General features: G+C 69.5%; 58 protein-coding genes and 3 pseudogenes (1 of these 61 running past the window's edge). 45 read left to right on the forward strand and 16 right to left on the reverse strand.

Annotation, left to right across the window (positions count from 1 at the left end; translation table 11 throughout):
* Positions 1–1,040 carry the 5' portion of a Dyp-type peroxidase gene (locus tag U4Y91_RS04340; RefSeq protein WP_321803564.1) on the reverse strand. 40 nt of this gene lie to the left of the window's left edge, so 1,040 of the gene's 1,080 nt are visible here — the first part of the coding sequence; its start codon is at positions 1,038–1,040; the stop codon falls past the left edge of the window.
* A 416-nt stretch (positions 1,041–1,456) separates the two neighbouring features.
* Between U4Y91_RS04340 and U4Y91_RS04345 the strand changes: the two genes are divergently transcribed.
* The 3 genes from U4Y91_RS04345 (at position 1,457) to U4Y91_RS04355 (ending at position 4,060) form a co-directional block, all read left to right on the forward strand.
* On the forward strand, positions 1,457–1,831 hold the full coding sequence (locus tag U4Y91_RS04345) for a helix-turn-helix domain-containing protein (protein ID WP_415750441.1): 375 nt from the start codon (positions 1,457–1,459) through the stop codon (positions 1,829–1,831).
* Positions 1,828–2,280 carry a phosphate-starvation-inducible PsiE family protein gene (locus U4Y91_RS04350; protein WP_321803566.1) on the forward strand — a complete coding sequence of 151 codons (453 nt, stop codon included), beginning with the start codon at positions 1,828–1,830 and terminating at the stop codon, positions 2,278–2,280. The genes U4Y91_RS04345 and U4Y91_RS04350 overlap by 4 nt, the downstream gene beginning before the upstream one ends.
* A 355-nt stretch (positions 2,281–2,635) precedes the next feature.
* Positions 2,636–4,060 carry a PLP-dependent aminotransferase family protein gene (locus U4Y91_RS04355; protein ID WP_321803568.1) on the forward strand — a complete coding sequence of 475 codons (1,425 nt, stop codon included), beginning with the start codon at positions 2,636–2,638 and terminating at the stop codon, positions 4,058–4,060.
* 54 nt (positions 4,061–4,114) lie between these two features.
* Here the strand turns inward: U4Y91_RS04355 and U4Y91_RS04360 are convergent, their stop codons facing one another.
* Positions 4,115–5,275, reverse strand: coding sequence for an NAD-dependent formate dehydrogenase (locus U4Y91_RS04360; RefSeq protein WP_321803569.1), 1,161 nt, complete (start codon positions 5,273–5,275; stop codon positions 4,115–4,117).
* A 240-nt stretch (positions 5,276–5,515) separates the two neighbouring features.
* Here U4Y91_RS04360 and U4Y91_RS04365 point away from each other — a divergent pair, with 240 nt between their 5' ends.
* The 4 genes from U4Y91_RS04365 to U4Y91_RS04380 all read left to right on the forward strand — a co-directional run bounded on the left by U4Y91_RS04365 (position 5,516) and on the right by U4Y91_RS04380 (position 9,013).
* Complete coding sequence (locus U4Y91_RS04365) at positions 5,516–7,051, forward strand: FAD-dependent oxidoreductase (RefSeq protein ID WP_321803570.1); 1,536 nt, start codon at positions 5,516–5,518, stop codon at positions 7,049–7,051.
* Positions 7,052–7,163: 112 nt separating this feature from the next.
* Positions 7,164–7,346: a hypothetical protein gene (locus U4Y91_RS04370; protein ID WP_321803571.1), complete on the forward strand. Its 183-nt coding sequence runs from the start codon at positions 7,164–7,166 to the stop codon at positions 7,344–7,346.
* A gap of 99 nt (positions 7,347–7,445) precedes the next feature.
* Positions 7,446–8,651 carry a zinc-dependent alcohol dehydrogenase gene (locus U4Y91_RS04375; protein WP_321803572.1) on the forward strand — a complete coding sequence of 402 codons (1,206 nt, stop codon included), beginning with the start codon at positions 7,446–7,448 and terminating at the stop codon, positions 8,649–8,651.
* 29 nt (positions 8,652–8,680) lie between these two features.
* On the forward strand, positions 8,681–9,013 hold the full coding sequence (locus U4Y91_RS04380; protein WP_321803574.1) for a four-helix bundle copper-binding protein: 333 nt from the start codon (positions 8,681–8,683) through the stop codon (positions 9,011–9,013).
* 4 nt (positions 9,014–9,017) lie between these two features.
* Here the strand turns inward: U4Y91_RS04380 and U4Y91_RS04385 are convergent, their stop codons facing one another.
* Entirely contained in the window at positions 9,018–10,607 is a 1,590-nt protein-coding gene (locus tag U4Y91_RS04385) for an ATP-binding protein (protein WP_321803575.1), read from the reverse strand.
* A gap of 306 nt (positions 10,608–10,913) precedes the next feature.
* On the opposite strand from U4Y91_RS04385, the gene U4Y91_RS04390 reads away from it, so the two are divergent.
* The 8 genes from U4Y91_RS04390 (at position 10,914) to U4Y91_RS04425 (ending at position 18,319) form a co-directional block, all read left to right on the forward strand.
* Positions 10,914–11,279, forward strand: coding sequence for a chemotaxis protein (locus tag U4Y91_RS04390; RefSeq protein ID WP_321803577.1), 366 nt, complete (start codon positions 10,914–10,916; stop codon positions 11,277–11,279).
* A gap of 328 nt (positions 11,280–11,607) precedes the next feature.
* Positions 11,608–12,510, forward strand: a complete 903-nt coding sequence (locus tag U4Y91_RS04395) for a BON domain-containing protein (RefSeq protein WP_321803579.1) — start codon at positions 11,608–11,610, stop codon at positions 12,508–12,510.
* Positions 12,511–12,906: 396 nt separating this feature from the next.
* Positions 12,907–13,170: a hypothetical protein gene (locus U4Y91_RS04400; protein ID WP_321803581.1), complete on the forward strand. Its 264-nt coding sequence runs from the start codon at positions 12,907–12,909 to the stop codon at positions 13,168–13,170.
* Positions 13,167–14,369 (forward strand): glycosyltransferase family 9 protein, encoded by a 1,203-nt coding sequence (locus tag U4Y91_RS04405; protein WP_321803582.1) that lies wholly within the window; start codon positions 13,167–13,169, stop codon positions 14,367–14,369. Before U4Y91_RS04400 ends, U4Y91_RS04405 begins: the two co-directional genes overlap by 4 nt.
* A 3-nt stretch (positions 14,370–14,372) precedes the next feature.
* A complete protein-coding gene (locus U4Y91_RS04410; RefSeq protein WP_321803585.1) occupies positions 14,373–15,308 on the forward strand; it encodes a carbamoyltransferase C-terminal domain-containing protein in 936 nt (311 codons plus the stop codon).
* Positions 15,305–16,306, forward strand: coding sequence for a glycosyltransferase family 2 protein (locus U4Y91_RS04415; RefSeq protein ID WP_321803586.1), 1,002 nt, complete (start codon positions 15,305–15,307; stop codon positions 16,304–16,306). The genes U4Y91_RS04410 and U4Y91_RS04415 overlap by 4 nt, the downstream gene beginning before the upstream one ends.
* Positions 16,303–17,379, forward strand: a complete 1,077-nt coding sequence (locus tag U4Y91_RS04420) for a glycosyltransferase family 9 protein (protein WP_321803588.1) — start codon at positions 16,303–16,305, stop codon at positions 17,377–17,379. Before U4Y91_RS04415 ends, U4Y91_RS04420 begins: the two co-directional genes overlap by 4 nt.
* Entirely contained in the window at positions 17,369–18,319 is a 951-nt protein-coding gene (locus U4Y91_RS04425; protein WP_321803590.1) for a glycosyltransferase, read from the forward strand. The genes U4Y91_RS04420 and U4Y91_RS04425 overlap by 11 nt, the downstream gene beginning before the upstream one ends.
* A gap of 26 nt (positions 18,320–18,345) precedes the next feature.
* On the opposite strand, the gene U4Y91_RS04430 is transcribed toward U4Y91_RS04425, so the two are convergent.
* Complete coding sequence (locus U4Y91_RS04430) at positions 18,346–19,437, reverse strand: sigma-54 dependent transcriptional regulator (protein ID WP_321803592.1); 1,092 nt, start codon at positions 19,435–19,437, stop codon at positions 18,346–18,348.
* 349 nt (positions 19,438–19,786) lie between these two features.
* On the opposite strand from U4Y91_RS04430, the gene U4Y91_RS04435 reads away from it, so the two are divergent.
* Entirely contained in the window at positions 19,787–21,154 is a 1,368-nt protein-coding gene (locus U4Y91_RS04435) for a sigma-54 dependent transcriptional regulator (protein WP_321803594.1), read from the forward strand.
* Positions 21,155–21,352: 198 nt separating this feature from the next.
* A complete protein-coding gene (locus U4Y91_RS04440) occupies positions 21,353–23,659 on the forward strand; it encodes an ATP-binding protein (protein ID WP_321803596.1) in 2,307 nt (768 codons plus the stop codon).
* A gap of 34 nt (positions 23,660–23,693) precedes the next feature.
* Here the strand turns inward: U4Y91_RS04440 and U4Y91_RS04445 are convergent.
* Positions 23,694–23,863, reverse strand: a pseudogene (locus U4Y91_RS04445) (glycosyltransferase family 1 protein); the annotation flags it as partial.
* 241 nt (positions 23,864–24,104) lie between these two features.
* Here U4Y91_RS04445 and U4Y91_RS04450 point away from each other — a divergent pair.
* The 6 genes and pseudogenes from U4Y91_RS04450 to U4Y91_RS04475 all read left to right on the forward strand — a co-directional run bounded on the left by U4Y91_RS04450 (position 24,105) and on the right by U4Y91_RS04475 (position 28,003).
* On the forward strand, positions 24,105–24,527 hold the full coding sequence (locus U4Y91_RS04450) for a BON domain-containing protein (protein WP_321803597.1): 423 nt from the start codon (positions 24,105–24,107) through the stop codon (positions 24,525–24,527).
* 27 nt (positions 24,528–24,554) lie between these two features.
* Positions 24,555–25,583, forward strand: coding sequence for an SDR family oxidoreductase (locus U4Y91_RS04455; protein ID WP_321803599.1), 1,029 nt, complete (start codon positions 24,555–24,557; stop codon positions 25,581–25,583).
* 38 nt (positions 25,584–25,621) lie between these two features.
* A complete protein-coding gene (locus U4Y91_RS04460) occupies positions 25,622–25,921 on the forward strand; it encodes a DUF2795 domain-containing protein (RefSeq protein WP_321803600.1) in 300 nt (99 codons plus the stop codon).
* A gap of 62 nt (positions 25,922–25,983) precedes the next feature.
* Positions 25,984–26,551: pseudogene (locus tag U4Y91_RS04465) on the forward strand (hypothetical protein).
* A gap of 167 nt (positions 26,552–26,718) precedes the next feature.
* Entirely contained in the window at positions 26,719–27,333 is a 615-nt protein-coding gene (locus U4Y91_RS04470; protein ID WP_321803602.1) for a DUF4142 domain-containing protein, read from the forward strand.
* A 58-nt stretch (positions 27,334–27,391) separates the two neighbouring features.
* Positions 27,392–28,003, forward strand: a complete 612-nt coding sequence (locus tag U4Y91_RS04475) for a hypothetical protein (RefSeq protein WP_321803604.1) — start codon at positions 27,392–27,394, stop codon at positions 28,001–28,003.
* Between the two features lie 172 nt (positions 28,004–28,175).
* Here U4Y91_RS04475 and U4Y91_RS04480 read toward each other — a convergent pair whose 3' ends face one another.
* The 3 genes from U4Y91_RS04480 to U4Y91_RS04490 form a co-directional block, all read right to left on the reverse strand.
* Positions 28,176–28,835 carry a UdgX family uracil-DNA binding protein gene (locus U4Y91_RS04480; RefSeq protein WP_321803605.1) on the reverse strand — a complete coding sequence of 220 codons (660 nt, stop codon included), beginning with the start codon at positions 28,833–28,835 and terminating at the stop codon, positions 28,176–28,178.
* 315 nt (positions 28,836–29,150) lie between these two features.
* Positions 29,151–30,356, reverse strand: coding sequence for an MFS transporter (locus U4Y91_RS04485; protein ID WP_321803606.1), 1,206 nt, complete (start codon positions 30,354–30,356; stop codon positions 29,151–29,153).
* Between the two features lie 41 nt (positions 30,357–30,397).
* The gene (locus tag U4Y91_RS04490) at positions 30,398–30,658 is read right to left on the reverse strand and encodes a DUF4148 domain-containing protein (RefSeq protein WP_321803608.1); all 261 of its coding nucleotides are present in this window, start codon (positions 30,656–30,658) and stop codon (positions 30,398–30,400) included.
* A gap of 224 nt (positions 30,659–30,882) precedes the next feature.
* Here U4Y91_RS04490 and U4Y91_RS04495 point away from each other — a divergent pair, with 224 nt between their 5' ends.
* From U4Y91_RS04495 to dctA, 3 genes are all read left to right on the forward strand, one after another.
* Positions 30,883–31,776, forward strand: a complete 894-nt coding sequence (locus U4Y91_RS04495) for a LysR family transcriptional regulator (protein ID WP_321803609.1) — start codon at positions 30,883–30,885, stop codon at positions 31,774–31,776.
* A gap of 89 nt (positions 31,777–31,865) precedes the next feature.
* Entirely contained in the window at positions 31,866–32,825 is a 960-nt protein-coding gene (locus U4Y91_RS04500) for a LysR family transcriptional regulator (RefSeq protein ID WP_321803611.1), read from the forward strand.
* Positions 32,822–34,150, forward strand: coding sequence for a C4-dicarboxylate transporter DctA (gene dctA / locus U4Y91_RS04505; protein ID WP_321803613.1), 1,329 nt, complete (start codon positions 32,822–32,824; stop codon positions 34,148–34,150). The genes U4Y91_RS04500 and dctA overlap by 4 nt, the downstream gene beginning before the upstream one ends.
* Positions 34,151–34,174: 24 nt before the next feature.
* On the opposite strand, the gene U4Y91_RS04510 is transcribed toward dctA, so the two are convergent.
* The 5 genes from U4Y91_RS04510 to U4Y91_RS04530 form a co-directional block, all read right to left on the reverse strand.
* Positions 34,175–34,957, reverse strand: coding sequence for a substrate-binding domain-containing protein (locus tag U4Y91_RS04510; RefSeq protein ID WP_321803615.1), 783 nt, complete (start codon positions 34,955–34,957; stop codon positions 34,175–34,177).
* A gap of 57 nt (positions 34,958–35,014) precedes the next feature.
* On the reverse strand, positions 35,015–36,310 hold the full coding sequence (locus U4Y91_RS04515) for an MFS transporter (protein WP_321803616.1): 1,296 nt from the start codon (positions 36,308–36,310) through the stop codon (positions 35,015–35,017).
* A 284-nt stretch (positions 36,311–36,594) separates the two neighbouring features.
* Entirely contained in the window at positions 36,595–37,071 is a 477-nt protein-coding gene (locus tag U4Y91_RS04520; RefSeq protein ID WP_257772027.1) for a PRC-barrel domain-containing protein, read from the reverse strand.
* A 91-nt stretch (positions 37,072–37,162) separates the two neighbouring features.
* Positions 37,163–37,594 (reverse strand): CBS domain-containing protein, encoded by a 432-nt coding sequence (locus U4Y91_RS04525; protein ID WP_044843380.1) that lies wholly within the window; start codon positions 37,592–37,594, stop codon positions 37,163–37,165.
* A 109-nt stretch (positions 37,595–37,703) separates the two neighbouring features.
* Complete coding sequence (locus U4Y91_RS04530; protein WP_321803619.1) at positions 37,704–37,958, reverse strand: hypothetical protein; 255 nt, start codon at positions 37,956–37,958, stop codon at positions 37,704–37,706.
* A gap of 183 nt (positions 37,959–38,141) precedes the next feature.
* Here U4Y91_RS04530 and U4Y91_RS04535 point away from each other — a divergent pair, with 183 nt between their 5' ends.
* From U4Y91_RS04535 to ligD, 10 genes and pseudogenes are all read left to right on the forward strand, one after another.
* On the forward strand, positions 38,142–38,447 hold the full coding sequence (locus U4Y91_RS04535) for a hypothetical protein (RefSeq protein WP_044843382.1): 306 nt from the start codon (positions 38,142–38,144) through the stop codon (positions 38,445–38,447).
* 208 nt (positions 38,448–38,655) lie between these two features.
* Positions 38,656–38,850, forward strand: a pseudogene (locus U4Y91_RS04540) (hypothetical protein); the annotation flags it as partial.
* A 158-nt stretch (positions 38,851–39,008) separates the two neighbouring features.
* Positions 39,009–39,320, forward strand: coding sequence for a hypothetical protein (locus U4Y91_RS04545; RefSeq protein ID WP_321803783.1), 312 nt, complete (start codon positions 39,009–39,011; stop codon positions 39,318–39,320).
* Between the two features lie 56 nt (positions 39,321–39,376).
* Entirely contained in the window at positions 39,377–39,655 is a 279-nt protein-coding gene (locus tag U4Y91_RS04550) for a hypothetical protein (protein ID WP_321803621.1), read from the forward strand.
* Positions 39,656–39,904: 249 nt separating this feature from the next.
* On the forward strand, positions 39,905–41,335 hold the full coding sequence (locus tag U4Y91_RS04555) for an RNA polymerase factor sigma-54 (RefSeq protein ID WP_321803622.1): 1,431 nt from the start codon (positions 39,905–39,907) through the stop codon (positions 41,333–41,335).
* A gap of 74 nt (positions 41,336–41,409) precedes the next feature.
* Positions 41,410–41,598 carry a DUF3008 family protein gene (locus tag U4Y91_RS04560; protein WP_321803624.1) on the forward strand — a complete coding sequence of 63 codons (189 nt, stop codon included), beginning with the start codon at positions 41,410–41,412 and terminating at the stop codon, positions 41,596–41,598.
* A 54-nt stretch (positions 41,599–41,652) separates the two neighbouring features.
* Entirely contained in the window at positions 41,653–41,814 is a 162-nt protein-coding gene (locus U4Y91_RS04565) for a DUF1328 domain-containing protein (RefSeq protein WP_044843387.1), read from the forward strand.
* A complete protein-coding gene (locus tag U4Y91_RS04570; RefSeq protein ID WP_321803626.1) occupies positions 41,811–42,197 on the forward strand; it encodes a DUF3022 domain-containing protein in 387 nt (128 codons plus the stop codon). Before U4Y91_RS04565 ends, U4Y91_RS04570 begins: the two co-directional genes overlap by 4 nt.
* A 126-nt stretch (positions 42,198–42,323) precedes the next feature.
* Positions 42,324–43,367 (forward strand): Ku protein, encoded by a 1,044-nt coding sequence (locus U4Y91_RS04575; protein WP_321803627.1) that lies wholly within the window; start codon positions 42,324–42,326, stop codon positions 43,365–43,367.
* Positions 43,368–43,391: 24 nt separating this feature from the next.
* A complete protein-coding gene (gene ligD / locus U4Y91_RS04580; RefSeq protein ID WP_321803629.1) occupies positions 43,392–46,382 on the forward strand; it encodes a non-homologous end-joining DNA ligase in 2,991 nt (996 codons plus the stop codon).
* 8 nt (positions 46,383–46,390) lie between these two features.
* Here ligD and U4Y91_RS04585 read toward each other — a convergent pair whose 3' ends face one another.
* Both U4Y91_RS04585 and U4Y91_RS04590 read right to left on the reverse strand, forming a co-directional pair.
* Complete coding sequence (locus U4Y91_RS04585; RefSeq protein WP_321803631.1) at positions 46,391–47,713, reverse strand: cation:proton antiporter; 1,323 nt, start codon at positions 47,711–47,713, stop codon at positions 46,391–46,393.
* A 42-nt stretch (positions 47,714–47,755) separates the two neighbouring features.
* On the reverse strand, positions 47,756–48,112 hold the full coding sequence (locus U4Y91_RS04590; protein ID WP_321803633.1) for a DUF3175 domain-containing protein: 357 nt from the start codon (positions 48,110–48,112) through the stop codon (positions 47,756–47,758).
* A gap of 159 nt (positions 48,113–48,271) precedes the next feature.
* Between U4Y91_RS04590 and U4Y91_RS04595 the strand changes: the two genes are divergently transcribed.
* From U4Y91_RS04595 to U4Y91_RS04615, 5 genes are all read left to right on the forward strand, one after another.
* Positions 48,272–48,784 carry a hypothetical protein gene (locus U4Y91_RS04595; protein WP_321803635.1) on the forward strand — a complete coding sequence of 171 codons (513 nt, stop codon included), beginning with the start codon at positions 48,272–48,274 and terminating at the stop codon, positions 48,782–48,784.
* 88 nt (positions 48,785–48,872) lie between these two features.
* The gene (locus U4Y91_RS04600; RefSeq protein WP_321803637.1) at positions 48,873–49,238 is read left to right on the forward strand and encodes a hypothetical protein; all 366 of its coding nucleotides are present in this window, start codon (positions 48,873–48,875) and stop codon (positions 49,236–49,238) included.
* Positions 49,239–49,558: 320 nt separating this feature from the next.
* The gene (locus U4Y91_RS04605; protein WP_321803638.1) at positions 49,559–50,107 is read left to right on the forward strand and encodes a type 1 glutamine amidotransferase domain-containing protein; all 549 of its coding nucleotides are present in this window, start codon (positions 49,559–49,561) and stop codon (positions 50,105–50,107) included.
* 3 nt (positions 50,108–50,110) lie between these two features.
* Positions 50,111–50,452 (forward strand): DUF1488 domain-containing protein, encoded by a 342-nt coding sequence (locus U4Y91_RS04610; RefSeq protein WP_321803640.1) that lies wholly within the window; start codon positions 50,111–50,113, stop codon positions 50,450–50,452.
* Positions 50,453–50,753: 301 nt separating this feature from the next.
* On the forward strand, positions 50,754–50,978 hold the full coding sequence (locus U4Y91_RS04615; protein ID WP_321803784.1) for a hypothetical protein: 225 nt from the start codon (positions 50,754–50,756) through the stop codon (positions 50,976–50,978).
* A gap of 16 nt (positions 50,979–50,994) precedes the next feature.
* Here the strand turns inward: U4Y91_RS04615 and U4Y91_RS04620 are convergent, their stop codons facing one another.
* Positions 50,995–52,245, reverse strand: coding sequence for a phosphatidylserine decarboxylase family protein (locus U4Y91_RS04620; RefSeq protein WP_321803641.1), 1,251 nt, complete (start codon positions 52,243–52,245; stop codon positions 50,995–50,997).
* Between the two features lie 120 nt (positions 52,246–52,365).
* Between U4Y91_RS04620 and U4Y91_RS04625 the strand changes: the two genes are divergently transcribed.
* From U4Y91_RS04625 to arsB, 4 genes are all read left to right on the forward strand, one after another.
* On the forward strand, positions 52,366–52,617 hold the full coding sequence (locus U4Y91_RS04625; protein ID WP_321803643.1) for a hypothetical protein: 252 nt from the start codon (positions 52,366–52,368) through the stop codon (positions 52,615–52,617).
* A 71-nt stretch (positions 52,618–52,688) separates the two neighbouring features.
* Positions 52,689–53,024 carry a metalloregulator ArsR/SmtB family transcription factor gene (locus tag U4Y91_RS04630; protein ID WP_321803644.1) on the forward strand — a complete coding sequence of 112 codons (336 nt, stop codon included), beginning with the start codon at positions 52,689–52,691 and terminating at the stop codon, positions 53,022–53,024.
* 22 nt (positions 53,025–53,046) lie between these two features.
* Entirely contained in the window at positions 53,047–53,541 is a 495-nt protein-coding gene (locus tag U4Y91_RS04635) for an arsenate reductase ArsC (RefSeq protein ID WP_321803646.1), read from the forward strand.
* A gap of 67 nt (positions 53,542–53,608) precedes the next feature.
* Positions 53,609–54,679, forward strand: coding sequence for an ACR3 family arsenite efflux transporter (gene arsB / locus U4Y91_RS04640; protein WP_321803647.1), 1,071 nt, complete (start codon positions 53,609–53,611; stop codon positions 54,677–54,679).
* Positions 54,680–54,689 lie beyond the last annotated feature (10 nt).

The raw sequence follows: 54,689 nt of genomic DNA on the forward strand, positions 1-54,689 counted from the left end.
AGCGAGCCGTCACGACGCGACTCGGGCGATGCGGGGGCCGGCTGCGCGGCGGTGGTGGCGTCGGCGGCGGCCGGTGCGGCGCGATCGGCGAGCGCTTCGAGCAGGTCGGCCGAAGGCACGAAGAACAGCGAGCCGGTGACGGCGCGGCTGTAGTCGAGCAGCCGGTCGTAGTTGCCGGGCGGGCGGCCGACGAACATGTTCTCGAGCATCTGCTCGATCGGCGCCGGCGAGCGCGCGTAGCCGATGAAGTAGGTGCCGAATTCGCCGGAACCGGGGCGCCCGAACGGCATGTTGTCGCGCAGGATCTTCACTTCCTGGCCGTTCTCGTCGAGCGTGGTCAGCGAGCTGTGCGAGCACGACGGCTTCACGTCCGGCGCGAGCTCGATGTCGGACAATTTGGTGCGCCCGATGATGCGCTCCTGCGTCTCGACCGCGAGCGCGTTCCAGCCGGCCATGTCGTGCAGGTACTTCTGCACGATCACGTAGCTGCCACCCGCGAATTCGGCATCTTCGTCGTCGATCACCGTGAAGTCGACCGCGTCGCGGCCCTCCGGGTTCTCGGTGCCGTCGACGAAGCCGATCATCGCGCGCTGGTCGAAGTTGCGGAAGCCGTGCACCTCGTCGACGACCGTGACCGCGTCGCCGAGCGCGCCGAGCAATTGGGTCGCGAGTTCGAAGCACAGGTCCATCGCGTCGGCGCGGATGTGCAGCAGGATGTCGCCCGGCGTCGCGACCGCGACGCGCTGGCCGGCGCCGAATTCGCGGAACGGATGCAGCGACGCGGGGCGCGGATCGCCGAACAGCGCATCCCATGCGTCGGCGCCGAAGCCGCATACGCAGGACAGGTTGCCGCCCGGCACGCGTTTGCCGACCGAGCGCACGAGCGCGGCGATGTCGCCGCACCACGCGCGGATCGTGTCGGCGCGCTCGGCGCCCGGGTTGACGGTTGCGACGAGGAAGATCGCGCTGCGCGTGATCGGGCTGTGAACGGCCTGGGAAAGCGGGGGACGGGTTTGCATCGCGGCCTGCCGGTCAGTCATGTCGGGACGGACGGGCCGCGGATGCCGCGGCGCGCGAAGACGAACGGTTGGACTGTGTCATGCGACTGTTCTCTTTGTGACATGCGGATGAAGGACGTTGCGCGGGCATCGCGCAACGGGCCGCAGCGGCGGCGGCCTGCCGCCCGGGCGCGCAAGGGGAGGCCGGCTCGGTGGCCGCGCGTTCGCCCGGCGCGCAGCCTCGCCGCACCGCGTAACGTCGTCGAGCATGCAATCTAGCAGCTTCGGCGGGTCTTTGGAACACGTATCGCCAATCTGTCATTCGAATGGGTTGATCGGGGTCCGATTTTGCGTCGCGGGCGTGCAGCTGTACTCCTGAAACCCGCGGCGCTGTGCTCTTGAGCGGGCGTGGCGCGTGCAGTAGATTAGGTTCGCTCCGCCCGCCGACGAGGACCATCATGATGAACCTGCTGGAAGCGATGCGTATTTATGTTGCGGTGGTCGAGCATGGCGGGGTGTCCGGCGCGGCGTCCGAACTGAAGCTTGGCCGCGCGCAAGTCAGCGAGCGGCTCGACCGCCTCGAACGGTATCTCGGCTGCCGGCTGTTGCTGGCGCGTGCGGGCGGCGACGTGGCATGTACCGATGCCGGCGTCGCGTTCCACCAGTGCTGCCGGCGCACGCTGTCCGCGGTCGCGCAGGCCACCACCGCGGCCGGTGCGTGCGCAACCGTTCCCGATGCGCGCGTCGCGGCCTTTCCGCCGCCCGAAACCATCCGCCGTGTCGACGGAGCGTCGATCGCGGCACAACCCTCATTGCACCGGTCATCGCCTTGAATACGTCCACTGTTTCCGCCGATACGGCCGCCGAGCGCATCCGCCGCCGCTTCGGGCACTTCCTTCACGCGGCCGAGCTGGCCGGGCTGATCGTGATCGGTCTCGCGACCGCGTTCGCAATGACGCAGGAAGCGTGGAAGGTCGTGCTCGCGGGCGAGGTGTCGCTGACCGACCTGCTGCTGATGTTCCTCTATCTCGAAGTGCTCGCAATGAACGTGCGTTACCTGCGGCTCGGCCGGCTGCCGGTGCGCTTTCCGCTGTTCATTGCGATGACGTCGCTCGCGCGCGACCTGATCCTGCGCGGCGCCACCGACAGCCCCGAGCGGATGCTGATGACCACGTTCGGAATCGTGCTGCTCGCGGTAGGCGTGCTGATCCTCAGCTTCGGCCAGCATCGCTTTCCGGCGGAGGTCGACGACGTCGAGGACGACGTGCATACGCGTCGGTAATGCGTGCGTGTGCGGGCCCGATCGATGGGGGCGTCGGTTCGGTAGTTCATTTCGTTATACCGAGATTGATTCGGTGCGGCGCCGACTCGCGGCTGCCGCGTTTCCATCTGTTCACCACACGTGTGCGATTTGACGTTTGATCGCCAAACTGTCACTTACATTCGCCGAAATGACGCAGTAGGATGCCGATCCTTCTCATGATGGATTTCGCATTGCTATCCGCCTTCAATTTCGGTAATGGACGTGGCTCGCACCGGAACGCCCGCGGCCGGACACGGCTATCCGGCTTCGCGCAGCGGCACGGCACGCGCACCTACGCGTCGCAGGCTGGTTCACCGCTGGCGGGGCGAGGCGGATGAAGCTCTACGAGAAATTCGCGAACGACATAGAGAGACTGATCCGGCAACGCGTGTATCGACATGGCGATCGTGTGCCGTCGGTACGGCAGGCGAGCCAGCAGCACCGGATCAGCATCACGACCGTGTTGCACGCATACCTGCTGCTCGAAAGCCGCGGGCTGCTGGAGAGCCGCCCGCAGTCGGGCTACTTCGTCAACCTGCGCAACGACGACGGGCACGCGCCGGTGCGCGAGCTGCGGCCGTCGAAGCCGATCGCGATCTCGTCGTCGGTCGACGTGAGCCGGCTCGTGCTGTCCACGCTGCGCGCGATCGGCACGGACGACGCGGTGCCGCTCGGCTCGCCGTATCCGGACCCGAGCCTGTTTCCGTTCGAGAAGCTGAACCGCTACGCGTACGCGGCCGGCCGCGACAAGTCGCTGTGGGGTGTGACCGACGGGCTGCCGCCGGGCCATCCGCGCCTGATCCGGCAGATCGCACGGCGCTACCTGGAAAACGGGATGTCGGTCGACCCGAACGAGATCATCGTGACGGTCGGCGCGACGGAGGCGATCAACCTGTGCCTGCAGGCGGTCGCGAAACCGGGCGACACGATCGCGGTGGAGTCGCCGACGTTCTACGCGATGCTGCACGCGATCGAGCGGATGGGGATGAAGGCGATCGAAGTGGCGACGCATCCGGAATACGGAATCGACATTGCCGCGCTGGCGGCGATTGCGAAGTCGCAGCCGATCGCCGCATGCATGGTGATGCCGAACTTCCAGAACCCGCTCGGCTTCCAGATGCCCGACGAGCGCAAGCGCGAGCTGGTTGAATTCGCAACGAAAGCCGCTATGCCGGTGATCGAGAACGGCGTGTACAACGAACTGTATTTCGGCAATGCGCACCCGAGTGCGCTGAAGGCGTTCGACCGCAACGGGATCGTGCTGCATTGCGCGTCGTTCTCGAAGAGCCTGACGGCCGCGTACCGGATCGGCTGGGCGTTGCCGGGCCGCTATCGCGAACAGGTCGAGAAGCTGAAGTTCCTGAACACGCTGGCGACGCCGTCGCTGCCGCAGCTGGCGATCGCCGAGTTTCTCGAGCGCGACGGCTACGAGCATCACCTGCGGCGGATTCGCAAGGCGTATGCGCAGCAGGCGAACCTGATGCGCGCGATGGTGTCGCGGTTCTTCCCGGAAGGCACGCGCATCTCGAGCCCGGCGGGCGGCTATGTGCTGTGGGTCGAGTTGCCGGCGCAGGTCGATGCGATGCGCCTGTACCAGCTCGCGCTGGAGCAGGGCATCACGATCGGGCCCGGCTACATGTTCTCGATCGCGGACACCTACCGCAATTTCATCCGGCTGAACTACAGCAGCCCGTGGTCGCCGGAGATCGAACGCGCGATCGTCACGGTCGGCAAGCTCGCGGACGCGTGCATGGATTGACCGCGCGGCGGCAGGTCACGTGCGCCGCGTCTGGTCACGTCGCGCCACGTCGCCTCACGTGAGCCGATACGACTGCTTGCCCGTTCCGGCCAGCGTCCCGCCGTCGACGATCAGGTATTCGTTGCGGATCGGCGTGCCGTCGAACCAGCTTTGCAGGATTTCCAGCGTGCCGGCCGCATACCGCGCCTGCGCGGACAGCGACGTGCCGGAGATGTGCGGCGTCATCCCGTTGTAGGGCATCGTGCGCCACGGATGGTCGGCGGGCGCCGGCTGTGGAAACCACACATCGCCGCCATAGCCGGCGAGCTGCCCGGACGCGACGGCGCGCACCACCGCGTCGCGATCGACCAGCTTCGCGCGTGCGGTATTGATCAGATACGCGCCGCGCTTCATCCGCGCGAGCATCGCCGCGTCGAACAGATGCTCGGTCGACGGATAGAGCGGGATCTGCAGGTTGACGATATCGACCGCGCCCGCGAGCGACGCGGCATCGGCATGCCAGGTCAGCCCGAGTTCCTGCTCGATCGCGGCGTCGAGCCGGTGCCGCTGCGTGTAGTGCAGGTGCAGGCCGAACGGCTTCAGCCGGCGCAACACCGCGAGACCGATCCGCCCCGCGCCGACCGTGCCGAAATGCATGCCCTCCACGTCATAGCTGCGCGACACGCAGTCGGCGATGTTCCAGCCGCCTTGCTGCGCGATCGCATGCGACGGCAGGTAGTTGCGCACCAGCGCGAGCGTCGTCATCACGGCGTGTTCGGCCACGCTGATGCTGTTCGAGCCGGTGACTTCGGCCACCGTGATGCGCGCGCGGGCCGCCGCATCGAGATCGACGTGATCGGAGCCGATGCCGGCCGTCAGCGCGAGCCTGAGCTTCGGCGCCATCGCGATCCGCTCGGCCGTCAGGTACGCCGGCCAGAACGGCTGCGAAATCACCACGTCCGCTTCGGGCAGTCGGCGCTCGAATTCCGAGTCGCGGCCATCCTTGTCGCTCGTCACGATCAGCGTATGGCCGTGCGCTTCCAGATAGCCGCGCAGGCCGAGCGCGCCGGACACCGAACCGACAAGTTCACCGGGCCGGAAGCCGGGCGGGCCGGCCGGCGTCGGTGCGGTTTGTCCGTCGGCGTACCGCGCGATGACCGGAATCGCGTCGCGCACGTAATGCGGCGGATAGCCGTCGACCGGGTCGGGATAGAGCACGCACAGAACGGTTGCCATCGGGTCGCTCCTCGTGACGGGATGAAGGCGGGGGCGGTACGCGGATTGCTCGGCTCGCCAGACACCCGCACGTATGCATCCGGCGTGTTGCGCCGCAACGTCGATGACGTTCTACGCCGGTCGCGGATCGCGTACAAGCCACAGTCCGCGTTTGCGTGCGCTGCGGGGTCGTCTGTACCTGTTCTTTTCGGGAAGGACGCCGATAATGGGATCGTTACCCCACACCCCGGGAGCCACGCCATGTCCGGAAGCGACGCCTCGTCTTCACGTCCCGATCTCGCGCAGGGAATCGCGCTCGATGACCTCGCCGACGGCGCGATGATCGAGGGCCAGGTCGGCGACGCCACCGTGCTGCTGGTGCGCCGCGCCGACGAACTGTTTGCCGTGGGCGCGCAATGCCCGCACTACGGCGCGCCGCTCGCCGACGGGCTGCTGGTCGGCGATACGATCCGCTGCCCGTGGCATCACGCGGCGTTCTGCCTGCGCACCGGCGCACTGCTGCGCGCGCCGGCGCTCGACGGCCTGACGTGCTGGCGCGTCGAGCGGCGCGACGGCCGCGCGGTCGTGCGCGATGCGCAGCCTGCCACATCGCCGCCCGCGCTGAACGCGGTGGGGCTGCCCGCGTCGGTGGTGATCGTCGGCGGCGGTGCGGCCGCGATCGCGGCGGCCGTGACGCTGCGACAGGAAGGCTATCCGCATGCGATCACGCTGCTGAGCGCGGACAGCGAGCCGCCGTACGACCGGCCGAACCTGTCGAAGGATTATCTGGCCGGCACGGCCGAAGCCGACTGGCTGCCGCTGCGCGGCGGGTCGTTCTATGCCGACCAGCGCATCGACGTGCGCTGCGGCACGCGCGTCACGCGGATCGATCCCGCGCAGCACGCGGTCGAGCTCGCGGACGGCAGCCGCGTCGGCTACGGCGCGCTGCTGCTCGCCACCGGCGCCGAGCCGAACCGGCTGACCGTGCCGGGTGCGGATCTGCCGCACGTGTGCGTGCTGCGTTCGCGCGCCGATTGCGATGCGCTGATCGGCAAGCTGAAGGCGGCGCGGCGCTGCGTCGTGGTCGGCGCGAGCTTCATCGGCCTCGAAGCGGCCGCCGCGCTGCGCACGCGCGGGCTCGACGTGCAGGTGGTCGCGCCCGATGCGCATCCGATGGCGCACGTGCTCGGCGAAGCGCTCGGCGACACGATCCGCGCGCTGCACGAAGCGCACGGCGTGGTGTTCCATCTCGGTGCGACGCTCACGCAGATCGCGCTGGACCGCGTGACGCTGTCGAACGGCGACGCGCTGCCGGCCGATGTGGTGGTGGTCGGCATCGGCGTGCATCCGGACGTCGCGCTCGCGCAGGATGCGGGGCTGGCCGTCGATCGCGGCGTGACGGTCGACCGTTTCCTGCAGACGAGCGCACCGGACATCTACGCGGCCGGCGACATCGCGCGCTGGCCCGATCCGTTGACGGGCGAACGCATACGCGTCGAGCACTGGGTCGTCGCGGAGCGGCAGGGCATCGCCGCGGCGCGCAACATGCTCGGCCGGCAGCGGCCGTTCGACGCGGTGCCGTTCTTCTGGAGCCAGCACTACGACCTGACGGTCCGCTATGTCGGACATGCGGAGCAATGGGACCGCGTCGAGATCGACGGCGACCTGCGCGCACATGACGCTTCGGTCGCGTTCTGGCGCGGCAACGCACGGCTCGCGGTCGCGACGCTCGGCCGCGATCTCGACTGCCTGCGCGCGGAAGCGGCGCTCGAGCAGCAGGGCGCGACGCGCGCGTGAACGGGCTGCCGACTGTGCGCTGACCGGTGCGCGCGCTGGTAAAGTAGTTGCGTACACAACTGTCATCGCATCGTCGCGACCTGCGCAGAGCCGCCGAACCGGACAGACGTCCGTGAATCTCGACTGCCGTTTCTCGACCGAGGTGATCGCGGCGCTGTTCGCGATCATGAACCCGACCGCGAACATTCCGGTATTTCCGGAGCCCATCGAACGCGCAGTCGACACGATGCGCCGCACGGTCGCGCTTGCGGCCGCGATCGGCGTGTCGATCGACGACGACGCACCGGCCGGCTGACCACGCACCGCGCCGACCCCTGCGCGCACGGGCGCGCGCCTTGCTCGAACAGTGCGACGGTACTTGCACCGTTTCCGCTTTCGACAAGGAGGGCCTGACATGAAAGCAGTCGTATTTCACGGCATCGGCGACATTCGCATCGATACGGTACCCGACCCGGAAGTCGTCGACGTGACCGATGCGGTCGTGCGCCTGACTGCCAGCGCGATCTGCGGCACCGACCTGCACATGGTGCGCGGCACGCTCGGCGGGATGAAGCCGGGCACGATCCTCGGCCATGAGGGTGTCGGCATCGTCGAGACGGTCGGGCGCGACGTGCGCAACCTGAAGCGCGGCGATCGCGTGCTGATTCCGTCGACGATCGCGTGCGGCAGCTGCGTGTACTGCCGCGCGGGCTACACCGCGCAATGCGACGTCGCGAACCCGGGCGGGCCGCGCGCGGGCACCGCGTTCTACGGCGGCCCGGCCGACACGGGGCCGTTCGACGGGCTGCAGGCCGAATACGCGCGCACGCCGCTCGCGAACGCGAGCCTGATCCGGTTGCCGGACGCGATCGATGACGACCGGGCGATCCTGATGTCCGACATTTTTCCGACCGGCTACTTCGGCGCGCAGCTCGCGGAAGTGAAGCCGGGCGACACGGTGGCCGTGTTCGGCGCCGGGCCGGTCGGCCAGTTCGCGATCGCGAGCGCGAAGCTGATGGGTGCCGGGCGCGTGATCGCGATCGACCGCATCGCGTCGCGGCTCGAGATGGCCTGCGCGCAAGGTGCCGAGACCATCGACTTCTCCGAGGAAGACCCCGTCGACACGGTGCTGCGTCTCACCGGCGGGATCGGGGTGGATCGTGCGATCGACGCGGTGGGCGTCGACGCGATGCGCGCGACGCATGGGCCGGCCGCCGCCGACTACGACGCGGCGCGTGCGTTCGATGCGGAAGTCGACGCCGTCGCTCCGCGCCGCAAGCCGGACGGCCGCTACTGGACGCCCGGCGACGGGCCGTCGCAGGTATTGCAATGGGCGGTGCGCGCGGTCGCGAAGGCGGGCACGGTCGCGGTGATCGGCGTGTATCCGCCGCAGGCGCGCGTGTTTCCGGTCGGCGAGGCGATGAACCGGAACCTGACGATCAAGCTGGGCAACTGCAATCACCGGACCGTCACGCCGCACCTGATCGAGCTCGTGCGCAGCGGTGCGTTCGACCCGGCGTCCGTGCTGACGCGCTGCGAGCCGCTGACGAACGCGATCGACGCGTATCGCGCGTTCGACGTGCGCGAGCCGGGCTGGATGAAAGTGAAGCTGACGCCGTGACGCTGCGAACCGCAACGAGGAGTGCTGCCATGAACGAGTTCCATGATCTCTACGACAACTGCATGGCCGCGTGCGATGCGTGCGCGCATGCATGCGATGCATGCACGGCCGGGTGCCTGGCGGACCCCGACTCACACGCGCTGGCCGGCTGCATTGCGCTCGACATCGAGTGCGCGCAGCTGTGCCGCCTTGCCTCGGCCGCGATGGCGCGCGACAGCGTGCTCGCGCCCCAGGTGTGTGCGCTGTGCGCGCATGCGTGCGAGCTGTGCGCGGCCGAATGCCTGCAGCACGCGCTCGACCATTGCCGGCGCTGTGCGCTGGCATGCGACACCTGCGCCGCGATGTGCCGCGCGATGGCCTGAGCGATCAGCGCGTGCCGTAAACCCGGCCGGCGACGCGCGCGAGCAGGGCGTCGAGCACCGCCATCTCGACGGGCTTGACGAGGTGATCGTCGAAACCCTCGCTCGCGGTGCGAGCGAAGTCGGCCGGGCTTGCATGGCCGGACAACGCGACGCAGGTCGTGCCGGCCAGCGCGTCGATCGCGCGCAGTTCGCGCAGCAGCGTGAAGCCGTCGACGTCGGGCATCGACAGGTCGACGAGCATCAGGTGCGGAACGATGTCGCGCGCGAGCGCCAGCGCGTCGTCCGCGTGGTACGCGACCCGCGGTGCATGGCCCTTGATCTGCAGCAGCACGGCGAGCGTGTCGGCGGAGTCGCGGTTGTCGTCGACGATGACGATGCGCAGCGGCGCGCCGGCCGGCTTCCCGGTGGTGCGCGGCGCCGGCGCGTCGACGGGCGTCGGGCGCATCGCGCGCTCGAGCGGCAGCCGCACCGTGAACGTCGCGCCCTGGCCGGGGCCGGCGCTTTCCGCGGCGATCATCCCGCCGTGCAGCTCGACGAACGACCGGCAGATCGCGAGGCCGAGCCCGAAGCCGTCCGACGCGCGCCGGCCCGGCACGCTTTCCTGTTCGAACAGGTCGAAGATCGATTCGAGCGAACCCGGCGCGATGCCGGCACCGTGATCGGTGATGCGAATCGCGACGACCGACCCTTCGGCGCGCGCGCCGACGTCGATGCGTCCGCCCTGCGGCGAGAATTTCGACGCGTTGTCGAGCAGGTTGTGCAGCACCTGCACGAGCCGCGCGGCGTCGCCGCGCACCACCAGCGGATCGGCCGGCAGGTCGACGCGAATGTTCTGCGCGCGTGCGGCCAGCTTCGGCTGGACGCTTTCCACGCCGCGGCAGACGACGTCGCGCACGGTCGCCGGCGCGTGGTCGAGTTCGACCTTGCCGGCGGTGATGCGCCCGACGTCGAGCAGGTCGTCGACCAGCCGCGTCAGCTGTCCGATCTGGCGATGCACGGCGTCGCGGCATTGCGCGAGCGCGGGCGCCGGATCGGGCAGGCTCTGCAGCACGCCGACCGAATGGCGCAGCGGCGCGAGATGGTTGCGCAGTTCGTGCGCGAGCATCGCGATGAACACGCTGAGCCGGTGCGTCGACACTTCGAGTTCGGCGAGCCGCTTGCGCTCGGTCATGTCGCGCGTGATCTTGATGAAGCCGGCCAGCTGGCCCGCATGGTCGTGCACGGCCGTGATCGTCACGCTGGCCCAGAACAGCGAACCGTCCTTGCGCACGCGCCAGCCTTCGTCCTCGAAGCGGCCGTGCGCGACGGCTTCCCGGAGCCCGAATGCGGGCCGCCCGGCGGCGATCGCATCGGGCGGATAGAAACGCGAGAAATGGTGGCCGACGATGTCGGCCGTGCGATAGCCCTTGATGCGCTCCGCGCCCGCGTTCCACGTCGCGACGTTGCCGTGCGGGTCGAGCATGAACACCGCGTAGTCGGTGATCGCCTCGACGACGGTCTCGAAACGGAACTCGGCGAAGCGGTGCAGCAGGTCGCGTGCATCGGCGGGCCCGAGCGGCGGGTGGAGATCGGCAATGGCGTCGTCTTTCTTCATCGGAACGGCAAGTCGGATGCGGGCGGAGGAACGCCGCCCCGCCGCGGCCGGACGAGCCGGCCGCGGCCATTCAAATCGGATTGACACCCCGAAAGCATAAGGGAGGTCGAATCGCCTGATCAATGGGGGCGCATGGCTTGTGCCGCGTGGCGCCCGCAGCGCGAAATCCTGCCGGTGGCGGCCTGGCGACGGCGGCGCGGCATGCCGATTGCATCGCCGTCCGGTCCGCACGCCGCGGCCGGACCGGCGCGAAAGCCGGGCCTCCGGCGGCGGCGCGCCGCTTCACGGCTACCCGAGGGCATCGACATGAACAGCACACTGAACCCCGACAACGAACCGGCCGGCCCGGACGACGACAACGCGCGGCGCGGCCGCGACGGCCGCGCGCTGGGGCCGAGCGATTCGTCCGACAGCGGCAGCGACACGGTCGGTGCGCGGCGCCATCCGTTCGACGTCGATTCGCCGCTCGACGAGCATGCGCTGGAGCGCGGCGACGCGGCCCTCGACAGCGATACGGACCGCGCGGGCACCGGCGAGCGCGCGTCGGCGGACGGCGATGCGGGGCTCGAGGAAGGCGCCGATATCGAGCCGGATCGCACGGAACGGCTGAGCGAGCCCGGCGGCACCGAGGATCCGGATGCGCCGGACGAACCGGGTGCGGGCGGTGCATAGGGTCGCTGCACGGCGACCCTCCGCGCAAAAACTGCAATTGCGTTGCAGATAGGTGAGCCCGGCTAGGGGTGCCCGGCCAGGGACACCCGGCGACGCGCGATGATCGGCTTTGCCCCGTCAGCGCGCTGCGCGGCGATCACGACGTGGACCGCGATCGTCGGCGCGGGCGTGCCGCCCCTGGGCTTCGCCGCGCCGCCGCGGTGTGCTGGCCAACGGGCGGCACGCGACTTGCATCAACCTGACCGACGTGCGCCGCGACGCGACATGGGTCCCGGTCCGCACGCGGCACAGGCGCGATCAGGCACAGGCGCGATCAAGGAGGGACACGATGCAACGACGATCTCCCGGACGGCAAGCCGAACGGAGCGGCCCGCCCGACTGGCAGGAGCGCGGCGAACGCGCGTACCGGGACACCGGCGAGCGCGATTTTCGCGGCGACGAATCCCGGCGGCGCGATGCCGACTACGAATCCGCGTACCGGCGCTTCGCGAGCGAGGACGTCGGCCCGGAAGACTGGGGCAGCGAATGGAGCGAGCGCTCGGCACGCTCGTCGGCCGAACAGCGCAGCGCAGACGCTGGCGCCGATTGGCGCAGTGCGCCGGGCGGGCCCGGCGGGTCCGGCGGTTCGCGCGATCCGGCGTGGGAGTCCGGGCGCGGCTACGGCAACCGTGGCCGCCGAGCGGACGGCGGCCAAGGACGTGAAGGCGCCCATGGCGACCAGCCGGGGTTCCGCGGCCATCACCGGATGGGCTGGTATGACGGCGAGGGCGACTACGACTACGATGCCTACGACGGGCGCGACCAGCGCCGTGCCGATGCCTCCGGCCTGTCGCGCTTCGGCGACGACGCGCGACGCGAGGCCATGCGGCATCGGCGCGGCCCGAAAGGCTATACGCGCTCGGACGAGCGGATTCGCGAGGACATCTGCGAGCGGCTCGTGCATGCGCTCGACATCGACGTGAGCGATGTATCCGTGCAGGTGCGCGACGGCCGCGTCGAACTCGACGGCACCGTGCCGCAGCGCTGGATGAGGCACGACATCGAGGACATTGCCGACGGCTGCCTGTGCGTGCGCGACGTCGAGAACCGCGTGCGCGTGCGCCGCGACGGCGAACCCGACAAGGGCATGGTGCTGCATCCGTCCCAACGCACGGTCACGCCGACGCAGCCTGCGGCGCGCGATCCCGAACCGGGTAGCGACACGGGCCGCGATCGCGAATCGCGCCATTGACCGCGGATGCGCGGGACGACCCGGCCACGGATACCGCCGTCGCGCGCATGACGACCGGCACGGGCGACCGGCCGCGCGACGCGCGCGCTCGTGCTTTTCTCCGCAGAAATCCGCGGCGAACCTTCCGAACCCGACGACACCCGAAGCCCTGACTTGCGCCGTGCCTGCGCGCTTGCGAAGCACCGCGCGCAGGCGACGCCGGACGGGCTCGCGATCCGGTCGCGGCCGGTCGCCGGTTTTTACAGCAGCTTATAAAAAAGCCCGCCGGCGGGCGCGACGGCCCGATGCGGCACGGGCGTGCGCAGACCGGCATGGTTCTCGCTATACCGCCTGTATCGACGCCTGTCACGGCAAGCGTCACGGCCACGATTCGTTGGACGCTTGCAGGAGGTGCACGTGAACGCGGCATACGATTCCACCCGACCACCGCTCGCCGGCCGTACCGCGCGCGTGACGAGCGTGCCGATCGCGGTCGCGTCGAACCAGCCGGGCGCCGCGCGCTGCAGCACGATACGCGTCGACTGCAGCAACGCGACCGAATGGCGGATCGATGCCGTGCACGCGCCGCACCCGCACCATGTGGCCGACCGTCTCGATTTCAGCAGCGACATCGTCGTACGCGAGTCCGTGCGCCGCCACGGTTCGTGGGTGCGGCGATGAGCGTCGCCTGGGATCGCGCGCGACGCATCCTGTGCGTGCGCCTCGACAGTCTCGGTGACGTGCTGATGACGACCCCCGCACTGCGCGCGCTGAAGGAGAGCGGGCGCGGGCGCCGGCTCACACTGCTGACGTCGTGCAGCGGCGCCGCGCTGGCGAAACACCTGCCGATGGTCGACGACGTGTGGACGTATGACGCGCCGTGGGTCGGGCATCCGGACGTGCATGGCGATCCGGTTACCGATCTCGACATGATCGACCGGCTGCTGGCCGGACGCTTCGACGCGGCCGTGATCTTCACTGTGTACAGCCAGAGCCCGCTGCCGGCCGCGATGATGTGCTGGCTCGCGGGCATCCCGCTGCGGCTCGCGCATTGCCGCGAGAATCCTTACGAACTGCTGACCGATCGCGTGCCCGAAACCGAGCCGGATTCGCACGTGCGCCATGAAGTCGCGCGTCAGCTTGCGCTGGTGCGCTCGGTCGGCGCGAAGACGTCCGATTGGCGGATGACGTTCGAGCCGGGCGATGCGGCGCGGCGCGCGCTGCACGCACGGCTGCGCGCCGCGCTGCAGCGGACGGGCGGTCCGCGCCGGCCGGGCGCGCCGTGCGCGCGCTGGCTGGTCGTGCACCCGGGCGCGAGCGCGGCGTCGCGCCGCTGGCCGGTCGAACGCTTCGGCGCCGCGGCTGCGCGGCTCGCGCCGCTGTTCGACGGCATCGCGGTGACGGGCAGCGCCGACGAACGTGTGCTCGTCGACGCGGTGTGCAACCGCGTGGGGCGGCGCGCGGTGCCGTTCGCCGGCACGCTGCCGCTTGGCGAACTCGGTGCACTGATCGAGACGGCCGACCTGCTGTTGTCGAACAACAGCGGCCCCGTGCACCTCGCGGCCGCGCTCGGCACCCCGGTCGTCGACCTGTACGCGCTGACCAATCCGCAGCACACGCCGTGGCGTGTGCCGCACCGCGCGTTGAACGTCGACGTGCCGTGCCGCAACTGCTACCGCAGCGTATGCAACCAGGCCGGCCATCCGTGCCTGCTCGGCGTGAGCGTCGACGACGTCGTCGAAGCGACGCACGCGCTGTTGCGCGGCAGCGTGCGCCATGCGCAACGCACAGCCGCGCGGGCCGCCGTGCGCGGTGCGGAGCCGGCTGCGGCGAACGCGTCGAACGTGATTCCGTTCGCGCACCTCATCACGAGGAACTGACGCATGCCTGATCCGACCTATACGCTCGGCATCAATGCCGCCTTTCACGACAGCGCCGCGTGCCTCGTGCGCGATGGCGCGGTGATCGCGGCGCCCGAGGACGAACGCTTCACGCACGTGAAGCACGCGAAGCGGCCGGTGCCGTTCTCGACATGGGAGCTGCCGTATCACGCGATCGACTATTGTCTGGCGGAAGCGGGCATCGCGCTCGCGGACGTCGATCATGTCGCGTATTCGTACGACCCGTGGCTCGAGCTCGATCGTCACGGCAACGACACGGCGCTGCCGCTGCCGCTCGCACCGTCCGCGCATGCGCCGCGTGCCGACGGCGTATCGCCGTGGCATCCGTTGTTCCTGTCGTCGATCGTGAACGCACCGCGCCAGCTCACGGGCGGCGCGCCGCACCACCTGCAGCGGCGCTTTCGCGGCGTCGCGCACGACGGGCCGTTTCGCTGGCATTTCATCGAGCATCATCTCGCGCACGAGGCGAGCGCGTTTCTCGCGGCGCCGATCGATCCGGACATGCAGCGCAAGCTGAACCGGATCAAGGATCGCGAGGACTTCCGGCCGGTTGCGCCGGTCGTGCTCGAAAGCCACGCACACCACTGGTTCAACGGCGGACGACGCACGCCGCTGCGCGCGCCGTTCATGCTGTTCGTGTACGACATCGCGCCCGGCGCCGAGGCGACGATTCCGGCGGTGCGCCACATCGACGGCACCGCGCGCGTGCAGACCGTCGACGCACACCAGCATCCGCTGCTGCATGCGCTGCTGTCCGAGTTCGACGCGCTGACCGGCGTGCCGGTGCTCGTCAACACGTCGTTCAACACGCGCGGCGAACCGATCGTCTGTACGCCGCGCGACGCGCTCGAGTGCTTCTGGACTTCGCCGCTCGACGCGCTCGTGATCGGTTCGTTCCTGCTGGAGAAGCCGAGATGAACATGCGCGACACACAACTGCCGCCGGTCGTGTCGGTCGTCGTGCCGACGTACCGGCGGCCCCGCCTGCTAGAACGCTGCCTCGACGCGCTGTGCGCGCAGGTGTTCGATCCGACCACCTACGAGATCGTCGTCGTCGACGACGACCCGGCCGGCAGCGCATGGGAAACCGTCGACGCGTGTCGCGCGCGGATGACCGACGTGCCGGTGATCCGCTACATGACCGCGCCCGATACGCAGGGGCCGGCGGGCGCGCGCAACATCGGCTGGCGCAGCGCGCGCGGCGCGCTGATCGCGTTCACCGACGACGACACGATTCCCGATCCGACCTGGCTGCGCCATGGCGCGGCCGCGCTGCTGGCCGAACCGTCGGCGGCGGCCGCGGCGGGGCGCATCGACGTGCCGCTGCGAGCGCGCCCGACCGACCACGAGCGCGATGCGGCCGGCCTCGCGCATGCGGAATTCGCGACCGCGAACTGCTTCGTGCGGCGCGCGGCGCTCGAGCGCGTCGGCGGGTTCGACGAGCGCTTCACGCGCGCATGGCGCGAGGACGCCGACCTGATGTTTGCGCTGCGCGAGCACGCGGGGCCGATCGTCGGCGTCGATGCCGCGCGGATCGTGCATCCGGTGCGTCCCGCGCGCTGGGGCGCGAGCATCGGCCAGCAGTCGAAGGTGTATTTCGACGCGCTGCTGTACAAGAAGCATCGCGCGACCTACCGGCGTCATATCCGCGCGATGCCGCCATGGAATTACTACGCGGCCGTGCTGTTCGCGCTCGGCGCGCTCGGCTGTTTCGCGGCCGGATGGCGCGCGCCGGGCATCGCGTGCGCGGCGGCCTGGGTCGTGATCACGGCCGCATTCTGCGCGAAGCGGCTGCGCGGCACGCGGCTCACGCCGTCGCATGTCGTCGAGATGATCGTCACGTCGATCGCGATTCCGCCCGTGTCGTTGTACTGGCGCGTGCGCGGTGCGCTTCACTTCCGGGTGTTCTTTCTATGATGCTCGAATCCGTTTCGTCGTCCGGGCCGATCCGCATCGCGGTGTTCCGCGCGCTGCAGCTCGGCGACATGCTGTGCGCGGTGCCGGCGCTGCGCGCGCTGCGGCGCGGCGAGCCGAATGCGCGCATCACGCTGCTCGGCTTGCCGTGGGCGCGCGAGTTCGCATCGCGCTTCTCGGACTACATCGACAACTTCATCGCGTTTCCCGGCGCACCGGGCCTCGGCGAGCAGCCGGACGCCGAGCCGGCCGCGCGCGGGGCGTTCGTCGCGGAATGCCGCGCGCGCGACTTCGATCTCGCGATCCAGCTGCACGGCAGCGGCGTGCAGACCAACGCGATCGTCGCGTCGCTCGGTGCGACGCGCACCGCCGGTTTCGTGCCGCCCGACGGCGGCACGACCGCGCTCGACTGTGCGCTCGTCTGGCGTGACGGCGAGCCCGAGGTCACGCGCTACCTGGCGCTGACCCGCAAGCTCGGCTATCCGGACTGGGGCGACTACCTGGAATTTCCGCTGGGCGGCCTCGACTACGCGCTATGGCATGTGCTGTGCGACGAGCATGCGCTCGATCCGGGCCGCTACGTGATCGTTCATCCGGGCGCGCGGATGGCGTCGCGGCGCTGGCCGGTCGAGCGTTTCGCGAGCGTGGCACGGCAGCTCGCGGACGACGGCTGGCAGATCGTGTTGACCGGTACGCGCGCGGAACTCGCGCTGGCCGGCGCGTTCGTCGAACATCTCGCGCGGCCGTGCGTGAACCTGTGCGGGCGTACCCCGCTCGGCGCGCTGGCCGCGCTGATCGGCCGCGCGCGGCTCGTGCTGTGCAACGACACGGGCGTGTCGCAAGTCGCGGCGGCGTTCGGCACACCGAGCATCGTCGTCGCGTGCGGCAGCGACACGGCCCGCTGGGCGCCGCTCGACGCCGCACGCCATCGCGTGCTCGCGAACCATCCGGCCTGCCGGCCGTGCGGGTTCGATACCTGCCCGTACGGGCACGAGTGCGCGACGGCGATCGGCGTCGACGACGTGATGGAGCGGGCGGGCGAACTGCTCGCGGAGGAGAGACGTCATGTCACGTAAGCGGTTGCGCGTGCTCACCTGGCACGTGCATGGCAACTATCTGTATTACCTGTCGCAGGCGCCGCACGATTTCTACATCGTGACGAAGGCGCAGCATCCGCCCGGTTACGCGGGTCGGGTCGGGCACCTGCCGTGGGGCGACAACGTGTACGAGGTGCCCGTCGAGTGCGTGCGCGACACCGAGTTCGACTGCGTGCTGTACCAGCATCGCAATCACTACGCGCACGACAGGTTGCGGCTCCTGAGCGACGCGCAGCGTGCGCTGCCGGCGCTGTTCGTCGAACACGATCCGCCGCGCGAGCATCCGACCGACACGCTGCACCCCGTGCAGGACCCGAACGTGCTGCTGGTGCACGTGACGCCGTTCAACGCACTGATGTGGGACAGCGGCGTCACGCCGACGCGCGTGATCGAGCACGGCGTGCTGCTGCCCGACGGTGTCGAGTATCGCGGCACGCTGCCTAAGGGCGTGACGGTCGTGAACCACCTCGCACGACGCGGGCGGCGTCTCGGCGCGGACCTGTTCGAGGTCGCGCGTCAAACCGTGCCGCTCGACCTGGTCGGGATGGGTTCGGCCGAACTCGGCGGCATCGGCGAAGTGCAGAACCCGGCGCTCCCGCAGTTCCTGTCGCACTACCGCTTCTTCTTCAATCCGATCCGCTACACGAGCCTCGGGCTCGCGGTGATCGAGGCGATGATGATCGGGCTGCCGATCGTTGCGCTCGCAACGACGGAGATGGCGCAACTCGTGAGAAGCGGCTGCAACGGGGTTGCCGATACGCGGCCTGCCGTGTTGATCGACGCGATGCGCATGCTGATCCGCGATCCGGATCTCGCGCGCGAGTGGGGCGCGGTGGCGAAGCGCGACGCGTGCGAGCGGTTCGGGATCGAGCGGTTCGTGCGCGAGTGGGACAGCGCGTTGTGCGACGTCGCGTCGTAGACCGTGCGGCCGCCGAGGCGGCCCGCTTACGGGTTGGTTGCGCTCGGCGGCATGCCCGCGCTCGTGCTGCCGGCGGCACTGGCGGCACTGGCGGTGCCGGCGGTGCCAGTGGCGCCGCTTGCGTCGCTCGCAGCGGGCGTCGGCGCCGCCGCGCCGCTCGCCGCGTTGCGCTCGTGTTCGGGTAATAGCGCGAGGCGGTTGTACAGCGTCTTCAGGCTGATGCCGAGCGCCTTCGCGGTGCGCGGCTTGTCGCCGTTGAAATGGCGCAGCGACGCGACGATGAAGCGCTGCTGCGTATGCGCGAGCGTCGTGCCGATCTGGAGCGTCATCGCGTTGTGACGCACCTCCTCGCGCGGCGGCTGGCGGCGCGGCAGCTGCAGTTCGATCTGCTCGTCGGCGAGAATGAACGCGCGCTCCAGCGCGTTGCGCAGCTCGCGCACGTTGCCGGGCCACGTGTAGGCGCGCAGCGCCTTCATCGCCTGCAGCGACAGACGCTTGCGCGTGCGATGCCGTGCGTTCAGCCGTTCGACGATCTGCAGCGCGATGTCGCCAACGTCGTCCTCGCGCTGCCGCAGCGCGGGCACGTGCAGCGCGATCGTCGCGATCCGGTAGAACAGATCCTCGCGCAGCCGGCCGCTGCGCACGGCCTCGACCGGATCGTGATGGGTGGCCGCGACGATCCGCACGTCGAGCGGAATCGCTTCGTGACCGCCGACGCGCACGATCGTGTTCGACTCCAGCGTGCGCAGCAGTTTCACCTGCAATTCAGCCGGCATTTCGGCGATTTCGTCGAGAAACAGCGTCCCGCCGCGCGCGGCTTCGAACATGCCCACATGTTGCGCGATCGCGCCGGTGAAGCTGCCTTTTTCATGTCCGAACAAATGGGATTCCGCGATGTCCTTCGGAATCGCACCGCAGTTGACGGGCACGAACGGCCCGCGCCGGCGCGGGCTCATGTCGTGGATGAGCCGCGCGACGATGTCCTTGCCGGCGCCGCTCTCGCCGACCACCAGGACGCTGACGCGCGTCGCGGCGACGCGCGCTACCTTCAGCAGCAAATCCTGAATCGTTCGCGAGCGGCCGAACAGCCGCGCGCCGTCATCGTCTGATTTCGACATGAGTGATATCGAGTTGGGGAGTATTGACCGAAACCGTCGAAGAACAGACGAAAAAATGACCGCCACGCGTCATTTTTTCATGTTGGCAGGATACCTTTTATGCCCGTTTCGCCGGATTGAATCTGGCAATGCGATCGCGTCGGACAGATAGATTTATTCGATGATCGGCGAAGGCACGACGCGCTTCTTCTATACTTCTAAGCACTTGTTTGTCACTGCAGGACAGCTAGTCTGCTCATTCGTGTGCAGTGCGGATGTGCCGCCGGATTCCGGCGTCGTACCCCGCATCGCACGCCCGCCGCGGTTTCGGCCGACGCCTGGCGCCCGGGCCGCACCACCAGGAGCTTCGATGCCTTATGTCCTGATCGTCGAAGACGATGCCGATACGCGCGCGATGCTCGCGGCGCTCGCGCAAGCGCAGCAGCTTGCATGCGACACGGCCGCGACGCTCGAAGAAGCGCGCACGCTTGTCTCGACGAACACCCCCGATCTCGTGCTGTGCGATCTCGTGCTGCCGGACGGCAACGGCATGGATCTGTTCGACGCGTTGCCCAAGCGCGCGCATTGCGAAATGGTGCTGACCACCGGTCACGCGAGCCTCGAAACCGCGATCGACGCATTGCGGCGCGGCGCGACCGACTATCTGGTGAAGCCGCTCAACATGCAGCGGCTGAACAGCATCTTGGCGCGCGTGCCGCGCACCACCGCACTGCATGAGGAAATCGCCGAACTGCGCTCCGAACTGAAGCGTCTCGGCCGCTTCGGCCGGATGCTCGGCAGCTCGCCCGCGATGCAGGCCGTCTACGATGCGATCGGCCGCGTCGCGCGTACCGAGGCGTCGGTGCTGCTCACCGGCGAGTCGGGCACCGGCAAGGAGCTCGCCGCGCAGACGGTGCACGACCTGAGCCTGCGCCGCCGCGGCCCGTTCCTCGCGGTGAACTGCGGCGCGATCGCCGCGAATCTCGTCGAGAGCGAGATGTTCGGCCACGACCGCGGCAGCTTCACCGGCGCCGAGCGGCAGCACAAGGGCTTCTTCGAACGTGCGGACGGCGGCACGCTGTTCCTCGACGAAATCACCGAGATGCCGGTCGAATCGCAGGTCAAGCTGCTGCGCGTGCTGGAAACCGGGCGGCTCACGCGGCTCGGCTCGACGCGCGAGATCGATGTCGACGTGCGTATCGTCGCGGCGACCAACCGCGATCCGGACGCCGCGATGGCCGACGGCAAGCTGCGGCCCGACCTCTATCACCGGATCAACGTGTTCCCGATTCCGCTGCCGTCGCTGAGCGAGCGCGGCGACGACATCCCGATGCTCGCCGACGCATTCCTGCAGCAATACAACGAGGAAAGCGGCCGCAAGCTGCGGTTTGCGCCCGCCGCGCGCGACGCGCTGAAGTCCTACGCATGGCCCGGCAACGTGCGCGAGTTGCGCAACTTCGTGCAGCGCGCGAGCATCTTCGCCGACGCGGACGTGATCGACACGCTGCCGCCGCCGATCATGGACGAACTGTCGGACATGGTCGACGCGCACGAGGATCGCGTGACGGTGCCGTTCGGCACGCCGCTCGAGGAAGTCGACCGCAAGCTGATTCTCGGTACGATCGCGAAATGCGGCGGCGTGAAGGCGCAGGCGGCCGAAGTGCTGGACGTCAGCCTGAAGACGATCTACAACCGGCTCGCGCAACTGGAAGACGAAGCGGAAAAACCGGACTCCTGATGGCGTGCCGGATGCGCTCATGCGCGCACGCCCGCGCGGCGACGCGCGTCGTCGAGATGCGGCGAGATGACGAGCCAGCGTGTCGGAGCGCTCATGGTATGAAGGTCTCCCAGGTCAGCACAGGCGGCCGAGCAGGTGGCGTGCCCGTCCGGCTGCGCGTGGCCGGCTGCCGCCGGTTGGTTGGCAGGAGCGTGTCCGATGTTTGAATTTGCACGGCCGCAGGTCGGAAATTACGCAACCGCCGTGATGCTCGTCGCGATCGCGACCGTGTTGCAGGCGCTGGCGATCCGCTTCGGCGGCGTGAACCTGTCGCTGATCCTGTACTACCCGATGCTGGCCGGCGCGGCATGGCTGACGTCGTTCCTGTTCGGGATCGTGTCGACCGTGGTCAGCGGGCTGCTGATCTGGACGCTGTTCCTGTCCGATCCGGCCGCGTACACCGGGCCGCTATCGGCCCGGCTCGTGCAGCTCTTCACCTTCATGGTGGTCGGCACGCTGGTCTGCGCGGCCGCGGCGATGCTGCACCACGCGCGGCTCACGAACGACGTCGCGCGCCGGCGTGACGCGGCCGCGCGGCGGCGGCTCGAAGCCGTGCTGCAGTCGCTGCCGCACGGTGTGATTGCGACCGACGGGAAAGGCCGGGTGACTTACCTGAATGCGGAGGCCGCCGAGCTGGCCGGCTGCGGCGTGGACGATGCGACGGGCCGGCCCGTGCGCGACGTGCTGCGCATGTTCGATCACGACGGCCGGCGCGTGCAGGCGACGCCGCTCGAGCGGGCGCTCGGCGGCGCGCATGCGTTGTCCGACCGGCACTGGCTGCACGGCGCCGCCGGCAGCACGCCGGTGCCGATCGCCGAGGCGGCGTCGCCGATCGCCGATGCGGACGGCAACATCGACGGCGCGGTGCTGCTGTTTTGCGATGCCGGCGTGGCGCGCGCGCGCGCCGACAAGTCGCGGCTGCAGCTCGCGGTCGTGGAGGCATCGCCGGACGCGATCGTCGGGGTCGACGGCCAGGGCCGCATCGTCAGCTGGAACCCGGCCGCGCAGCGGATCTTCGGGTTCGACGAGTCCGAGGCATACGGGCGCCCGTTCGAATCGCTCGTCGCGATGCGCTGGCTGCAGCGCAACCCGCTGGCCGACACGTTCGACGCGATGCGCGAACCGGTCGGCCCGCTCGAACTGCTGTGCGTGCGCCGCGACGGCCGGCGCTTTCGCGCAACGGTGTCCGCATGCCCGGTGCGCGGCGACATGCGCAACTGCGTCGCGCTGTCGCTGACGCTGCGCGAGACCGGCGCGCAGCGCCGCCGCGACCTGCGCGCGCACCGTTCGCTGCAGGGCGCACGCGACGCGCGCGACCAGGCCGATACGTCGAACCGCCTGAAGGATGAATTGCTCGCGACCGTGTCGCACGAACTGCGCACGCCGCTGAACGTGATCTACGGCTGGGTCGAGGTGCTGCGCAATTCGCACGAAGACGCATTGCAGCAGCAGGCGATCGACGCGATCGATCGCAGCGCGCGTTCGCTCACGCGCATGGTCGGCGACATCCTCGACGCATCGTCGCTCGCGACCGGCAAGCTGCGGATCGATTCGATGCCGGTGGACGTGGTGCGGCTGTTCGCCGATGCGACGGGCGCGTTCCAGACGGCCGCGTCGTCGGTTGGCGTCGCGCTCGAATTCGACTGCGCCGCGCCAGCATGCGTGGTGTCGGGCGACGCGGAGCGCTTGCGGCAGATGCTGTCGAACCTCGTGTCGAACGCGCTGAAATTCACGCCGGCCGGCGGTGCGGTGACGGTCACGCTGTCGCGCGACGCCGGGCACGCGATACTGACCGTCGCCGATACCGGGCAAGGCATCGCGCCGGATTTCATCCCGTACGTGTTCGACATGTTCCGCCGCGCGGACGATTCGCCTGCCTCGTCGCGGCGCGGGCTCGGGCTCGGCCTGTCGATCGTGCGGCATATCGCCGAGCTGCACGGCGGCACGGTCAGCGTCGAAAGCCCAGGCCGCAATCGCGGCGCCACGTTCACCGTGACGTTGCCGGTCGGCTGGCAGCCGGTGGGGGCGATGGCGTGGAGCGTCACGCCGGACGACGGCACGCGCGGTACGCTGATGCTCGAGTCGCAGCGCATCCTGATCGTCGACGACGACGCGACCACGCGTGCGAGCCTGACCGCCGCGCTGACGACGCTCGGCGCGGTCGTCGCGGTCGCATCGTCGGGCCGTGACGCGCTCGCCATCGTCGCGGACGTGAAGCCGACCGTCGTGCTGTCCGATCTCGCGATGTCCGACGGCGACGGCTTCTGGCTGCTCGATGCGTTGCGCCGCGGCAGCGCGAACGGCGGCAGCCCGCCCGATCTGCGCGTGCTCGCGGTCACCGCGCACGCGGGCCTCGGCGACGAACGCCGCGCGCTCGAAGCGGGCTTCGACGGCTATCTGTGCAAGCCGGTCGACGTGCGTGAGCTGGCCCGCCGGATCGCGCGCGTGACGAGGCGCGACGGCTGACGCGCGGGCGTGCGGCGGCTGCCGGCCGCCGTGCCGGCAGGTGCGGATTGTCGCAGCGCGTGTAGACGTCGACGTCGACGTCGAGGTCGCGCTCGGCCAGCTGCTTCGCGACGTTCGCGACGTAGATGTTCTGACCGCCCGCGTCCACGCCGCCGATCACCCCCAGCGGTGACGCATGTTCACTATCAACGCGATTCTTTGCATGGTGTTGCTCCCGAGGTCGGGGCCGCGCCGGCGAGCCCCGTTGCGTCCCTCTTCGGCAATCGCCATACCCGTCACTTTGCGGGGTGCACACCCGGCCCATGTGCCGAAAAAATTACAACGGGTTGGATGAAAGGGCGTCCGATCGGCGGGCCGCGCGTGCATGCGGCGGGTTGCGCGCGGCACGCGATTTGCGTCACCCGGACGTCCGCCGGCCACGCCGGCCTCACGATAGGAGGTCACGATGAAGGTATTCCCGCTGCAAGCCCGCGCACCGCGATTCCGCCGTCATCCCGCCAGACGTCTCGGCATGGCGGTCGCGATCGCCGCGGCCACCGCCTGTATCGCCGTCGCGCCGAATGTGTTCGCCGCCGGAGACGACGGCTCGGCATCGTCATCCATGTCGTCATCGTCATCGTCGTCGTCGACGCATTCGAGCACCGGCGCGAAGATCCGAGACGCGACCATCACGACCAAGGCGAAGGCCGAGCTGGTCGGCACGAGCGGCCTGTCGGCCGGCGACATTCACGTGAAGACGCGCCACGGCGTCGTGATGCTGACCGGCAGCGTGCCGGAAGAGCAGCAGCGCACGCAGGCCGTCAGCGTCGTCAGGCAGATCGACGGCGTGCAGGACGTGCGCGACCAGCTGACCATCCGCCCGAAATAACCGCGGCCCCGCACAAGGAGTCCAGTGATGAACTGCATGCTCAAACCGGTCGGCGAGCAGACGATCGTGATCACGGGCGCCACCAGCGGCATCGGCCTCGTCACCGCGCGCAAGGCGGCACGGCGCGGGGCGAAGCTGGTGCTGTTCGCGCGCAACGAGGACGCGCTGAATACGCTGTGCGAGGAAATCCGCCAGCACGGCGGCCTCGCGGTGCCGGTCGCCGGCGACGTCGGCATTCTCGAGGATCTGCAGCGCGCGGCCGCGGCGGCGGCCGATACCTATGGCGGCTTCGACACCTGGGTCAACAACGCGGGCGTGTCGATCTTCGGCACGGCGGCGGCGGTGCCGCTTGAGGATCAGCGCCGGCTGTTCGACACCAACTACTGGGGTGTCGTGCACGGCTCGCTCGTCGCGTCGGACCATTTCAGGCGCAAGAGCGATTTCCACGGCGGCGCGATCATCAACATGGGCAGCGAGGCGTCCGATGCGCCGGTGCCGCTGCAGAGCGCGTATGCGGCATCGAAGCACGCGGTGAAGGGTTTCACCGATTCGCTGCGCCTCGAGCTCGAGTCCGATCGCCTGCCGGTGTCCGTCACGCTGATCAAGCCGGCCGCGATCGACACGATGTTCGTGATGCACGCGAAGAACTACATGAACGTCGAGGCGAAGCTGCCGCCGCCGATCTACGACCCGGAGCTCGTCGCCGACGCGATCCTGTTCGCGGCGGCGCACCCGCGCCGCGCGCTGTTCGTCGGCGGCGCCGCGAAGCTCACGTCGGCCGGCGCGTATTACGCGCCGCGGCTGTTCGATCGCATCGCGGCCACGCTGTTCTCGCGCGGCCAGCGCACGGTGCGCCCCGCGCGGCCGCGCGACGACAACGCGCTGTACGAGTCCCGCCATGCGCTGCACGAGCGCGAAGGGATGGACGGGCCGGTGCTGCGCGGTTGCGCATACAACGCGGTGGTGCAGCGGCCGAAGGTCGCGGGCGCGGTCGCGCTGGGGGCGGCGGCGCTGATGGTTGCCGCGTTCGCGCGGTCGCGGCGCACCTCGACGTAATGGCGTCCCTTTCCGTTTTTCATTCGAAGGAGGTTTCCATGTCATCCCGACAACATACGGGCCACGAATACAGCCACGCGCGCGCGCATGAAGGCGAGCGCAAGCAGCAGGATCACGACAAGGGCGGCCACCAGACCGGGCACGGCAAGGCGCCGGGCCCGGTCGACGTGCAGAAGGCGCTGAAGGGGATGGACTATCCGGCGAGCAAGGCGGAGGTGGTCCAGTGCGCGGAGCGGTCGCACGTCGACCCGCGCGTACTCGACATGCTCAGGCAGATCCCCGATCGGGAATACGGCACGCCGGCATCGGTATCGAAGGAGCTTGGGCGGCTGATGTGAGCGCCCCCGCGTCGCGCACGCGCTCGCGTGTGCGGCACCTTACGGCCACGAGGAGCACGACCATGGCGATGATCGTCGCAGGCCGCTTCACGACGTTCGATGAAGCGGAAGGTGGGGCGCGCCACCTTTACGAGCGCGCGTTCGGCCCGGACGACGTGTCGATCTTCTTCCTGAACCCGGGCGGCCAGCACGCGCGCTTTCCGATCGGCGGCGACGTGTATGCCGATACGGCCGCGAAGCCCCGGCGGCCGCGGCGCGCTGGTCGGCGCGCTGCGCGGGCTGCTGATCGGCGCGATCGTCGGGCTGATCGTCTATGCGCTCGGCGTGCGCTACTGGTTCGTGCCGGCCGCCGGTGCGCTCGCCGGTGCCTATCTCGGTGCGTTCGGCGGCGCGCTCGGCCGGATGCGCGGCGAGCAGGCCGAAGGCAAGGGCACGCTCGCGAAGACCGAAACCGGCGTGATCCTGGCCGCGCGCGTGACGTCGACGACCGCGGCCACCGCGGAAGACGTGCTGCGTGCGACCGGCGCGCAATCGATCGAACGTGTCGAAGGCGACTGGCAGGACGGCGAATGGCGCGACTTCGATCCAGTGCGCCGGCCGGACGGCACCACGCAGGGCACGCCGCGCTGAGCATGCCGTTTCTGCACGCGCTTGCAACGCGGCGTGCGGCGCGCGGGTGTCACTCGCGCACGGGGCCGGGCCGCCGCGCAGCATGCCGCTTGCGACGTCTCGCCGACACCCGTTCATGGAGGAACCCATGACGACGGCAACGACCCCGCCACACCAGGAGAAAGCGCATGAAACAACCCGACTGGACGGTCGCGGCGCTCGCCGCGGCTGTACTCGCCGTCGCGGGGCTCGCGCAGGCACAGATGCCGAGCGAGCCGCCCGCGTCGAATTCGCATGTGCCGGGCGGCGTGATCAACCCGTCGTCGGGCGCCGCCGGCGCGGGCGATCCGGGCATCGCGAAGGCGCCGCAGCGCGGCGATGCGGAATTCGTCGACAAGGCCGCGCTGGCCGGCAAGGCCGAAGTGCAGGCGAGCCAGCTCGCGTTGAAGCAGGCGCAGTCACCGGACGTGCGCGCGTTCGCGAAACGCATGGTGGCCGACCACGGCAAGGCGAACGCGCAGCTCGACGAGGTCGCCGCGCGCGCGGGCATGAAGCCGCAGGTCGAGCAGATCCACGACCCGGACGTCGAAGCGCTGCGCGGCATGAGCGGACACGACTTCGACACGGCGTATGTGGCAGCGGTCGGCCCGGACGCGCACAAGAAGGCGGTCGCGCTGTTCGAAGACGAGGCGCGCGGCGGCCAGGACGCGCAGCTGCGGGCGTTCGCGACCTCCGCGCTGCCGACGCTCAGGCATCACCTGAGCATGGCAGAAGCACTCCAGCGCAAGGTGGGCGCGCAGTAACGCGCGCCCGGTTCAACCCAGGGCCGCGCGGGCGGCCCGTTTTTTCGGAGAAGCAGTCATGGGCCAACGGCAATCGAAGCACGAAGGCATCCTGGCGTTGCTGTGCCAGGCATACGAAACCGAGCTCGGCGGCGCGAAGATCTACGAGGCCGCGCTCCAGTGTGCGACCGACGAGGACCTGCACAAGGAATGGGAGAAGTACCACCGCGAAACGATGCATCACCAGGAAGTGCTGCGCAAGGTATTCGACACACTCGGCCTCGATCCGGATACGCAGTCGCCGGGGCGCGCCGCCGTGGCGGCGACCGGCAAGTCGCTCGTCCAGGTGATCGAGCAGGCGAAGCAGCAGGCCGACCCGGCGGTCGCGCAGGTCGTCGCGGCCGAGTGCGTGGTGCTCGCCGAGACGAAGGATCACCTGAACTGGGAGCTGATCGGCTATGCGGCCGACCAGTTGCGCGACGGCGACGCGGCGAAGGCGCTGAAGGCCGCGCACGATGAGGTGGAGGCGGACGAGGACCATCACCTGTATCACACCCGCGGCTGGGCGCGCGAGATGTGGATCGACTCGATGGGCTTCAAGGCGGTGCTGCCGCCGCCGGAGGAAGTGAAGAAGGTCGAGTCGGCGGCCGATGCGGCGCGGGCCGAAAAGTCGCGCGGCAAGATGATGTGACACTGCCGGTTGGGCAACCGGGCGATGCCGCTCGCGCGGCTTGCCCGGTTGGCCGACATCGTCGCTCCGCCGTCTCCGCCCTCCGGTTTGACCGGTTGCACACGCAACTACACCGTGCCGATCACGTCGGCCTGCTCACGGCCGTCACGATCACCGGTGCCGCGCACGTCGCTCATTCGGCGTCTCCGGGTGCCGCGTGCGCGCCGCCGTTGCCGCGAGCGAGGCGTGACGCGGTGCGCAGCGCGTCGACGAGCGTCCGGTACGCGTGCTCGCGCGAATCGGCGCCGCGCGTGCGCAGCACGTAGGACGGGTGATAGGTCGCGACGACGAGACAGCCGTCCGGCGAGCGCACCGGCTTGCGCGTACGCTCCACCGTCGCGTCGTTGTCCTGCAGCACCGCGCGCAGCGCCGTCGCGCCGAGCGCGACGATCACGCGCGGGCTCACCGCGTCGAGTTCGCGTTCGAGCCAGTAGCGGCAGGCGGCGACCTCGCGCTGCGCGGGCGTCTTGTGCAGCCGCCGCTTGCCGCGCGGTTCCCATTTGAAGTGCTTGACCGCATTGGTCAGGTAGACGCTCGTGCGCGCGATGCCGGCCTCGTCGAGCGCGCGGTCGAGCATGCGGCCGGCCGCGCCGACGAACGGGATGCCCGCGCGGTCCTCCTGGTCGCCCGGCTGCTCGCCGACCAGCATGATGCGCGCGTCGGCGGGCCCGGCGCCGGGCACCGGCTGCGTCGCATGTTCCCACAATGCGCAGCGGCGGCAGGCGTCGAGCGTGGCCGGTGTGTCGTCGGCGGCCGGGGCCGCAGCCGGTTTCGTGCTCGCGTGGCGCTTCATGCCAATTCTCCGGTGCAGGCCGACGCCGCGCGCGCGAAGCGGCATGCTCGGGCGCGCGCGACAAGCCGATCGAAGGCGTTGCCGGGTCGGAACATCGGCAGTGCGTGCATCGGCAGCTCCCGTATCGACGATATCGACGACATGCAGCAACCGGTATGCCGCGTGCGGTCGCGATGAACGCGTCGTGTGTCGGAGCCGCATCCGGTGATGGCGGGGGACAGCGGATGCAACCAGCCCCCGGCGATGATCCAGCTGCCTTGCACGGTACGACTTGCAAAACGGCATCGAGCGGTATCGAGCGGCGTCGTGCGGTGCTCAGCCGCCTGCCGTGCGCGCCGCGGCGGCGCGTCCCGCCGCAAACGCCGCCACGCCGGCGCAAACGAGCAGCGCCGCACTCATCGCGAAGGTCGCGCGATAGCCGTGCAGGTCGTACAGCAGGCCGCCCGTCGTCGCGCCGAGCGTGATCGCGAGCTGCACGACCGCGACCATCAGCCCGCCGCCGGCTTCCGCGTCATGCGGCAGCGTGCGCGCGAGCCACGTCCACCAGCCGACGGGCGCGGCCGTGCCGGTCAGTCCCCACAGGGCAAGCAGGCCCGCGGTGGCTGCGGTCGATGCGCCGCACCACACGAGCGCGACGGCGATCGCGGCCATCAGCAGCGGGGTGACGACAAGCGTGCGGTACAGCCCGTTCTTCAGGCGCGCACCGATCAGGATCGTCCCCGCGACCCCGGCCACGCCGATCGCGAGCAGCATCAGCGACAGCGTGGCATTGCCGACGTGCGTCACCGTTTCGAGGAACGGCCGCAGGTAGGTGAACAGCGCGAACTGCCCCATGAACAGCAGGCTGACGGCCGCCATGCCGAGCGCGACCGGCACGCGGCCGAGTAGTGCGAGCGCATTGGCGGGCGCCGCGTGCGATGCGGCTTTCATCGGCGGCAGGCTGACGAGTTTCCAGCCGAACGCGAGCGCCGCGACCGGCACGACGCAGAAGAATGCCCAGCGCCAGCCGACGATGCCGCCGAGAAAGCTGCCGAGCGGCGCCGCGACGACGGTCGCGAGCGCGTTGCCGCCGTTCACGATCGCCAGCGCGCGCGGCACCTGGGCATCGGGCACCAGCCGCATCGCGGTCGCGGCCGACATCGACCAGAACCCGCCGATCGCAACACCGATCAGTGCGCGCCCCGCGATGAAGGCAACGTAATTCGGTGCGAACGCAACGATCGTGCCGGAGACGATCGTCAGCAGCGTCAGCACGAGCAGCAGCCGCTTGCGATCGCGCCGTCCGGCCAGCGACGCGATGAACAGGCTCGTCACGAGCGCGAAGGCGCCGGACACGGAAATGGCCTGGCCGGCCTGGCCTTCGCTGACATGCAGGTCGGTGGCGATCGGCGTCAGCAGGCTGACCGGCATGAATTCGGACGCGACGAGCGCGAACGCGCCGAGCGCCATCGCGAGGACGGCGCCCCATGCGGCGGTTTGAACGGGCGCGGGGCGCCGGTCGGAAGTGGCAACGGCTTGCATCGTTGAAGCGGTGCGGATCGTGGGCGAAGGGGCGGCGTCGGTCAGTCGCAGCGCGCGGCGGCCGCGCCGCGATCGGCCAGATGCGTGCGGCCGTCGGCATCGTGCGCGGCCATGACGCGTACGGACGCGGCCTGAGCATCGTCCACCCACGTGCGCGGATTGGCGCGTGCCGGATTGAAGCCGGCGGCTTCGTAGCGAATCATGTCCTCACGTACCTGCTCGCGCGTCAGGCCCTGCGCATGGGCGAACCACGGGCCGGACACGGCAAGTGCGGCGACGAGAAGGCGAAGAGCGGATTTCACGAGACGGACTCCGGAAAGGAATGCAGGGGAGATCCCCCAAAGTCGGCCACGGCCGCACGGGGACCCGAAGGCTTCGCAGTCTATCGACCCACAATCGATCGATTAAGTAGCGCGGCGCGCTTGGACTTATAAGCCGGACTAATGAATCGACGGAGGCCGTACCGGGTGGCGCGCGGCGGCGTCGGTGCTAGGATGGGCGTCCGTTTCGACAGGAGCCGCCCGACATGCCGCGCGAAAACCTCAACGATCTGCTGGCGTTTCTCGCGGTGGCGCGCGACCGGAGCTTCACGCGCGCGGCGGCGCGCCTCGGTGTGTCGCAATCGGCGCTGAGCCAGACGGTGCGCGATTTCGAAGCGCGGCTCGGCGTGCGGCTGCTGACGCGCACGACGCGCAGCGTGTCGACGACCGAAGCGGGCGAGGAACTGTTCCGGACCGTCGCGCCGCGTATCGACGAGATCGAAACGAAGCTCGCCGCGGTGGCCGATTTCCGCGACAAGCCGGCCGGCGTCGTGCGGATCACGGCCACCGAGCATCCGATCGACACGATCATCTGGCCGAAGCTCGGGAAGGTGCTGCCCGATTACCCCGACATCCGCGTCGAGTTCTCGGTCGACTACGGGCTGTCGAACATCGTCGAGGAGCGCTACGACATCGGCGTGCGCTACGGCAACCAGGTCGCGAAGGACATGATCGCGGTGCGCATCAGCCCGGACATCCGGATGGCGATGGTTGCGTCGCCGGCCTATCTCGACGGCCGCAAGCCGCCGAAGACGCCGCAGGACCTGCTCGATCACGATTGCGTGACGCTGCGGCTCGCGACCGCGAAGGGCATCTACGCGTGGGAGCTGAGGAAGGGCAGGAGCGAGATCCAGGCGCGCGTGAACGGGCGGATCACCTGCAACACGCAGCCGCACATGCTGCAGGCGGCGCTCGACGGATTCGGCATCGCGTTCGTCACCGAGGACATCGTGCTCGACCACGTGCGCACCGGCAGGCTGCGCATCGTGATGCCGGACTGGTGCCCGGTCTTTCCCGGCTATCACGCGTACTACCCGAGCCGCCGCCAGGCGTCGCGCGCGTTTTCGATCGTGATCGATGCGTTGCGGCATCGCGCGTAGCGGGGCGGCGGCGCCGGGCATTTCCCGGCTGGGTGTGCTGGCCCGAATCGGGCAAAATACCGGGCATTCGAGATGCGGAGACACGGCCCGTGGGAATCAACTTCGATTTGACCGATTTGCAGGCGTTTCGCGCGGTGGTGGAGCTGGGCAGCTTCCGCAAGGCCGCCGAGGCGATCAGCATTTCGCAGCCCGCGTTGAGCCGCCGGATCGACAAACTGGAGGAAGCGCTCGGCGTGCGTCTGTTCGAGCGCACCACGCGCAGCGTCACGCTGACCACCGTCGGCCGCGTGTTCGCGCCGAGCGCCGAGCAGTTGCTGGACGATCTCGACGTCGCGCTGCTCGGCATTCGCGACGTTTCATCGAGCCGGCTCGGTCACGTGACGATCGCGTGCGTGCCGTCGGTCGCCTACTACTTTCTGCCGAACGTGATCGCGAGCTATCACCGCCGCTTTCCGCGCATCAGGGTCAAGCTGCTGGACGCGAGCGCGAACGAGGTGCTGAGCGCCGTCATCAGCGGCGAGGCCGATTTCGGCGTGAGCTTCATGGGCAGCCAGGAGCCCGAGGTCGAATTCAAGCTGCTGCTGCAGGAGCGGTTCGTCGCCGCGTGCCGGCGCGACCATCCGCTCGCGCGCAAGAAGCGTGTGACCTGGAACGAGCTATACGAGTACGAGTACGTGTCGGTGGACAAGACGTCCGGCAACCGCCTGTTGCTCGACCAGGCGCTGACGAGCGTCGCGCCGCGGGCGCCGAGCGTGTGCGAGACGCGCCACGTGACGACCCTGCTCGGGCTGGTCGAAGCGGGCCTCGGCGTCGCCGCGGTACCGTCGATGGCGATGCCCGGGCACGACCATCCGCTGCTCACGAGCGTGCCGCTCGTCGAGCCGGCGGTCAAGCGCCGCGTGGGTATCGTGAAACGGCGCGGACGCGCGCTGACACCGGCCGCGGAAGCGTTCCACCAGGCGGTCGTCGATGCGAAGCGCGGCGAGGGATCGAAGCGAGTGACGCGTACGGCGAATGCGACCGGAACATCGGGAAAGACCGCATCGTGACGCTGGCAAGACCGCTTCGTTCGCTCTACGTGCAGGTTCTGCTGGCGATGGTGCTCGGCGTGAGCGTCGGCCATTTCTGGCCGTCGGCGGGCGCGATGCTCAAGCCGCTCGGCGATGCATTCGTCGGCCTCGTGCGGATGATGATCGCGCCGATCGTGTTCTGCACGATCGTGTCGGGCATCACGTCGCTGGCGAACGGGACAGCCATCGGGCGCACGATCGTCCGCGCGCTGGTGCTGTTCTATCTGCTGACTGCCGCCGCGCTCGCCTTCGGGCTCGGCGCCGCGTTCGTGCTGCAGCCCGGCGCCGGCATGCACGTGGACGTGCGCCATCTCGATGCGAGCGTCCTTGCGCCCTATACGCGGCATGCGCCGCCGCGCGGGTTGGTCGAGTTTGCGTTGAGCGTGATCCCGGACACGATGCTCGGCGCGTTCCAGCAGGGCGAGGTGCTGCCGGTGCTGCTGCTGGCGCTGCTGTTCGGTTTTTCGCTCAATGCGGCGCCGCAGGCGGGCCGGCCCGTGCTGGCGCTGATCGACGGCGTCGCGCAGATCGTCTTTCGCGTGCTCGCGCTGATCATGCGGCTCGCCCCGCTCGGCGCATTCGGCGCGATGGCCTTCACGGTGGGCCGCTTCGGCATCGGCTCGGTCGGCTCGCTCGCGCGGCTGATGATGTCGTTCTACGTGGCGTGCGGGCTGTTCGTCGCGCTGGTGCTCGCTCCGCTCGCGCGGTTGCACGGATTCGCGTTGTGGCGGCTGCTGCGCTACCTGCGCGAGGAGCTGCTGATCGTCCTCGCGACCTCGTCGACGGAGCCGGTATTGCCGCGGCTGATCGTCAAGCTGGAGTCGCTCGGTTGCGACAAGGGCGTCGTGGGGCTCGTGCTGCCGGCCGGCTATTCGTTCAACCTGGACGGCACCGCGATCTATCTGACCCTCGCGGCACTGTTCATTGCGCAGGCGTGCGACGTGCCGCTTTCCGCGCCGCAAATCGCGGCGATGCTGGCCGTCATGCTGCTGACGTCGAAGGGCGCGGCCGGCGTGTCCGGCAGCGGGCTCGTCGCGCTCGTCGCGACGCTCGCCGTGATGCCCGACCTGCCGGTTGCCGGGGTCGCGCTGCTGGTCGGCATCGATCGCTTCATGTCCGAGGCGCGTGCGCTGACGAGCGTGATCAGCAATGCGTGCGCGGTGATCTTCGTATCGTCGTGGGAAGGGGCGTGCGATCGTGCGCGTCTCGCGCGGGTGCTGAACGCGGCCGGGCCGGAAGGCCCGAATGGCGCCGACGATGCCGGGGCCGGCGCCGGTGCCGGGCGTGACGGGAAGGCGGTCTGACGCGCGCCTTCCCGGGTTACGGGCTCAATGCGCGGAGACGGAATCCAGCCCGGTCGATTTCACTTCCGCCTGCACGTCGGGCGACGCGAGATAGTCGAGGAGCGCCTTCGCTTCCTCCGGATGCTGCGCGCCGACCGGGATGCCGGCCGCGAAGCGCGTGACGGACTGCAACGCTTCGGGAATCTTGCCGACGAAAGTCGCGCCTTTCACGGGCAGCAGTTCGCTCACCTGCTGAAAGCCGATTTCGTAGTCGCCGTTCGCGACCACGGAGGCGACCGGGATCCGCGGGATCATCTTCGCCTTCGATTTCACCTGGTCTTCGATGCCGAGCTTCTTGAACAATTCCCGCTCGATATAGACGCCGCTCGCGCTGTCCGAGTAGGCGATCGACTTCGCATGCAGCAGCACTTCCCTGAGGCTGTCAGCCGAGCTGATGTCGGGTTTCGCCGCGCCGTCGCGCACGACCATGCCGATCCGCGAATCGGCCAGCTCGACGCGCGATCCGGGGATCACCTTGCCTTGCCTGATCAGGTCGTCGAGCGCGTAGCCCACCATGATCACCGCGTCGGCCGGCTCGCCGCGCGCCAGCCGGTTCGGAATCGCTTCGGGCGACTTGCCCATCGACGGGCCGAGCGCGGTGTCGAGCGTGTTGCCCGTGCGGGCCGCGAACTGCGGGCCGAGCCGTTTGTAGGCGGCGGTGAAGCCGCCCGAGCTCATCACGTGCAGCTCGGCGGCCTGCACGTTCGCGGCGATTGCGGCGGTGGCGACGAGTGCGGTCGCGCACAGTTTCAGGAGCAGGTTCTTCATGGTCGTGGTCGTGGCCTGGGGCGTGCGAAGTCGGGGCAGGGGGGGCGGCATGCAGCGTCAGTGCGCCGGTGTCAGCGTCGCGGGGTGGCGGCGATAGAGTACGAACGTCGCGAGCAGCGCGCACACCGCGGCGAGGCTCATCCAGTAACCCGGGGCGGCCTTGTCGCCGGTCATGTGAATGAGCGCCGTCGAGATGGCAGGCGTGAAGCCGCCGAACACGGCCGTCGCGAGGCTGTAGGCGAGCGAGAAGCCGGCCACGCGCACCTCGACGGGCATCACTTCCGTCAGCGCGACGACCATCGCGCCGTTGTAGATCCCATACATGAACGACAGCCACAGCAGCACGAGCAGCATGTTGATGAACGACGGCGCGTGCGCGAGCAGCGACAGCGCGGGGTAGGCGGTGGCGATCGCGAGCAGCGTCATGCCGACCAGCAGCGGCCGGCGGCCGATGCGATCGGACAGCGCGCCGCCGATCGGCAGCCACACGAAGTTCGACACGCCGACGCACAGCGTGACGAGCAGGCTGTCGGCAGTGCTCAGGTGCAGGACCGTCTTGCCGAACGTCGGCGCGTAGACGGTGATCAGGTAGAAGCTCGTGGTCGTCATCGCGACCAGCATCATGCCGGCGACCACGACACCCCAGTTGTGCGCCAGCGTGCCGAACACTTCCTTCATGCCCGGACGGTGCCGGCGCGCCTTGAACTCCTGGGTTTCCTCCAGGTTGCGGCGCAGCGCGAAGATGAACGGCACGATCATGCAGCCGACGAAGAACGGCACGCGCCAACCCCACGCGGCGATCGCCGACGCGCTCAGCCATTGATTGAGTGCGAAGCCGAGGCCGGCCGCGACGACGATCGCGACCTGCTGGCTGGCCGACTGCCAGCTCGTGAAGAAGCCCTTGCGGCCGGGCGTGGCCATTTCGGCGAGATAGACCGACACGCCACCCAGTTCCGCGCCTGCCGAAAAGCCCTGCAGCAGCCGCCCGATCAGCACGAGCGCGGGCGCGAGCAGGCCGATCGTCGCATAACCGGGGACGAACGCGATCAGGATGGTGCCGCTCGCCATGATCGCCAGCGTGACGATCAGGCCCTTGCGGCGGCCGACGTCGTCGATGTACGCGCCCAGCACGATCGCGCCCAGCGGCCGCATCAGGAAGCCGGCGCCGAAGACCGCGAAGGTCATCATCAGCGAGGCGAACTCGTTCGCGGTGGGAAAGAACACGGCGGCGATCTGCGTCGCGTAGAAGCCGAACAGGAAGAAGTCGAACTGCTCGAGGAAGTTGCCGGCCGTCACGCGGAATACCGCGGCGGCCTTCGAACGTCCGGTCGAAAGGCTGGGCGAGGGATGCATCAGGGTGTCTCCAGAAAATCCAGGAATGGCGCGGAAGGCGGTTGATTGTCGTTTCGGCCATCTTCGCCCGGAGACGGAGAAACGATAAGTGCAATTTATGGAAGGATTGATGTTGTCCGGTTATCAATCGGGCGGCGCGCCACGACTGTCGCGCGCCCGGCCGGCGGCCGGCGACGCCGGCTTCACAGGGCCGGGCCGGCCCGGCGATCCATCACAAAGAAAAGCCAAAAAAAGCCCCGCTTTCGCGGGGCACGTCGGCTAACACACCGGCAAATCGAGAACGATCAGTGCTGGTCGCGCGCGCGCGGATCGTTCAGTTCCTCGGTCGGATCGGTCAGCCCGAGCTCGTCGCCCGCGCTCCAGTACGGCGTGCTGCCGTAGTACTCGTGCAGCGGCTCGGCCCATTGCGGGTCGGCCATCGCCGGCCAGTGATCCTTGTCGAAGCCCGGCGCGTTGCGGATCCGCTCGGACGAGACCGACAGCAGGAAACACTTGCGTTCGGTATCGAGCGTGAGCGCGCTCCACGGAATTGCAAGCAGCTTGTCGCCGATGCCGAGCAGGCCACCGCTCGACAGCACGGCGTACGCGACGCGGCCCGAGCGCACATCGAGCATGATGTCCTTGATCTTGCCGACATCGTCGCCATCGGTCGTGTAGACCTTGTCGCCTTCCAGCGTGTCGGCCGCCATCACGTCCGGGCCGGGCCCGGCTGCGGTCGCGGCGCCCTTGCCGACGATGCGGGTCTGTCCTTGAGTCTGCATGGTTGTCCTCCTGGCTGCGTGGAGCGCGACCGTGCCCGGGATGGGCCCTGCGGGTCGCGCGGGTAGTCGGGGCGGGGCGTGAATTGCCCCGTCACGTCTGCTTCGGTTGCGACACGCCTTCGAGCGTGTTCGCGACGTCGTCGCGTGCGGGGCCGGCCGTGCGCGTCGCGATGTCCGCGAGCGACAGCATGCCGACGAGCCGCTTGTCGTGATCGACGACGGGCAGGCGGCGCAGTTGCGCGTCGGCCATGTAGTGCTGGATCTCTTCCAGCGAATCGTCCTCGAAACACCATTCGATCGGACCCGACGCGACTTCGTGGATCCGCGTTTCCGGCGGCTTGCCGGCCGAGATCGCGCGCACCGCGAGATCGCGGTCCGTGACCATGCCGATCAGCCGGTTGTTGTCACATACGGGCAGCGCGCCGATGTCATAGCGCTCCATCAGTTGCGCCGCATGACGGATCGAGTCGGTCGGCGCGATGCGCACGACGTCCTGCGACATGATTTCGTTGACGCGTTGCATGAAGTCCTCCTTGCGGGTTGAATCCGGGCCGTGTGAGTTGGCGAGTCCGGGCCGTACGGGGCAGCAAGCGGCGTGCCGTTCGGCAGCGTTGTCCGTCGAGCGCCGGCCGTCATTCGTCGCGGCGTCGGGCGGGGTCCTGCCACGGGCCGTCGTCGTGCGTGCCCGGCGGCGTGTCGGGCTCGATGCGCGTGATGCCACCGGTCGCGGGCGGATCGCTCGCGGGGAACGTGTCCTCGAGCTGCTTGTCGATATGGCGCTCCGAGTGGCGCGTCGTCGTTTGATCCTGGTTCTTCAACGGCGGCGACGGATCGCGCTGCGGCTGGTGCGGCGGCGCGTCGCGGCCGGTTCGGGTCGATTCCTTCATGGCGGGGCTCCGAGGCGATGACGATGGCGCGGTGATCGCGCAACGGCCGTGCCTGTCGCGACCGGGCGGCACGGGACTTGCCGCTTCTTCGATGGATGACCACGCAGGACGACGACGCAGGATGCCGGCCACAACGCGCGGTGCAATGCTCCGCACACACACGCACATCAAGCGGGAGGCACGATGACGATTCCAAAACGGCGGCCAGGGGTGCGCTATGAGATCAACGTATGCGGCGGGGGGTTCGAGTCGGTGAAGAGCCATTTCAGCGCGTGGAAACAGGAGCCGCTGATCTACCGGCCCGATCGCCGGATGTTCGAAGGCAAGGCCGACGTGCGGCCGCTCGGCGACGAGACGTTCGGCTCGACCGAGCCGGCGCGGTTCGCGTTGCAGCGCGCATGCGAGCCGGCCGATCCGTATGCGCTTGCCGCGCGGGTGCGCGACGACGACCACGAGCTGTGGCTCGTGATGGCCGCGTACGACGCGTAGCGCGCTGCCTTGAAAGAATTGCAGCGCGCGGTGTAGCGAAGGCACGGCGTACGGCGGGGTGGCGCGCGCGGCCGCGCGCCGGCGCGCGGAAAGGCGGCGTGCAAGGTGGCACGCAGCTTGCGGCCCTGCCTTTCGTGGACGATCGAGCGGCGCACGCCGCGCAACCGATCGGGCCCCGCGAGGACGACGCAATGATCGAATGCCCCCCATGAACCGAGACCCCGCCCAGTCGCTGCACCGACCCGAACCGCCGATACCCAACGTCGAACCGGACCCCGAGCCGCCCGCGCCGGACGACCTGCCGCCCGGCACGCCGGAACCGTATCACGATCCGGAAGGCGACCCGCCCGGGCATCCGCCGCCGGAGCGCGAGCCGCCGACGCGGGCGCCGCCGGTCCATGCGCTGCCGATTCACGCGCTGCCGATTCATGCGCGGCCGATTCATGCGCGGCCGATCCACGCACGGCCGATCCACGCGCCGCCGGTCCACGCGCCGCCGACCGACGTGCCGCCGACCGGCGTGCCGCCGATGGCGTCCATCCCACCCACGGAGAGCCCATGATGAGCATCAGCGTGAAACCCGGCATGCTGCGCGACGTGGCCGAGACGCTCGGCCGCCATTTCGAGGCGCGCGCGATGCCGTTCCATGCCGAGGAGCAGCCGGCCGGCGCGCTGCATTTCGGCTTTCGCGTCGACGGTCGTCCGGCGTCGCTGACCGTGACCTTCGATGCCGACGCGTTCGCGGCGCTCGAGCAGGCCGGTATCGAGCGGCAACGTGGCGCACTGATACGCGTCGCGGCCGAATTCGACACGATGATGGCGCGTCGCGCACCGAACGCGTATGCAGGCGATTTCCATTTCAACCGGCTCTGACCGTGCCGTCACGGCCAGCCCGGTGCCGCGCACCGCACTTCACGGAGGAGGTTCCGATGAAACCGATCCAGACGATACGCGTGTGCGCCTGTGCGTTCGCCGCTGCGTGCGCGCTGGGCGCATGCACGCAACCGCAGGGCACCTACGGCACGCGTGGCGGCGCACCGCCGGCGCCGCCGGACGGCCATGGCGCGTCGCCGACCACGACGATGCCCGACGCGAATACGCGCTACGACACGCGCCGGTCGCCGTACAACACGCTGCCGGCGGGCGCGACCGGCGGCGAGCCGGTCGACGTGCCGCCGCCGGGCACGCCGCCGCCGATGCAGTACTGACGCGCGGCACGCTGCACGGATGCCGCGCATCGATACCGCCTGCGACGGCATATTCGTGCGACGGCGTATCCGCGCGGAGCGAATGCCGTGCCCCCTAACTTGCTGGCGCTTGTAAAAAAGGGGGCGCCAGGGCCGTGGCCGACAGGGTACGAACCCGCGGGAGCCGCGCCGGACGGCGCTTCGCCACCCTGGCACGATAGCTGCGTGAATTCGCATATACGCATTCCGCACACCGTCAGGAGGGCATCGATGTCCGTCACGCTTGCGCTCCAGATGCGACAGCATCTGGCACTCACGCCGAGGCTTCAGCAGTCGCTTCGCCTGCTGCAGTTGTCTTCGCTCGAATTCCAGCAGGAATTGCGGCAGGCGCTCGACTCGAATCCGTTTCTCGAAGACGGGCAGGGCGACGAAGAAGCCGCCGACGCGCCCGAACCCGAGGTCGAAGCCGCACCGCCCGAGCCGCCACCCGAGCGCGAGGAAGTGCGCGCGCCGGACGGCGACGTGTCATACACGGCTGCGCCGACGACGCGCGGCACGGGGCGACAGGCCGACGACGCGGGCGACCAGTCGCCCGGCGAGTGGATGGCCGCCGAGCCGTCGCTGCACCAGCAGCTGCACGACGCGTTGCGGCTCTATCCGCTGAACCGGCGCGACCGCGAGGCCGCGCGCATCGTGATCGACGCGCTCGACGAAGACGGCTACCTGCGTCAGGAGCTGGGCGAGCTGCTGATCGCGGCCGATCCGGCGCGGCTGCTGTCGGAACAGGATCTCGCGGTCGCGCTGCGGCTCGTGCAGATGCTGGACCGGCCGGGCATCGCCGCGCGCTCGCTGTCCGAATGCCTGATGCTGCAGCTCAACGCGATTCCGGTCGGCACGCCGGCGCTCGCGGAAGCGAAGGCCATCGCGCGCGACCATCTCGAACGGCTCGCGCGCCGCGAGACGGCCGAGATCCAGCGGCGCGTCGGCTGCAACCAGGCGACGATGCAGGCCGCCTGCGCGCTGGTGCGCGCGCTCGATCCGCGCCCCGGCAACCACTACGGCAGCACGCGCGGCGACTACGTGATCCCCGATGTGATCGTGCGCCAGGTGCGCGACGAATGGATCGTGACGATCAATCCGGCCGTGCTGCCGCGCGCGCGGCTGCACGAGCGCTACGCGACGCTGTTCGCGCAGTCGAGCGGCGAGCGCGATTCGCCGCTGGGCCAGCAGTTGCAGGAAGCGCGCTGGCTGATCCGCAACGTGCAGAAGCGCTTCGACACGATCCAGCGGGTCGGCGAATGCATCGTCGCCCGGCAGCGCGACTTCTTCCGCTACGGCGAGATCGCGATGAAGCCGCTCGTGCTGCGCGACATCGCCGAGGCGCTCGACCTGCACGAATCGACGGTGTCGCGTGCGACCGGCAACAAGTACATGGCCACGCCGCACGGCACGTTCGAGTTCAAGCATTTCTTCCCCCGCAAGCTGGAGGCGGCCGGCAAGGGCGTGTGCTCGGCATCGGCCGCGAAGGTGCTGATCCGCGACATGATCGCCGCCGAGCGCCATACCGATCCGCTGTCCGACGTCGCGCTCGCGCAGAACCTCGCGGGCCGCGGCATCCTTCTTGCGCGTCGTACGGTGACCAAGTATCGCCAGGCGATGAAGATTCCGCCGGCCGACCTGCGCCGGCGCGACGCCGCATGACGATACCGTCCGAACCGCGCGCGGCTCGCCCGTGAGCCACACGGTCGTCGCGCGCCACCGAGAGGAGGAAAGCCATGCCAGCCAAGTCCCAGGCACAGCAACGCGCCGCAGGAGCCGCCCTGTCGGCCAAGCGCGGCGAAACGAAAATGAAGGACCTGAAGCCGCCTGCGAAGTCGATGGCCAAGTCGATGAGCGAGAAGGAACTCGAAAAAATGGCTTCGACGCCGGTCCACGGCAAACCCAGGCACAAGCACGATTCGTGATCGACGGCGACACGCATCGACGATCACTGTTCTTCAGGACTCCAGGAGGCATTCATGCTTCGTTACGCCATCATCTTCCTCATCATCGCGCTCGTCGCCGCCTTGTTCGGCTTCGGCGGCATCGCGGCCGGCGCGGCCGAGATCGCGAAGATCCTGTTCTACATCTTCGTCGTGATCTTCCTGGTCACGCTGCTGCTGGGGGTCGTGCGGCGATGACGACCGCCCCCGACCGTTCGCAGCGCATCGCGGAGATCGAGCATGCGCTCGCGAACGGCTTTCCGTCGGAGTCGACCGTCGTGGTGCATGCGGACGACGCGTCCGGGCGGCTGACGATCCAGGTGTCGTGGGTGCGCGTGCCGTCCGATGAAGACGCGCGTCAATGGCGCTGCGCGGTCGACCTGCGCTTCGATCCCGACGTGCTCACACGCTATGCGTCGCTCGGCGCGGCCGACCGGCTGCGCGTGCGCACGCAGCTGTGCGACCTCGCGCGGCGCGCGGTGGACGAGCACAAGCCACGCGTCGAGGACGCGGAGATCGAATGCAGCGTCGCGCTCGACGTGACGCGCGCCGAACTCGACCGCGCGTTGCGCGCGCCCTGACGGACGCAGCCCGCATCGACGCCGCAGCCGGGCCGTCGCGACACGCGCCGTGCGGCTCGTCCATGCCCGTGACGGCTTCCCGTGTGTGCCGCCACGCGCTCGCGCACACAGCAAAGGAGGACTCGCATGGCATCGCGGATGATCTGGAAAGGCGCGATCAGCTTCGGGCTCGTTCACGTGCCCGTGCAGCTGTTTCCCGCGACGCGCACCGTGAAGCCGTCGTTCCGGCTGCTCGACAAGCGCTCGATGGACCCGGTCGGCTATCGGCAGATCAACAAGCGCACCGGCAAGGAGGTCGCGCGCGAGGACATCGTGCGCGGCTACGAGTACGAGAAGGAGCGCTACGTCGTGCTGACCGACGAGGAGATTCGCGCGGCCAATCCGGAATCGACGCAAACCGTCGATATCCTGACGTTCGTCGACGCGGACGCGGTATCGTTCCTGTATCTCGACACGCCCTACTACCTCGTGCCGGACCGCAAGGGCGAGAAGGTCTATGCGCTGCTGCGCGACGCGCTGAAGGACAGCGGCAAGATCGGCATCGCACTCGTGGTGATGCGCGACCGCCAGCATCTCGGCGCGCTGATTCCGGTCGGGCCGCTGCTCGCGCTCGATACGCTGCGCTGGCAGGAAGAGCTGCGGCCGCTCGACGAACTGACGGTGCCGGCCGACGACGCGAAACACGCGGGCGTGACCGCGCGCGAACTCGGGATGGCGAAGAAGCTGATCGACGAGATGGCGGGCAAGTGGACGCCGGACGAGTATCACGACACGTTTCGCGACGACATTCTCGAGCTGGTCGAGCGCAAGGTGCGCGCGGGCAAGATCGAGGAGATCGAGGAGCGTCCACCGCAGACGGGCCGCGCGGCGGCCAACGTGGTCGACCTGACCGAGCTGCTGAAACGCAGCCTGAAGGGCGGCGGCGCGCGCGCGGCGGGCCCGCGCAATGCGGGCGACGACGAGGGCGCGGAGGTGGACGCGTCGTCTTCCTCCGCGTCGTCTTCCTCTGCGTCGTCGCGCGGCGGCGCGCGCCGCAAGCCGGCTTCGAAGGCCGCGCCGAAGGGCTCCGCCGAGAAGACGCCGGCGGCGAAGCGGCCGGCCGCGAAACGTTCCGCGACCGGCGAGCATGCGGCGAAGAAAACCGCCGTGCGCCGCAAGCACGCCGCATGATGCGCGGCGACGCGAGGTGACACGATGGCCGGCAAGCTCGATCCGTATCGCCGCAAACGCCGCTTCGACGCGACGCCGGAACCCGAAGGCGCGCACGGGCGGCGGCGCGCGAAGGCGAACGCGACACCTTCCGGGCGAGCGACCCGGCGTGCCGGCCACCCGCTGCGCTTCGTGATCCAGGAGCACCACGCGCGGCGCCTGCATTACGACTTCCGGCTCGAACTCGACGGCACGCTGAAGTCGTGGGCCGTGCCGAAGGGGCCGAGCGTCGATCCTTCGGTGAAGCGCCTCGCCGTGCAGGTCGAGGATCATCCGCTCGAATACGCGTCGTTCGAAGGCGAGATTCCGCCCGGGCATTACGGCGCGGGGGCGGTCGTCGTATGGGACGAAGGCACGTGGACGCCCGACGGCGGCCTCGCGCAGGCACGCGACGGCTATCGCGCGGGCAAGCTGACGTTCCGGCTCGACGGCGAAAAGCTGCACGGCGGCTGGGCGCTCGTGCGCAGCGGACGGCAGCAGGGGCGGCAGGTGCAGTGGCTGCTGATCAAGGAGCGCGACGACGACGCGCGCAGCGAGGCCGAATTCGACGTCGTCGGCGAGCGGCCGGGGAGTGTGCATGACGGGGCGGCGTCGGCGACGCGTGCGGATGCCGCGGGCCGCTCGACGCGCGCGCGCGGGGCGCAACGCGGCCGGCGCGACCCGGCCGACACGCGCGCCGCAGCGCATGACGATCATGGCCGCGACGCCCGCGACAGCCGAGATAGCCACGACGGCCGGCCCGCCGATCCGTCCGCGATCGACGGTGCGGTACGCGCGCCGCTGCCCGAGCGCGTCGCGCCGCAGCTCGCGACGCTGGTCGACGGCCCGCCGACGCAGGGCGACTGGCGCTACGAACTGAAATTCGACGGCTACCGGATCCTCGCGCGCATTGCGGGCAAGGGCGCCCGCCGACACGTGAAGCTGATGACGCGCGAAGGCCGCGACTGGACCGTGAAGCTGCGCGCGCAGCGCGACGCGCTCGCGGCGCTCGACGTCGACGACGCCTGGCTCGACGGCGAGGCCGTCGTGCTCGGCAGGAACGGTCTCCCCGACTTCCAGGCGCTGCAGAACGCGATCGGCGCCGGACATTCGGATGCGGTCACGCTGTTCGTGTTCGACCTGCCTTGTCTCGACGGTTACGACTTGCGCGACGCACCGCTCACCGCGCGCCGCGCCCTGCTCGAACCGCTGCTCGCCGACAGCGACCCCGCGCGGCTGCGCTTTTCGCCGGATCTCGGCGACGACGTCGCATCGCTGATCGCGAGCGCCTGCGATACCGGCCTCGAAGGGCTGATCGGCAAGCGCGCGGAATCGCGCTATCGCGCCGGGCGCTCGCCCGCGTGGATCAAGCTCAAATGCCGGCGCCGGCAGGAGTTCGTGATCGGCGGTTACACCGAGCCGTCGGGCAGCCGGCACGGCTTCGGTGCGCTGCTGCTCGGCGTGCATGAGCCGGCAGCGGCCGGCAAGCGGCGGCGCGGGCCTGCGCCGCTGCGCTACGTCGGCCGCGTCGGCACCGGCTTCGACACGCGGATGCTCGACCGGCTCGCACCGATCCTGCGCAAGCAGCAACGCGATACGACGCCGTTCGATCCGCCGCCGCGCGAACGCTCGCGCACGCGCGTGCACTGGATCGAACCGACGCTCGTCGCCGAATGCGAATTCGCGGAGTGGACCGGCGACGGCATCGTGCGGCAGGCCGCATTCATCGCGCTGCGCGAGGACAAGCCGGCGTCGCAGATCGTCCGCGAAGTGCCGAAGCAACCGGAAACGGAGGGGGCGATGGAGCGACGCCAGACCACGCATCACGAAAAGCACGAACGCAAGCACGCGGCGCACGTCGATCACGCATCGCACGCATCGCACGCATCGCACGCATCGCACGCGTCGCACGCCGATCACGCCGATCACGCCGATCACGCCGATCACGCCGATCACGCCGATCACGCCGATCACGCCGATCACGCCAATCACGCCAAGCACGCCAAGCACGCCAAGCACGCCAAGCACGCCGATCACGATGCAAGCGGCCGCAAGCACCACGCACGTTCGAGCCCGTCCCCCCACGCAGCACGCGACGATACCGATTCCGACGCGCTCGGCCGCGTGCGCATCACCCATCCCGATCGCGTGCTCGATCCGCAGAGCGGCACGCGCAAGATCGATCTCGCGCATTACTGGCAATGGGTCGCGCCGTGGCTGCTGCCGGACCTGAAGGGCCGGCCCGTGGCGCTCGTGCGCGCGCCCGGCGACATCGCGGGCGAGCTGTTCTTCCAGAAGCACGCGGAGCGCCGCGAGATCCCGTTCGTCACGCAGCACGCAGGACTCGATCCGGGCCACGGTCCGCTGCTGTCGCTCGACAGCGTCGACGCGCTGCTCGGCGCCGCGCAGATGGGCACGATCGAGCTGCATACATGGAATGCGCACGCGTCGAACATCGAGCGGCCGGACCGGATCGTGTTCGACCTCGATCCCGATCCGGCGCTGCCGTGGCGCGCGATGACCGACGCCGCGCAGCTCGTGCGCGGGCTGCTCGACGAACTGGGCCTCGCGTCGTTCTGCAAGACGAGCGGCGGCAAGGGGCTGCACGTCGTCGTGCCGATCGTGCGGCACCTCGGTTGGGACGACGCGAAGGACTTCTCGCGCGCGCTAGCGCAGCATGTCGCGGGCGCGCTGCCCGACCGTTTCACCGCGACGATGGGCCCGCGTCACCGGCGCGGCAAGATCTTCATCGACTACCTGCGCAACGGCCGCGGCGCGAGCACGATCGCCGCGTATTCGGTGCGTGCGCGGCCCGGGCTGGGCGTGTCGGTGCCGCTGCGCTGGGACGAGGTGCCCGCCACCACGGGCGGCGCGCAATGGACGATCGACACGCTGCACGAGCGGCTCGAGCGGCTGAAGCGCGACCCATGGGAAGGCTACGCCGGCACGCGGCAGCGGATCACCGCGCAGATGCGTGCGCGTCTCGGCATGTCGTGACGGCGCCGTCAGCGCCGACGCTGCTGCAGGCGGTGATACCAGTCCATCAGCGGCGTCGCGGACACGCCGTGCGCGATCACCGACGCCGACACGACGGCCAGCACCGGCGCCGCGAGCGGCCGCACCGCGCTGGACGGCCCGTGCTCGAGCGCGAACAGCAAGTAGTAGAACGAGCCGATCCCGCGGATCCCGAACCACGCCATCAGCCGGCGCTGCGTCTGCGTCGCGCGCGAGCCGGTGAGCGCCGGCAGCACCGCGAGCGGCCGCACGGCGACAAACAGCACGACGGCGAGCGCGGTCGAGCCCGACGTGAAGAGCGGCGTCGTCAGCGTGGCGAGCACGCCGCCGATCATCGTCATCACGAGCGCCTCGGCGATTCGCTCGAGCTCGATCGTGAAGTCGAGCACCGATTCGGTCATGAACGCATGCGCCTTCTCCGGATGCTTCTCGGTCGCGACGACGTCTTCCGAATCGATCCGGCCGATCACTTCGCGCGGCCGGCGGTCACCGCTCGCGCGATGCTCGACGCGGCGCATCGCGACGCCCGCGGCGAACGTCGCGATGAAGCCGAACGTATGCGCGAGCTGCGCGGCACCGAACGACAGCACGATCAACGCGAGCGCGAAGAAGCCTTCGAAGCCGAGTGCCTGCGCATGACGGGTGCGCAGCCAGCCGATCGCGATGGTGGTCGCCGCGCCGAGCATGCCGCCGATCGCGGCGGCGCCCGCGATGCCCCACAGCGCGGCCAGTGCGAACGTGCCCGACAGCGGCGGCGGCCCGTGCGGCGCATCGGGCGCGCCGCACAGCGCGAGGCCCGCGAGCGCGAACGGCAGCGCGATGCCGTCGTTCAGCCCGCCTTCGCCGGACAGCGCGAAGCGCACCAGGTCGCGGTCACCGGGATCATGCACCTGCACGTCGTGCGCGAGCACCGGGTCGGTTGGCGCGAGGATTGCCGCGAGCAGCAGCGCGGGGCCCCAGCTGAGCCCGAGCGTCAGCACCGCGCAGCCGGCGAGCAGCGGCACCGTGACGATCATCGCGAGCAGGCCGAGCCGGCACGGCACGCGCCACAGCCGGTCGGACAGCGGCACGCGCAGCCGCAGCCCGATCGCGAACAGCGATACCAGCAGCGCGACCTCGACGATCTCGCGCAGCAGCGGCGCGTCGCGCTGGATGTCGAGATGCAGGAGCCCGGCGCCGGACGGGCCGAGCGCGACACCGAGTGCAAGATAGATCATCGCGCTGCTGCACGGCAGATGACGCAGCGCCGACGTCACGACGCCCATGCCCATCAGCACCGCGCCGATGATCAGATACCACAGCGTTTCATGCATGCGAGCAGGCCGGGCAGGTCGACGGCGAACAGGCGGGGGCCGTCACGGCTTGCGGCCGAATGCCTCGCGCAGTTTCCGCTTCGCGCGTTCGAGCGTCGCGCGGCGCGTTTTCGGCAGGTTGCGGCCCGCGCGGTTCACGTAGAAGTTCAGCATCGACATCGCCGACTGGAACGGCGTCCCCTTGCGGCGGCGGCTGTGTTCGGCCGAGCGCTTGAGCGACGCGGCGATCCTGCCCGGGTCGTCGGACTTGAAGATCTCGGGCTCGATGTCGAGCACATCGCTTCTTTGCATGACGTCGGCGGACCAGCGCTTGCGGTGCTGCGGATCGTTGCTGCGCGCACGGCCCGGGCGGCGCGTCGCGCGTTTGCCGTGCGGATGGGAAGCGGAAGCTGAAGGCATGGCAGGGCTCTCCCTACGGAATCGGGATGGATGGCGGGTCATGGGTGTCGGCGCAATTCGCGTGCCGCCTATCGCTGGCGGCACGGGCCTTGCTGAACCTTGCTGAATCGAAGGCGCAGGCCATTCCACTACAGTGGTTCCATTGAGGGAGAGCGCTCCATGAAGCCAGCATCCGCATCGAAATCTGCCGCGCACCGGATCCTCGCGTGCGCGGCCGTCGCGCTCGTCGCGGCCGCACCGGCCACGTGGGCACAGAATTCGCAACGTTCCGACGAGGGCACCGGTGCGCCGATCCTGTCGCCGCCGGACACGTCGGCCCAGGGCACCGGCGGCAACCTGTCGAACGGCAACACGGCGGCGCCGCCGCCCGCGACCCGCATGCAGGCGCCGCGCGGCACGGGTTCGCGCGGTCAACCGGACGTGCGCACCAAGCCCGGCGGCGTGACCGGCGCCGGGACCGGCAGCATGGGCGGCGGCGCGACGGGCGGCACCGGTACCGGCAGCACCGCTACGGGCAGCACCGCTACGGGCGGTGCCGGCGGCAGCGCGGGCATGGGCGGCGCCGGTGCGGCCCCGGGCGGAACCGGCGCGGGCGCCGGCAATGGCCGCTTGCCGGGGGCGACCGGCTCGGGCGGCGGCAGCACGGGCAGCGCGGGTTCCAGCGGCTATTGACGATCACGGTGTCGCGCCGGCGCCCGGCGCGGCGCGATGGCGGCGCCGCCGGTGAGGCCGGCCTGTCGCCACCACGCAGGAGGACATCATGCAATCGCATTCCCGGATCTCGCTCGACGACAACGGGCTGGACGCCGACGCCGCCGAGACCGACGGTCTCGATACGACGGTTTACGTCGACGTTGCGACCGGCAGGATCATGTTTCATGCGGCGTGGGCGTTCGCGCCCGATGCGCCGCGCGATACCGCGCGGCACGCGGTCGTGCTCGCGCTCGACTGCGACACGATGGAGCGCTATGCGGACCTCGACATCGCCGCGCGGATGCGCGTGCACGCGATGCTGCACGACAGCGTGCAGGCCACGCTCGACGCGCTGCCCGACGTCACCGAGGACCTGACGCTGACGATCGAGCTGACCGACGCGATGCTCGACGCCGCGCGTCACCTGCAGTGAGCGCGGCGAGCCGGCATCGGCCCGCCTCGGGTACGTCTCCGCATGCAGGCCGCCGGGCGGCTGCCGCCGGCAGTCGCCGGCGTCGCGTTACATCCTGTTGAAATCTTTGCAGGCGCCGCGCGGCGCTATCCGACGGGGGGCGCGCACGCATCACGCCGCGGCGCGCGTGGGCGCCGCCAACCGCCGATCGCGGGTCGCGCCCCTTCAAGGCGCCACCGCGCGGGCCGCCATCCCGACGGGCGCGGCACGCCGATTGCTGCGTTGATGTATACGGCAGGGTACGGCACGCCCGGGTGCCACAACACGACAGGGAGCGATTCATGATCGGCAAGCTGGATCATTGCAAGGTAGCGATACTCGCGGTCGACGGCTTCGAGGAAGCCGAACTCGTCGAACCGCAGCGGGCGCTGACGGCAGAGGGCGCGCAGGTCGACGTGATTTCGCAGAAGCGCGGCGAGATCCAGGGGTTCAGGCACGTCGACAAGGGCGATCGCGTGAAGGTCGACCGCACGTTCGACGATGCGCGCGAAGGCGATTACGACGCGGTCGTGCTGCCGGGCGGCGTGGTCAACGGCGACGCGATCCGGATGCTGCCGGCCGCGCGCGAATTCGTGACCGCGGCCGTCGGCGCGGGCAAGCCGATTGCCGCGATCTGTCACGGCGGCTGGCTGCTCGTGTCGTCCGGGCTGGTGGACGGCCGCACGATGACGAGCTGGCCGAGCCTGCAGGACGACATCCGCAATGCGGGCGGCAAGTGGGTCGACCAGGAGGTCGTGCGCGACGGCAACCTGATCACGAGCCGCAAGCCCGACGACCTGCCCGCATTCAACGGCGCGCTGGTGCAGTGCCTCGCGTCGCGGGGGGCCTGAGCGATGCCGGCCGGACCCGTTCGTCACGTGACGCTGACCGACGCGCCGCCCGAGTTCGACGGCGCGGCGCTGCAGATGCGTTTCGTCGTCGAGGTCGACGGGAAGCCGCAAACGTGCGCGATCACGGTCGAAGCGCTCGAGGATCATTTCGGCGCGCGCTCCGCGCTCGAAGCCGACTTGCGCGATGCGTTCGAGCGCGGCCGTGCGCGCATCGAGGCCGCGTGCGCGGACGTGCTGGTCGACGGCAAAGGTGGCGTGGAACTCCACAGCGGCTACTTCCGCGTGCGTGACAAGGCGGCCGGCAAGACCGCCCGCGCCGGGATGTTCCGTTCGCGGAAGTCGTGAGTCGCGCGGCGCGTGCGTGCGCGGCGGGGTCGTGCGGCGTGTGCCGCTGCCGTGCCGCGGTGCGCCCGTGCCGTTCCATTTGCTCCAGTCGCTCCATTACACGCCGTTGAAATCTTTGCAGCGGCCCCCCAAGCGCCTTGAAGTGACACATCGCGCCGCGCGCCGGCTGCGCGCGGGGCGGCTCCGTCCCAGATACTGGCACGCTCCCTGCATGTCTCCCCAGATCGCGGCGCACGATTTGCACCTGCGCCGTCGCGATGCCATCTCGTATCGCGTCAAGCCGTCAAATGGGGGAGACAACATGCTGACCGCACATGAATTTGCCGCGCTGTTCCTGGTCCATCGCGCGCCGGAACAGATCCAGGCCGACCGCGAAGATATCGTGTCGTTGGTGGAACAACACCTGATCGAGATGCGCGCCGACGCATCGGGCGCGAGCCGGCTCGCCCTGACGCCGAACGGGCTGTCGATGGTGCAGCGCATGCTGCGGCACGCCGGGCGCGGGTTCGGCAGTGCCGACGCGTGATGCCGCAAGGCGCGACTCAGCGCGCGATCGCGACCGGCGCGTTGACCTGCACGGCCGGCGTATCGCTGTCGAACGGCGGCGCGCACTGGAAGCGGTCGATCACGCCCGGTTCGAACAGCAGGCAGCAGGTCGAGCCGCCGTACTGGAAATAGCCGATCTCGTCGCCCTTGTCGATCCGCTGCCCCGGCACGACTTCGATCACGCACGACGACACGTCGCCCATCCCGACGAACACCGCGGCTACCGTCCCGATCCCCGGATCGTCGCAGTCGATCGCGACCACCGCGCGCGCGGCGACGGCCGTCATGTAGCCCTGCGAGTCGTTGAGCCCGGCCGGGTCCGGGCCTTCCGCTTCCGCGACCGAGTAGTAGGTGCCGTCGACCCGGTACGCATGCGTGACGGTGCCGCGCACCGGCGCGTGCCAGCGGTGATAGTTGTACGCGCTCAGATACGCCTGGTAGAGGTCGCCGCCGACGAAACGCTCGGCAAGCGGCAGCCGCGCGGGCGTGAAGATGTCGCGGAGCGAATACGGCTGCCCCTTGATCCAGAACCTGTCGCGGATCTTCACGCTGGATTCGGTGTGATACGGCGCGGCCTCGCACGCACTGACGATCACGTGCGAATCGTCCGGCGCCGCGACCGGCCGCGCATCCGCGCGAAAGCGCCGCGTGAAGAAGTCGTTCCACGAGTCGAAGCCCCAGTGCGGCTGGTCCTCGCGATACTGGAACTGCGACAGGCCGAGGCGCGTGCGCGCTTCGTCGCAGAACCAGCCGTCGGGCGGCGATGTGTCGAGATGCGCGCGCGAATGCGGGCCGCCGAGGAAGTCGCACCACACGTTCAGCACCTGCTTCAGATGCGCGTTGACCGCCGCGTCGCGAAACACCGCGTGGCCCGACGGCATGCACATCGGCCAGTCGAGAAACGCGTTCAGCGGGCACACGACCAGGCTCGTTTCGCTGAACGGCGGCGTGTAGGTCATCAGGTGGTCGATCACGGTCATCAATTCGCCGATCGATGTGTAGCCGAGCATGCGGCCCGATTCGAGCGCCTCGTCGATCGCGCGGGTGAGGCTCATGCGCAGCACCGCGCTGTCGTCGAACAGCCGCGCGAGTGCCTGCACGGCCGGCGTGCGCAACTGTTCGCCGGCCTGCGCGCGCGCTTCGTTCGCAATGTTTGCGCGGTACCCGGCCATGTGCGATTCCTCGCGGGCCATCCATTCGCCGAGACGATGGCGCGTTGCGGGCGGCGTGCTGCGGTCGGTCGGCATGGTCAACTCCGGTCAGGGTTGCGGTACGAAACAGGGGAGCAAAGCGCTTGCCCGGCAGGCGGCACCCGGATTGCTGCGCGTTTCAACGAAGGTCTCTTTCAATGAGCCGGGAGGACACACATGAACGCAGCTTCGAATGCGCGACAGACCCAGGACGCGGCGTCGACCGACGAGCACCGCGGCAGCGAACAGCGGACCGTCGCACCGACCAGCACGCGGGCGCGGGTGCGCGCGGCGACTTCCCGCGACGGCACGCGGCGAAACGAACCCAGCAGCGGGAACAGGCCGGTGGCGCCGAGCCGCAGGGAAGGGGCGGGCGAGTCGCATTGGGAGGATGACGGCGGCGCGATGCCGCCCGAAGAATGGTCGTGACGGGGTGACGCGCAGCGGCGGGAAGCGATGCATTCCTGCCATCGTTTCCACATTTCGAGTATTATCGAAAAATGGAAACGAACCAGACCATCGCCGCACTGGCGGCACTCGCGCACGAGTCGCGCCTCGCCGTCTTCCGCGCGCTCGTGCAGGCCGGCCCGTCGGGCTTGCCGGCCGGGCAAATCGCGACGCTGCTCGACGTGCCGCCGTCGTCGCTGTCGTTTCATCTGAAGGAACTGGCCCATGCGCAGCTCGTCACGAGCCGCCAGGAAGGCCGCTTCGTGTTCTATTGCGCGAACTTCGCGACGATGAACGGGCTGATCGGCTACCTCACCGAGAACTGCTGCGGCGGCAATCCGTGCGCGCCGGTGTCCGCCTGTTCGACTTCCTGCTCCGGCCAGACCTGAGCACGCATTCACCCGCCCGCCCATGACCACCAACGTCCTGATTCTCTGTACCCACAACTCCGCGCGCAGCGTGCTCGCGGAGGGGATGCTCAACCACTGGGCCGGGAAACTTGGCCGCGACGTGCGCGCCTACAGCGCCGGCAGCGCGCCGAGCGGCCGGCTCAATCCGTTCGCGCTGGATGCGCTCACGCGCGCCGGTGTCGACGTCACCGGATACCGCAGCAAGAGCTGGGACGAATTCGTCGGCGACGGCGCGCCGCGCCTGCGCATCGTCATCACGGTATGCGACAGCGCGGCCGCGGAGGCTTGCCCGTACTGGGCCGGCAGCCCGGTGAAAGTGCATTGGGGCTACGCCGATCCGTCGAACGCCGAGGGCGGCGATGCCGGCAAGCGGCTCGCGTTCGAACTGACGCGCGAGGCGCTCGGCTACCGGATGCTGCAACTGCTGACGCTGCCGCTCGAGCGCATGAGCGACGCTGAACTGCAGGCGGCGTTGACCGCCATCTCGCTAAACTGAGCGCTTGCACGGCGGCGCGCGTGAACCGGCGCGCCGCGTGCGTTGCTCCCGCACGGAATCCTCTTCGATGAACACGTCCAACGCGATCCCGCCTCGCCATGCCATTGCGAAGCCCGCGATCAATTTCTTCGAACGCTACCTGACGCTCTGGGTCGCGCTGTGCATCGTCGCCGGCATCGCGCTCGGTCAGATGCTGCCCGGCCTGTTCCAGCAAATCGGCCGCATGGAGTACGCGCAGGTCAACCTGCCGGTCGGGCTGCTGATCTGGGTGATGATCATCCCGATGCTGGTCAAGGTCGACTTCGGGGCGTTGCATGAAGTGCGTCAGCACGTAAAAGGCATCGGCGTCACGCTCATCGTGAATTGGCTGGTCAAGCCGTTCTCGATGGCGTTTCTCGGCTGGCTGTTCATCCGGCATCTGTTCGCGCCGATGCTGCCGGCGGACCAGGTCGACAGCTACATCGCCGGCCTGATCCTGCTGGCCGCCGCGCCGTGCACGGCGATGGTGTTCGTGTGGAGCCGGCTGACGGGCGGCGATCCGCTGTTCACGCTGTCGCAGGTCGCGCTGAACGACAGCATCATGGTGATCGCGTTCGCGCCGCTGGTCGGGCTGCTGCTCGGCATGTCCGCGATCACGGTGCCGTGGGCGACGCTGCTCACGTCGGTCGTGCTCTACATCGTGATTCCGGTGATCCTCGCGCAGATCTGGCGCAAGGTGTTGCTCTCGAACGGACAGGCGGCGTTCGATGCAGCAATGGCGAAGATCGGCCCGTGGTCGATCGCCGCGCTGCTGGCCACGCTCGTACTGCTGTTCGCGTTCCAGGGCGAAGCGATCCTGAAGCAGCCGCTGGTGATCGCGCTGCTCGCGGTGCCGATCCTGATCCAGGTGTTCTTCAACTCGGCGCTCGCATACTGGCTCAATCGTGCCGTGGGCGAGAAGCACAACATTGCATGCCCGTCGGCGCTGATCGGCGCGTCCAACTTCTTCGAGCTGGCCGTCGCGGCCGCGATCAGCCTGTTCGGTTTCCATTCCGGCGCGGCGCTCGCAACCGTCGTCGGCGTGCTGATCGAAGTGCCGGTCATGCTGGTGGTGGTGCGCATCGTGAACCGGTCGAAGGGCTGGTACGAGTGCGCTTGAGCAAACCACG

This window comes from Burkholderia sp. BCC1993 (assembly GCF_905339865.1).
GTDB lineage: Bacteria > Pseudomonadota > Gammaproteobacteria > Burkholderiales > Burkholderiaceae > Burkholderia.

Bases quoted from the DNA above. Each gene is read 5' to 3' on its own strand.
- U4Y91_RS04345 (WP_415750441.1), top strand. From the start codon at position 1,457: ATGATGAACCTGCTGGAAGCGATGCGTATTTATGTTGCGGTGGTCGAG.
- U4Y91_RS04355 (WP_321803568.1), top strand. From the start codon at position 2,636: ATGAAGCTCTACGAGAAATTCGCGAACGACATAGAGAGACTGATCCGG.
- U4Y91_RS04360 (WP_321803569.1), bottom strand. From the start codon at position 5,275: ATGGCAACCGTTCTGTGCGTGCTCTATCCCGACCCGGTCGACGGCTAT.
- U4Y91_RS04365 (WP_321803570.1), top strand. From the start codon at position 5,516: ATGTCCGGAAGCGACGCCTCGTCTTCACGTCCCGATCTCGCGCAGGGA.
- U4Y91_RS04375 (WP_321803572.1), top strand. From the start codon at position 7,446: ATGAAAGCAGTCGTATTTCACGGCATCGGCGACATTCGCATCGATACG.
- U4Y91_RS04380 (WP_321803574.1), top strand. From the start codon at position 8,681: ATGAACGAGTTCCATGATCTCTACGACAACTGCATGGCCGCGTGCGAT.
- U4Y91_RS04385 (WP_321803575.1), bottom strand. From the start codon at position 10,607: ATGAAGAAAGACGACGCCATTGCCGATCTCCACCCGCCGCTCGGGCCC.
- U4Y91_RS04390 (WP_321803577.1), top strand. From the start codon at position 10,914: ATGAACAGCACACTGAACCCCGACAACGAACCGGCCGGCCCGGACGAC.
- U4Y91_RS04395 (WP_321803579.1), top strand. From the start codon at position 11,608: ATGCAACGACGATCTCCCGGACGGCAAGCCGAACGGAGCGGCCCGCCC.
- U4Y91_RS04405 (WP_321803582.1), top strand. From the start codon at position 13,167: ATGAGCGTCGCCTGGGATCGCGCGCGACGCATCCTGTGCGTGCGCCTC.
- U4Y91_RS04410 (WP_321803585.1), top strand. From the start codon at position 14,373: ATGCCTGATCCGACCTATACGCTCGGCATCAATGCCGCCTTTCACGAC.
- U4Y91_RS04415 (WP_321803586.1), top strand. From the start codon at position 15,305: ATGAACATGCGCGACACACAACTGCCGCCGGTCGTGTCGGTCGTCGTG.
- U4Y91_RS04420 (WP_321803588.1), top strand. From the start codon at position 16,303: ATGATGCTCGAATCCGTTTCGTCGTCCGGGCCGATCCGCATCGCGGTG.
- U4Y91_RS04425 (WP_321803590.1), top strand. From the start codon at position 17,369: ATGTCACGTAAGCGGTTGCGCGTGCTCACCTGGCACGTGCATGGCAAC.
- U4Y91_RS04430 (WP_321803592.1), bottom strand. From the start codon at position 19,437: ATGTCGAAATCAGACGATGACGGCGCGCGGCTGTTCGGCCGCTCGCGA.
- U4Y91_RS04435 (WP_321803594.1), top strand. From the start codon at position 19,787: ATGCCTTATGTCCTGATCGTCGAAGACGATGCCGATACGCGCGCGATG.
- U4Y91_RS04440 (WP_321803596.1), top strand. From the start codon at position 21,353: ATGTTTGAATTTGCACGGCCGCAGGTCGGAAATTACGCAACCGCCGTG.
- U4Y91_RS04450 (WP_321803597.1), top strand. From the start codon at position 24,105: ATGAAGGTATTCCCGCTGCAAGCCCGCGCACCGCGATTCCGCCGTCAT.
- U4Y91_RS04455 (WP_321803599.1), top strand. From the start codon at position 24,555: ATGAACTGCATGCTCAAACCGGTCGGCGAGCAGACGATCGTGATCACG.
- U4Y91_RS04460 (WP_321803600.1), top strand. From the start codon at position 25,622: ATGTCATCCCGACAACATACGGGCCACGAATACAGCCACGCGCGCGCG.
- U4Y91_RS04470 (WP_321803602.1), top strand. From the start codon at position 26,719: ATGAAACAACCCGACTGGACGGTCGCGGCGCTCGCCGCGGCTGTACTC.
- U4Y91_RS04475 (WP_321803604.1), top strand. From the start codon at position 27,392: ATGGGCCAACGGCAATCGAAGCACGAAGGCATCCTGGCGTTGCTGTGC.
- U4Y91_RS04480 (WP_321803605.1), bottom strand. From the start codon at position 28,835: ATGAAGCGCCACGCGAGCACGAAACCGGCTGCGGCCCCGGCCGCCGAC.
- U4Y91_RS04485 (WP_321803606.1), bottom strand. From the start codon at position 30,356: ATGCAAGCCGTTGCCACTTCCGACCGGCGCCCCGCGCCCGTTCAAACC.
- U4Y91_RS04495 (WP_321803609.1), top strand. From the start codon at position 30,883: ATGCCGCGCGAAAACCTCAACGATCTGCTGGCGTTTCTCGCGGTGGCG.
- U4Y91_RS04510 (WP_321803615.1), bottom strand. From the start codon at position 34,957: ATGAAGAACCTGCTCCTGAAACTGTGCGCGACCGCACTCGTCGCCACC.
- U4Y91_RS04515 (WP_321803616.1), bottom strand. From the start codon at position 36,310: ATGCATCCCTCGCCCAGCCTTTCGACCGGACGTTCGAAGGCCGCCGCG.
- U4Y91_RS04520 (WP_257772027.1), bottom strand. From the start codon at position 37,071: ATGCAGACTCAAGGACAGACCCGCATCGTCGGCAAGGGCGCCGCGACC.
- U4Y91_RS04525 (WP_044843380.1), bottom strand. From the start codon at position 37,594: ATGCAACGCGTCAACGAAATCATGTCGCAGGACGTCGTGCGCATCGCG.
- U4Y91_RS04530 (WP_321803619.1), bottom strand. From the start codon at position 37,958: ATGAAGGAATCGACCCGAACCGGCCGCGACGCGCCGCCGCACCAGCCG.
- U4Y91_RS04535 (WP_044843382.1), top strand. From the start codon at position 38,142: ATGACGATTCCAAAACGGCGGCCAGGGGTGCGCTATGAGATCAACGTA.
- U4Y91_RS04545 (WP_321803783.1), top strand. From the start codon at position 39,009: ATGAGCATCAGCGTGAAACCCGGCATGCTGCGCGACGTGGCCGAGACG.
- U4Y91_RS04550 (WP_321803621.1), top strand. From the start codon at position 39,377: ATGAAACCGATCCAGACGATACGCGTGTGCGCCTGTGCGTTCGCCGCT.
- U4Y91_RS04555 (WP_321803622.1), top strand. From the start codon at position 39,905: ATGTCCGTCACGCTTGCGCTCCAGATGCGACAGCATCTGGCACTCACG.
- U4Y91_RS04560 (WP_321803624.1), top strand. From the start codon at position 41,410: ATGCCAGCCAAGTCCCAGGCACAGCAACGCGCCGCAGGAGCCGCCCTG.
- U4Y91_RS04565 (WP_044843387.1), top strand. From the start codon at position 41,653: ATGCTTCGTTACGCCATCATCTTCCTCATCATCGCGCTCGTCGCCGCC.
- U4Y91_RS04570 (WP_321803626.1), top strand. From the start codon at position 41,811: ATGACGACCGCCCCCGACCGTTCGCAGCGCATCGCGGAGATCGAGCAT.
- U4Y91_RS04575 (WP_321803627.1), top strand. From the start codon at position 42,324: ATGGCATCGCGGATGATCTGGAAAGGCGCGATCAGCTTCGGGCTCGTT.
- ligD (WP_321803629.1), top strand. From the start codon at position 43,392: ATGGCCGGCAAGCTCGATCCGTATCGCCGCAAACGCCGCTTCGACGCG.
- U4Y91_RS04585 (WP_321803631.1), bottom strand. From the start codon at position 47,713: ATGCATGAAACGCTGTGGTATCTGATCATCGGCGCGGTGCTGATGGGC.
- U4Y91_RS04590 (WP_321803633.1), bottom strand. From the start codon at position 48,112: ATGCCTTCAGCTTCCGCTTCCCATCCGCACGGCAAACGCGCGACGCGC.
- U4Y91_RS04595 (WP_321803635.1), top strand. From the start codon at position 48,272: ATGAAGCCAGCATCCGCATCGAAATCTGCCGCGCACCGGATCCTCGCG.
- U4Y91_RS04600 (WP_321803637.1), top strand. From the start codon at position 48,873: ATGCAATCGCATTCCCGGATCTCGCTCGACGACAACGGGCTGGACGCC.
- U4Y91_RS04605 (WP_321803638.1), top strand. From the start codon at position 49,559: ATGATCGGCAAGCTGGATCATTGCAAGGTAGCGATACTCGCGGTCGAC.
- U4Y91_RS04610 (WP_321803640.1), top strand. From the start codon at position 50,111: ATGCCGGCCGGACCCGTTCGTCACGTGACGCTGACCGACGCGCCGCCC.
- U4Y91_RS04615 (WP_321803784.1), top strand. From the start codon at position 50,754: ATGCTGACCGCACATGAATTTGCCGCGCTGTTCCTGGTCCATCGCGCG.
- U4Y91_RS04620 (WP_321803641.1), bottom strand. From the start codon at position 52,245: ATGCCGACCGACCGCAGCACGCCGCCCGCAACGCGCCATCGTCTCGGC.
- U4Y91_RS04625 (WP_321803643.1), top strand. From the start codon at position 52,366: ATGAACGCAGCTTCGAATGCGCGACAGACCCAGGACGCGGCGTCGACC.
- U4Y91_RS04630 (WP_321803644.1), top strand. From the start codon at position 52,689: ATGGAAACGAACCAGACCATCGCCGCACTGGCGGCACTCGCGCACGAG.
- U4Y91_RS04635 (WP_321803646.1), top strand. From the start codon at position 53,047: ATGACCACCAACGTCCTGATTCTCTGTACCCACAACTCCGCGCGCAGC.
- arsB (WP_321803647.1), top strand. From the start codon at position 53,609: ATGAACACGTCCAACGCGATCCCGCCTCGCCATGCCATTGCGAAGCCC.